Below are 57671 nucleotides of genomic sequence, written 5' to 3'. Positions count from 1 at the left end.
CTGCCGGTCCTGCCGCTCATCGTCGGCGTCATCCTCGGCCCGCGCGCCGAGCTCCAAGGCCGCCGCTCCCTGCAACTGTCCGGCGGAGACCTGTCGGGCCTGCTCGGCGGGCCCGTCTCCTACGTCATCTACGCCGTCGTCCTCATCCTGCTGACCTGGCCATTGATCAAGCTTCTCGTCCGGAGGCAATCCCCGTAGCGGGGGGTGGAGGGCCCCGACGACTGATCGCCTGTACGGTCGTGACGACGTCCCGCAGAAAGGCCGCACCATGACCATCATCACCGCAGACCTGTACGACGAGCGGGGCGACCAGCTCGACTCCTGCGACCTCCAGCTCTCCCAGTACGGCGGCCGCCGAGCCTTCGCCGGCACCGTCGTCACCGTCCGCTGCCATGAGGACAACGTGCTGCTCAAGTCCGTCCTGGGCGAGCCCGGCGAGGGACGCGTCCTGGTGGTGGACGGTGGCGGGTCACTGCGCACCGCCCTCATGGGCGACCTCATCGCCGGCCTGGCCGTCGCCGGCGGCTGGGCAGGCGTGGTCATCAACGGCGCCGTACGCGACGTCGCCGCCCTGCGCCGGCTGGACCTGGGCATCAAAGCCCTGGGCTCCAACCCCCGCAAGAGCGGCAAGGCGGGCACCGGCGAACGTGACGTCCCGGTCGCCTTCGGCGGTGTCACCTTCCACCCTGGAGCCGAGCTGTTCAGCGACGACGACGGCATCCTCGTGAGCCGCACCTGAGGCTTGCCAACCGAACCACTGGCCACCTCGCCGGGCCGGCCGACGCCCTCTTCTTGAGGTGCCACTGGGCGGGGGCTGGAGGGTGAACCCCTGGAACGTCACCGGCGTTGTGGCGACATGAGCGGGCGAACCGGTCACGGCGAGAAACGCTGAGCGCGGCGGCGCCGGCCGTGGCCGCGGCGGTCTGCGCCAAGGCCGGCCGGTCGCTGACGGCCCAGGAGTGGGCCGGCTTCGTTGCCGCGCTCCCGTATCGGGAGATCTGCCCGTCCGCGACCGCGCGCGTGCCGTGACGCCGTTCACTCGAGACGGCAAGTGGAGGCCTCAGCTTGCCGCTTGCTTCACGAGTGCGCTGATCCTCGCCTCGTCGTCGGCGGTCAACTCCGTCAGCGCGAAGGCGGTCGGCCACATGGTGCCGTCGTCGAGGTTCGCCGGGTCGTTGAAGCCGAGGGTCGCGTACCTCGCCTTGAACTTCAGCGCGGGCTGGAAGAAGCAGACGATCTTGCCGTCCTTGGCGTAGGCGGGCATCCCGTACCAGAGTTTCGGCGACAGGGCCGGCGCGCTGGCCTTGATGACGGCATGGATCCGCTCGGCGAGGACCCGGTCCGCTTCCGCCATCTCGGCGATCTTCGTGAGCACGTCGCGCTCCCCGTCGGCCTTGGCCGCAGCCGAGCCGCGGCGCGCGGCCGTCTTCAGCTCCTGGGCGTGCTCCTTCATCGCGGCTCGTTCTTCGTCGGTGAACCCGTCGAACTTCTTGTCGGCTGCGGTCGTGCTCTGCGTTCTGTTCATGGTGGAATTCTCCTTGTTTGCGAACCTTGGTTGGGACAACCGTCTTGCAAAAGGCGCCGGTACGCCTTACCCCCATGCGCCGGCGATCTGCCGGGTGGTGGCGTTGAGCCGGTTGAACATGTTGGTGACGCCGATCATCAGGACGATCGCGGCCAGCTGCTTCTCGTCGAAGTAGGTGGCGGCGGTGTCCCAGACCTCGTCGTTGACCGCGTCGGCGCGGTCGGCCAGCCGGGTGGCGGCCTCGGCCAGCGCGAGCGCCGCCCGCTCCTCATCGGTGAAGTACGGGGTCTCCCGCCAGGCGGCGACCGTGGCCAGCTTCTCCTCGCTCACTCCGGCCTTGCGCGCCGTCTTGACGCCGCCGTCCACGCAGGCGCTGCAGCCGTTGATCTGGCTGACCCGCAGGTGCACCAGCTCCAGCGTCTGCCCCTCCACCCCACCGGAGTGCACGGCCTTGAAGATCTCCTGGATGGGCTGCATCGCGCCGGACAGGATGACGGCGGGGTTCTGCATACGAGACTGCATGGGGTTTCTCCTCTTCAGGTCAGCGCCCCGTTCCCTCGGGGGCGTGACTCCATAACAGCCGGAGAGAGCTACGATGACGACGGCGATGGGACACCCTGGGACAGCTGAAACGGCCCTGACCAGCGGCGACTGCCCCCGGGAAGTTTCCGCCGGTGTGGGACAAGGAGACAGGGGAACGGTGGTTGTGCAACAGCGGGCGGCAAAGGCCGACCCGAAGGACGAGCTGGCCGCCCGCTTGCGCCTGCTCCAGGAGCTGTCGGAGCGCGGAGTGCGGGCCCTGGCCCGGGACGTGGGCCTCAGCTCGTCATCGCTGTCGCGCTACCTCAGCGGCCAGACGGTGCCGCCCTGGCCGGCGGTGGTCGCGCTCTGCCGCCTGCTCAAGCGCGACCCGCGCCCGCTGCGCCCCCTGTGGGAACGGGCCTCCAACCCCCTGCCGGCGCCCCCGAAGACCAGCCGTCAGGTCCAGCCCCCGTCGCCACCCGCAGGGGCTCCGCGCCCGCCCCGCAACGATCTGCCGCGCGACGTGCCCGACTTCACCGGACGCGAAGCCCAGCTCGCCGCCGTGCTCGCCGCGGCGGACAGCAGCCGGGTGGTCGCCATCGACGGCATGGCGGGCGTCGGCAAGACCTGCCTGGCGGTGCACGCCGCGCACCGGCTCACCGCCGACTACCCCGACGCCCAGCTCTATCTGGACCTGCACGGGTTCACCGCCGGGCGGGAACCGCTCGATCCCGACCCCGCGCTGCGGGCCTTGCTCGCCGCGCTCGACGTCCCGTCAGAAAAGATTCCGCAGGAGGGTGGCATCGAGCCGCTGGCCGCCTGCTGGCGGTCCGAACTCGCCCACCGGCGGGCCGTCGTGGTCCTCGACAACGCCGTCGACGCCGACCAGGTCCGCCCGCTGCTGCCCGGCGCCGGCCCCTCCGTGGCCCTGATCACCAGCCGCAACCGGCTGCTGGGCCTGGACGAGGTGCCCCCGGTGTCGCTGGACGTGCTGACCCCGCAGGAGAGCGCCGAGCTGCTGGCCCGTGCCAGCGGCGACCCCAGCGGCCCCGACAGCCGGCTGGCCCGAGACCCGGAGTCCGCGGCCGAGGTGCTGCGGCTGTGCGGCCATCTGCCGCTGGCCCTGCGGCTGGCCGCGGCCCGGCTGCGGCACCGGCCGGGCTGGACCGTGGGCATCCTCGTCGAGCGGATGGCGGAGGGCGCCACCGAGTTCGACACGGCGTTCGCCATGTCCGTACGGCAACTGGACCGGGCCCAGCGCCGCTTCTTCCGGTTGCTGGGCCTGCTGCCCGGCTCGACCTTCGACGAGTACGTGGCGGCGGCGCTGGCGGACATACCGCTGCGCAGCGCCCGGGCGATGCTGGAGGACCTGCTCGACGCGCACCTCGTCCAGCAGCCGGCGGCGGGCCGCTACCGGCTGCACGACCTGGTGCACCAGCACGCGCGCCGGGCCGCCACCGAGCAGGACTCACCGGCGGAGCTTGAGCAGGCGCTGGGCCGGGTGCTCGACTACTACGTGCACGCGGCGGCCGCCGCCGACGCCGCGATGTCGTACCTGTCACCCGGCCGGGCGGTCTCCGCGGGCCGGCCTCCGGGTGAGCTGCCGCAGTTCACCCACAAGCACGCGGCCCTCTACTGGTTCGTCACCGAGTACACCAATCTGATGGCCGTCTTCGAGGCGGCGGTCGCGGCCGGAGCCGACGTGCACGTGTGCGAGCTGCCCCGCTTCATGCGGGCGTTCTTCGCGCGGCGCTGCGGCACGACGCACCTCAACGTCCTGTTCGAGCGGTCGCTGGTCGCCGCGCAGCGCCTGGGCGATCCGCTGCAGCTGGCCGAGGCGCACAGCGACCTGGGCTTCGCCCGGTACAACGCGGGCCGGATGGCGGAGGCCGGCGCCGCCTACGAGGCGGCGGCACCGCTGGTGTCCCAGACAGGGGACGCCTGGTCGGAGGCCGAACTGACCATGCGCCGCGCCTACCTGAGGTGGGACGAGGGCTATGTCGAGGAGCCGCTCGAACTCTTCCGGCAGGCGGGGAAACTGTACGCGGACGCCGACCACCCGATGGGCACGGCTCATGCGACCGCGTGCGAGGCCTGGGGGATGCTGCAGCTGGGACACCGCGAGGAGGCGACCCGGCTGGCCCTCGAGGCGCTGGAAATCCCGCACACCGACCCCGCATGGCCGCCCAGGCTGACGGCCCGGATCACCCTCGGCGTGGCCATCGCCCACGAGAAACCCGACGAGGCCGCCGAGCACCTGCATCAGGCGCTGGCGCTGGCCCGCGAGGACGGACACAAGCACAACGAGGCGTGGTGCCTCAACTGCCTGGGCGTCGCGCTGCGGCAGATGGGCCGGTACGAGGAGGCGCTCGCCAGCCATCGGCAGGCGTTCGCGCTGCTGGACGAGCTGTTCGAGGAACACTGGAAGATCCATTTCCTCAACGGCTACGCCGAGACCTGCCGGCTGGCGGGCCTGCCCGAGGAGGCCCTGCGGCTGCACCGGCAAGCGCTGGAGCTGGCCCCGAAACTGGGATACCGGTACGCGGAGGCGCTGGCCCACGAGGGGATCGCCGCCGTCCTCGACGAGACGGACCCGCCCGCGGCCGCCGAACACCGCGCGGCGGGGCAGGCCATCCTGGAGGAGCTCAGACCAGGGGCCTGACGTGATCGGCCGACAAATCCTGGTTTCCATGCCTTTGATCTTCAAAATAGGGACGCTAGGGTCTCCTTGACAAGAGCCAGGGTCGAAGGGGCGGTAGGTGCGCGATGGCCGAGACGAGAGGAGTGCTGCTGCCCGCCTATGTGGCGGCGGACGAGTCGGCGTCGATGGGCCCGTACTACCAGGATCTGTCTGGGGGGCTGGCGGCGCTGTGCAACGGGTTACGTGCGGAACCGATGATCGCTGCGAAGGTGCGGCTCGCGATCCTCGGGTTCTCCGACGACGTGCAGCAGCGGCAGGGGCTGAGCGACATGCGGATGGTCGAGAGGCTGCCGCAGCTCGCGGTCCGCGGGGCGACGAACTACGGCGCGGCCTTCGCCGACCTGCTGCAGCGCATCCCCTATGACGTGCAGATGCTCAAGAACGACGGCTACAAGGTGCACCGCCCGGTGGTGTTCTTCCTGAGCGACGGCCAGCCCACGGATGGCCGGCACTGGCACGGCCCGCACCGGACGCTCGTCGACCGGAACGCGTCGCCGTTCGCGCCCAACATCATCGCCTGCGGGATCGGCTCGGCGCGGGCCGACACGATGCTGCAGGTGGCGACCCGCCAGGAGTTCGCCTTCGTCGCGCTGCCCAGCGCCGACATCGGCAGGGCGATCGCGGAGTTCTTCCACGCGCTGACGGCGAGCCTGGTCGCGTCCGGCCGGGCCATGGCCGACGGCAACCCGCAGCTCGTCGTCAACCGGCCGGACCAGTTCCGGCTGGCGATCGACGAGGTCTGACGCCGGCGCGAGCTCAGGAGGTCGTATAGGTGCAGCACGTACGGCGGCAGGCCGATCGGACCCAGGCGTGGCAACGTGTCGTCATCGACATTCCCGGCCTGGAGTTCGAGCCGACACCCCCGCGCCTGGTGGGAGGCACGTGTCCCGACTTCGAATGTGACGGGTGGTCCACCGCGGAGGTGACGCTCCGATCGGCTTCCCTGCGGGGAGAACGGCACCGTTACTACCGCCAGCCCCGGCAGGACGCCACCTGTGCTGTGGTCCACGAGGGGACGGGCACCGTGGTGTTCGCCGTGGCCGACGGGCTGTCCAGTGCCACCGCCTCGGCGGTCGGAGCGCCCGAGGCCTGCTGGGCAGCGGTCTGGGCCATCCACGCGCAGCTCGACGAGGGCCGTCCAGGCCACGACTTCCCCGCGGTCGTCCGGTACGCGGTCGAAACGCTGCACCGGCAGGCGGCGGCGATGTTGCAGCAGGAGCCGGACCTGGCCCAGGTGGAGGAGCTTGTCGCCACCACTCTCGTGGCGGGTACGGCTCGCCCCCGCGCGGAAGGCATCGAGATCTCTCTGTTCCGGGTCGGTGACTCAGGCGCCTGGGTGCTCGACCTGACCCGGCCCCGCTTCCATCCCCTGTTCGGCGCGAAGATCGAGGGGGACGTGGTCGCCACCTCGGTCACGGCCCTCCCCAGGGTGCCGCGGAAGCTGGAGCAGTGGTTCGGGAAGCTGGTGCCCGGACAGGTCCTGCTGGTGGGGACCGACGGTTTCGGCGATCCGCTCGGCGACGGCGACGGCCAGGTCGGCGCGCTGTTCGCCGAGCACCTGGCCGCGCCGCCGTCGCCTCTGTGGCTGGCCCACCTGCTCGACTTCTCCCGGGAGACGTTCGACGACGACAGGACCTTGCTGGCCCTCTGGCCGCGGAGCGAGACCCGATGAGCCGGACGGACCGCGCCACTCTCACTCTCGGACGGCGCCTCGGCCAAGGTGGCCAGGGGACGGTCCATGAGGTACTCGACCGCAAGATCAACGGCCAGTGGGACGTCGCCTACAAGGAGTACGATCCCGACGTCCTGCGCAACCTCGACGTCGCCGCCCTCACCGCGATGACGGACTTGATCGGCCGGCTCCCGGGGTGGGACGCGGCGTGGTTGTGCGACAGGACGGCCTGGCCCGCCGGGCTCGTGGAGGCGGGTGGTGCCGTCACCGGCTTCCTGATGCGGTCTGTGCCCCACAGGTTCTCCTTCGACCTGCGGACCCTGTCGGGCACCACACGGAAACTGACGACGCTGGAGTTCCTGCTCAACGACGACGCGTACGTCGGCCAGATCGGCCTGCGGGTCAGCGAACGCGACCGCCTGCTGCTGCTGGCCGATCTCGCCGACACGCTCGCCCGCCTGCACTCGATGGACATCGTCGTGGGCGACCTGTCGCCCAAGAACCTGCTGTTCGCCACGGAGGCGTCTCCGGAGTGCTTCCTCATCGACTGCGACGCGATGCGGCTGGCCGGAGTGGAGGCCCTGCCTCAGGTGGAGACGCCCGACTGGCAGATCCCCGCCGACGAGCAGAAGGGCACGCCGCAGAGCGACGCCTACAAGTTCGCGCTGCTTGCCATCCGCCTCTTCGCCCGCGACCAGGCCTCCACCGACCCCGGCCGGCTGGCCGCCGTCAGCCCCGCACTGGCCGACCTCGCGGCGGCAGGGCTCCACCAGCCCCCGCCCAACCGGCCCGTTCCCGCGCAGTGGGCCGCGGAGCTGAGGCGGGCCGCACCGTCGGCCTCCACCACGCCCACCGTCGTACCGCCCCCTCCTCCCGGCCCTCCGCCTTCCCCCGCCCCCTCATTACCACCACAAACCGGCCCCAACCCCGCGCGGTCGGCGAAGGTGGGCCTCGGTGTCGCCGCGGGTGTGATCGGTCTGGTGTTCGCCGCGGTGGCCGTGAACGCCGCGGCCCAGGGCTCGAACGAGGAAAGCTCGAACGTGGCCTCCTCCAGCACTCCGTCGTACTCCCTTGCTCAGCCCTCCTACACCTACTCCCCTGACCCGTCGCCCTCGGAGGAGCCGACTTCGGAAGAGCCGACCGAGGAGCCGTTCAGCCCCGCCGACCTCGACGACAAGGACACCGACACGACCCCGTTCACAGTGGGGGCGCTACTCCCGGACTCCTTCACGACCGCCAAGGGTGTGCGCTACAACCTCAAGGCGAGTGGGGTGGACAAGTGCCCGGACACGTACCACGGCGGCAATATCCGCACGGCCCTCCGTAAAGCAAGCTGCACCAAGATGATCACGGGTGCCTATGTCAACCCGAACGCGTCGGCGGGCAGGCGGATCATGGTGTCCGTGTGGGTCGTTCCGCTGAAGAATTCGGACAGGGCCGACACCGCGTACTCAAGGCTCGACGACGCCTATGCGGATGCCTGGGGCATCGTGTGTCCCAGAAAGGGCCCAGGAGCCGGCCTCTGTGACTCGGGCAGCTGGAACAACGCACAGACGTACGGGTGGAGTGGATACACCCACCGCTATCTGATCCATACCATGGCCATCTACACGAATCGCGCCACTGCCACCAGTGCGAGACCGTGGCTCAAAGATGCCTCCAAGGCGGCGTTCAACGCGGTCGGGCCCATGGTCTATCACGACGGAGACTGACATCTGTCACGCGGCTCCGCGTGTTCCGCGGCCCGGCGACGCCTCCCAGTCCGCCGAGGACGGGCTGCCCTTCGACCACGGCCGCGATCGTCAGCCACGGGGTTTCGAAGGGCACCCGCGGCGGCGAATCCCATGAGGTAGACGCCGTCAGGGGCCATCCGCGCACTCGCGTCCTGACCGCCCACGGCCAACGCGCTGCCGACAGGATCCGAACGTCCAGAACCCACGACCAAGGATCGTTACCCGTACGATTTGGCGACTCCGTCGAGCAGGTGCTCAAGAGTGTCATAGGAAGGGGTCTCGACCACATCGATGAGATCCGTCGCGACGTGCACGTCGTGATCTGCGGCGACCTTGGCGAACTGGGCGGCATCACCGGAGCGGAACCCGTGCTCGGCAGCGAGCCTCTGCAACTCCGGGTCGGTGCTCAGCAGGCGTCCGACGCGGTCACCGGACGCGTTGAGCGGCACCAGTGTGTGTTCGGACAGCACGGTCGGTGACGGGTACATCAGTACCATCCCCGGCTTGATCTGCCCTTGCGTGGCGGCGTCCACGAACTGCGCCTCGTAGATCCAGACCATCGGTGTCGGGCCCATGCCCACCGTGAGGTATTCCTTGAACGGGCCCTCGGAGGTGTTGTCGGTGTAGCCCTGGCCGGTGAAAAGCTGGGACACCAGGGGCAGCACATTCTTTTCGGCGGCGGCGCCGTGCACGATCGTGCCGCCATTCGCGACATAGCCGGCGATGGCCAGGTACATGGCCGCGGAATTCGAGGTGCGCGGGTCCGTCGTGGAGACCAGGATGTTCTTGCGCACCGGATAGACGGTGTTGCCCGTGAGCTGGTCCCACTGTACGTCCGTGGTGGCCAGCTCGAGGTAGCGGTCGACGTTGAAGGTCAGGACGGGGCCCTTTTTCACGACGCCCGCCTTGCTCAGCAGGTCCGCGATCGGCTGGAACGTCGCGATGGCCATCGGCGAGGAGAACGGCGTGTATTTCGCACTGACGTGACGCTGGCGCTGGATCCGGTCGCCCGCCGGTGCGCTGGACGGGAACGCGAAGTCGTACCGGCTGAGGTCGATCGAGGTGGCGATCTGGCGTGAACCCGCCGGATCGACTTCGACCTTCACCCCCTTGTCCGCCAGGGCCTTCTGCACGCGTGGATCCTCGAAGAACGCCTTCTTCTCGGAGCCGATCACACCGCGCACGGTCGTGAGCGGGGGCGGGGGCGGGATCTCCTCTTGCCCGGTGTTCACGACCACCACGGCGGCGACCACGGCAACCGCGACCACGCCCAGCGCGAGAAATCCCTTACCGCGGACTCGCGGCAGCTGAATTCGCGCCGGCCGGGCGGCTTCCGGAGAGTGACTTCCACCTGTGTCAGGGAGGTCGCCGATGTCATCCGATGGCGTTTTCACCGCCGTCGCCGGAAGGGTGTCCGCCGTGACCTCCGGGCGAAGGTCCGCGGCAGCTTCCGGACTCGCCTCCGCCAGTTCCCGGCGGACCATGCGTTCGACCAGGATGGGGACGAAGTCCCTGACGGGATGGCCGTCGAAGCGGCGATGGATCGTCTCCACCGTGCCCTCGACATGTTCGGCGGAGTGAGTGCCGGAAAAGACCTGGACCAGGTGATCAGTCGCTCGACGTAGCGCCTGTTCCTCGCGGAGGGTGTCGACACTCACCAGCATCTCCTCGGCTTCTCATTTGTCAGGTAGCGCGGCACACCGCCGTGCCGGAACGCGCCGCGCCAACCTTATAGGGGTTTTCGGCCGAGTCGATAATCGAGTCAATGACTTATTTAAAATCGCAGGCGACGCCAATGCGACCGGGCGCCTCAATAACTTGTCGTTCACCTTGCGGTGGATTTCGTTGACGAAATTAATCGTGATCGTCAGGGCTCGTTCATGAAGATGACCAGCGAACATGATTCGCATCTCGAGCAGGTGCGGGCCGCTCCTGCATGCATCAGTCAGGTGGCCCCGTGTGGTCTTCGTCGAAGATGTCGGAGGCCGATCGGACGATGAGCGGATCGGGGGTGCCGACCACCTCGTGGTCCTTGTTGTCGTAGTCGAACAGGCTCAGCACATAGCGCATCGCCTCGAGCCGGCCACGTTTCTTGTCGTTGCTCTTGATGACTGTCCAGGGCGCCTCGACGATGTCGGTGTTGAGGAACATGTCCTCCTTGGCGGCGGTGTACTCGTCCCATTTGCTGAGCGAGGCCAGGTCCATCGGGGACAACTTCCACTGCCGGACGGGGTCGACCTGGCGGATGATGAAGCGGGTGCGCTGTTCGGAGCGCGTCACCGAGAACCAGAGCTTGACGAGGTGGATGCCGTCGCGTACCAGGGCGCGTTCGAACTGCGGCGCCTGCAGCATGAACTCGCGGCATTCGACCTCCGTGCAGAAGCCCATCACGCGCTCGACCCCGGCCCGGTTGTACCAGGAGCGGTCGAACAGGACGATCTCTCCGGCGGCGGGCAGGTGGGCGATGTAGCGCTGCAGGTACCACTGGGTGCGCTCGCGTTCTGAGGGCTTCTCGAGCGCGACCACGGTGGCACCGCGGGGGTTGAGGTGCTCCATGAAACGCTTGATCGTGCCGCCCTTGCCCGCCGCGTCGCGGCCCTCGAACAGGATGACCAGCCGCTCGCCGTTCTCCTTCACCCAGTACTGCAGCTTGAGCAGCTCGATCTGGAGCAGCCGCTTGAAGTAGTCGTATTCCTGGCGGCTCAGGCGTTCGGGGTAGGGGTAGTGCTCGCGCCAGGTGTCGACCCGGGTCCCGTCAGGGCGCAGCAGTACGGGATCGTCGTCGTCGCTGTCGTCCACCAGCAGGCCCGGGGTCGCGTCCAGAAGGGAGACCTGCTCCACGTCAACCGCCTCGCCTCTCTCTTGTTGCCTCGCCACCCCGTACCCGCCAGGCGGTCAGTGGAACTGCGGGACGATCAGGTAAATGCCGTACAGGACCACCGCCGCGCAGGCGGTGAAGCACAGGACGGCCGCGGCCAGCCCGCCGGCGCCGCTGCCGGTCCCCTGTTCCTGGGCGGACTGCCGGGCGGCGACAGCCAGCGCGCCGAGCGAGAAGACCAGGACGACCACCACGCTGACGGCCAGGCTGACGACGAAGACCTGGCCCAGGGCGGCCCATTTGATGTCCATCGGCGTTCCTCTCAGACGGTGGCGGGGACTTCGTTGACATTGCCCGCGTGGACGGGTTGGCGGCGGCTGGCCGCGTAAAGTCCCGCGGCGGCGGCGATCGCCACCAGTGCGGCGATGGCGAGGCCCATGGTGCTGGTGGTGGCCACGACCGCGACGACCGCGCCCACCGCCGCGGCGGCGGGCAGGGTGAACAGCCAGGCCAGCGCCATCCGGCCGGCCACACTCCAGCGCACCTTGGCCAGCCGGCGGCCCAGCCCGGTGCCCAGGATCGCGCCAGAGACCACCTGCGTGGTCGACAACGCGAACCCCAGATGCGAGGAGGCCAGGATGACCGTGGTCGCACTCGCCTCGGCGGCGAAACCCTGCGGCGACTCGATCTCGGTGATGCCCTTGCCCATGGTGCGGATGATCCGCCATCCGCCCAGATACGTCCCCGCCCCGATCGCCAGCCCCGCGGCGGCGATCACCCACAACGGCGGGCTGGCGCCCGAGGCCAGCGCGCCGGACGCGATCAGCGTGAGCGTGATGACGCCCATGGTCTTCTGCGCGTCGTTGGTGCCGTGCGCCAGCGACACCAGTGACGCGGAGACGATCTGCCCGAACCGGAACGTGCTCGTCACCGACGTGTGCCGGGCCCTGGCGGTGATCGTGTACGCCAGGTACGTGGCGGTCATCGCGACGAACCCGGCGATCAGCGGCGAGGCGACCGCCGGGATGAGCACCTTCTGCAGCACCGTGTCAAAGTGCACGCCCTGGATGCCCGCGCCCACCCATACGGCGCCGATCAGTCCCCCGAACAGGGCGTGCGAGGAGCTGGACGGCAGCCCCAGCAGCCAGGTGAGCAGGTTCCACAAGATCGCGCCGATCAGGCCGGCGAACACCATCGGCGGCGTCACCAGATGATCGTCCACGATGCCGCCCGAGATCGTCTTGGCGACCTCCACCGACAGGAACGCGCCCACGACGTTCAGCACGCCCGAGATCGCCACGGCCACCTTGGGCCGCAGCGCACCGGTTGCGATCGAGGTGGCCATCGCGTTGGCCGTGTCGTGGAAGCCGTTGGTAAAGTCGAAGGCCAGCGCCGTGATGATCACAACGACGACCACGAACGTCACATGCTCCATAGGGATGGCCCCATCGTCTCGACGTCACCTGGAGGCTAGGCGCGGGCCGTGAACCCCCAGCAAACATCGGATAACAAGACGCCCATGTAGGGGTATATCCCTCATGGGGCACCATGCGAATAAATCACGGGCCCCAGTAGCGGAAGATGACGTCCCCCTGAGGCGGCCTCCAGCCGAAGCCGGCCGCCAGTGCTGAGCCGGTGCCTGGGACGGCGACGAGGTCCGACCATTGGAATCCGGTCGTCGTCGGAGTGATGGGCCGGCGGGTCAGGACGCCGTCGGTGTAACGCAGCGCATCGATGGACAGGGTGGTGTAGCCGTAGGGGTCCTGCCCGTCAGGTGTCGCGGTGATCGTCTGCCGGGAAGTGGCCGCGTGGATGCCGCCCGAGCCGTCATCGGACAGGGTCGTGACGACGTCGCCGGGCAACCGGATCTGTTCCCACGTTCCGCCGTGCCGGCGCAGCAGCACGGTCCCCGGCTGCGACCAGTCGCCCTGCTGGAATCCGGCCGCGACCCAGACGTCTCCGTTCGCGGCGGCGAGGACCGCGTCGAACCTGACCCTCACCGGTCCGTACGCGGGCTCGGGCGCGGCGGGCGCCGCGATCGCGGGCAGCGACACGGTATGCCAGGCCTTGCCGTCCCAGCGCATGACGGCGGCAGGTCCCCAGCCCCAGATGTCGCCGGACGAGCGTACGCTGATCTCCCGCAGGGACACCGGAGCGGGCAGACTCGTCCAGCGGCCGTCGCGGAAGCGTTTGAAGAACGCTCCCCCCGTACGGTCGTCGCGGCCCACGATCCAGGCGGAGCCGCCGTCCCGGACGTCCAGATCGGTGATCGTGGTACGTCCAGAGCCCATGAGCCGCCAGCGTTCGCCGTCCCAGCGTGACAGCACGGATCGAGTGGCGGCATCGCCCGATCCCGCGACCACGGCCGTGCCCGCGGTCCACACGTTGGCCGGGGAGGAGGCGTCGATCAGGGAGACCTGGCGCAAGAGCGATCCCCTGGGCCCGGCGGGGTTCGGGAACGGCGTCCATGCCCTGCCGTTCCAGTGCCTGATCAAGGGGGCCGTGACGTACGAGCCGTCGCTCGGATCGACCTCCTTGGTCCTGCGCCGGCCCGCGGACCAGGCGTCCGCCGGTCCGGTGGCGGCGAGATCGTTGATGAACGACTCGGCCCCGCCACGGAAACTGAGCTGCCAGCCGGGTGCGGCCGCGGCGTCGCCCGGAGCGACCGGGGTGAGGGCGATGCCCGCCGCGAGCACGATGGCAACCGGAACGCGGAATCCGTGCACATACGCATCATGGCCCTCGCCCGTGGCTCCGCCGCTTTCCTAAGCTGAACGGTTGGCGAACTCCCAGCGCGACCGGGATCACCGCGGCAGCACGCCGTGCCCCGCGAGATGCCACGTACCCGTCCAGACGTTGCGGGCCGCAGGACGTGTCCCGCGCGTGGTCATCGCCGGACGCCGGTCGAAGAGGATTATGGACTGGTTCATGCTGAATTAGCGCGTTAGGAGGCCCGCACGGCAATCATCCCGGTGTGCGCATCGTTCGGTTAGCGAACTTCGTCACTCCCACGTCGGGCGGGTTGCGTACCGCCCTGTACGAGCTCGGCGCCGGATACGCGGCGGCGGGACACGAGCCCATCCTGATCATCCCCGGCCCGGCGGCCCGCGACGAGGAAACCCCGGCCGGACGGGTGATCACCGTGCCCGGCCCCACGGTTCCGGGGCTCGGCGGCTACCGGGTCATCGCCGGCCGGCGTCGCCTGAAACGACTTCTTGAAGAGCTGGCGCCCGACCGGCTCGAGGTGTCGGACCGCACCACCCTGCGCTGGACCGGCGCCTGGGCACGAGCCAGGAACATCCGCTCGATCATGGTCTCACACGAGAGCCTGTCCGCGTTGCTGCGCCTGTACGGCCCGCTCGGCCGGCTCGCCGGCCCGCTCAACCGCGCCACCGCCGCCCGGTTCGACACCGTCGTGTGCACCACCGCCTGGGCCGCGGCCGAGTTCGCCAGGCTCGGCGTGCCGAACCTGGTCCGGGCGCCGCTCGGGGTGGATCTCACGTCGTTCGGTCCCGAACGTTTCGACTCCGGGCTGCGCTCCCGTCTGGCCCCCCAAGGACAGGCGCTGCTGGTGCACTGCGGTCGTCTCTCCCCCGAAAAGCACCCCGACCGCTCCATCCAGGCCCTCGCGGAGCTGCGCCGCAGAGACGTACCCGCCGTACTCGTGGTGGCCGGCGACGGGCCGCTGCGGCCCAAACTCGCGCGCCTGGCCGGGAACCTGCCGGTCCGCTTCCTCGGCCACGTCGCCGACCGCGACGCCCTGGCCAAGCTGCTCGCGACCGCGGACCTGGCCATCGCCCCCGGCCCCGTGGAGACCTTCGGCCTGGCCTCGCTGGAGGCGCTCGCCAGCGGAACTCCGGTCGTCGCCTCCCTCCACAGCGCCCTGCCCGAAGTCATCGGGCCGGCAGGGGCCGCCGTGGACGACGACCCGGCGGCCTACGCCGATGCGATCGAGGCGCTCCTGTCCAAGCCGGGGCGCCGCGCGGTGGCGCGGGCCCAAGCCGAACGGTACGACTGGCCCGCAGCGGTCCGGGCATTCCTGCACGCGCACGACCTGACCGACACGCCGGCGAGGCCGTCATGACCAGGATCGTCTCCCTGGGCGACTCGGTCACCGTGGGACTCGGCGACTCGACCCCCGGGCGGGGCTGGGCCGGACTGCTGGCCGAGGCGCTGGCGCCCGCGGAATTGAGCAACCTCGCCGTCTCGGGCGCCCGCGTCTCCGATGTGGCACGCGACCAGCTCCCACGAGCCCTGGAACTGCGCCCGGCCATCGCCACCCTGCTCGTCGGCGTGAACGACACCCTACGCGCGGACTTCGACGCCCAGCAGATCACCACCGACCTGCGACACCTGATGGCGGAGTTGCACGCGGCCCAGGTCACCATGCTCACGGCCACACTGCCCGACCCCGGCCTGCTGCTGCGCCTCCCGGCGCTGCTGCGCCGCCCGCTCGCCCGCCGCATCCACGTCGTCAACACGGCCGTGACCGACCTCGCCCGCCGCTACGACACCGTCCACCTCGGCCTCGCCCGGCACCCCCTCCTGTACGAGCCGCGCATGTGGAGCGTCGACCGCCTGCACCCCAGCGAGCGAGGCCACCGCTCGCTCGCCCGGCTCTTCGCCGCCGGGCTGCGCGAACGCGGCATCCCCGCACGGCTGCCCGATCCCGAGCCCACCGGCGCCGAGCCGACCGTCTGGGCGAGCGCGCTCTGGCTGGCCACCTCCGGCACCGCCTGGCTGGCCCGGCGGTCCCGGGACTTCCTGCCCGCCTTCACGGCGCTCGTCGCCCAAGAGATCTGGAACGAGAAATTCGCCGTATGGCGACTGCCAGTGAACTGGACGTCGATCCCGAAAGGGATGAAACATCACATGAGGGTCGCCATCGTGGCCGAGTCGTTCCTGCCCCAAGTGAACGGGGTCACCAACTCGGTCTGCCGCATCCTTGACCACCTGGCCGCCACCGGGCACGACGCCCTGGTCATCGCCCCTGCGCCCGCTCCCCCGGCGTACGCGGGCTTCCCCGTCCACCCCGTCCGCAGCCTCACCCTGCCGTTCTACCGCTCCGTCACGATCGGCCTGCCCAGCAGGCAGATCACACGTGCGCTGGCCGACTTCAAACCCGACATCGTCCACCTCGCCTCGCCCGCCGTCCTGGGCGCGACCGGGATGGCCGCCGCGCGCCGGCTCGGCCTTCCTGCGATCGCCGTGTTCCAGACCGATCTGGCCGGCTTCGCCCGCCAGTACGGCATCCGCGGCGCCGACCCGATCATCTGGTCCTGGCTCCGCCGCATCCACCGCCACGCCACCACCACCCTCGCCCCCTCCACCCCCACCCTGCGCGAACTGGCCGACCGGGGCATCCCGCGCCTCGCGCGGTGGGGACGCGGTGTCGACCTCGACCTCTTCCACCCCCGCCACCGCTGCGAGCGGCTACGCCACCGGCTCGCCCCGGACGGCGAGACCATCGTCGGCTACGCCGGCCGCCTGGCCGCCGAGAAACAACCCCACCTGCTCGCCGCGCTCGCCGACCTCCCCGGGGTACGGCTGGCCGTCGTGGGGACGGGCCCCATGGAGGAACGGCTACGCCGGCTGCTGCCGCAAGCGCGGTTCTTCGGCCTGCGCACCGGTCCCGACCTCGCCCGCATCCTCGCCTCCCTCGACGTCTTCCTCCACACCGGCAGCAACGAGACCTTCTGCCAGGCCGTCCAGGAGGCGCTCGCCTCCGGCGTCCCGGCCGTCGCCCCCGCCGCGGGCGGCCCACTCGACCTCATCCAGCCGGGTGTCAACGGCCTGCTCTACCCCAGCGGCGACCCCTCGGCCATGCGCGCGGCCGTCGCCGCCCTCGCCGCGGACCCAGACCTACGCGCCCGCATGGCTCAGCAGGCCAGGCACTCCGTCCGTGACCGCGACTGGCGGAGCGTTTGCGAGGAGCTCCTCCGCCACTATGGCGACGTTCCGGCGGACGAGCCGGCGGCTCTTCGAGCGGGTTCGCCGACCGCTCAGACATGACGCCCCCTCGCCGGCGCTCGTCCGCCGGTCGCACGCGCGCCCGTACTTCAGGCTGCCGGCGGGAGGGGCTTGTCGTACAGCCAGGCGGACAGCAGCGGGCCCACCGGCCGCGCCGTGTGCCGCTGGACGTGCGCGGCCAAGTCCTGGGTGGTGACGTTCCCGTGCCGGTGCGCGCTCGTCCAGGCGCGCAGGGCGGGGAAGAAGTCCGCGTCGCCCAACGCCCGGCGCAGCGCGTGCACGGTCAGCGCGCCCCGCTTGTACACGCGGTCGTCGAACAGCGTGCCCACCCCGGGGTCGGCCAGCACGAAGTCCTGCGGCAGCCCGGCGAGCCGCTGGTGCCAGCGGCGGGCGTGGTCGGCGGCGGGCGGGCCGCCGGACGCCTCGGACCAGAGCCACTCGGCGTAGGTGGCGAAGCCCTCCTGCAGCCAGATGTCGCTCCAGCAGGACACCGTGAGGCTGTTGCCGAACCACTGGTGCGCCAGCTCGTGCGCGACCAGCCGCTCGAACCCGCGCCGGCCGTCCACGTGATTCCGGCCGAAGATCGACATGCCCTGCGCCTCGACCGGGATGTCCAGGTCGTCGTCGGCCACGACGGCGACGTAGCCGGTGAACGGGTAGGGGCCGAACCGCTCCGTGAACACCGCCATCATCTCGCCCTGCCGGCCGAAGTCGTGCCGGACGCGGGCGCCCAGGCGGGCCGGGTGGGCCAGCCGGGTGCCCGCTACCTCGGCGAGCTGGTAGCGCCCGATCTGCACGCTGGCCAGGTAGGCGGCCATGGGCTCCGGCTGGTCGTAGATCCACGTCGTGGTCCCGGCCCCGCGGCGCCGGGCGACGAGCACGCCGTTCGCGATGACCCGGTACGGTGACCCGGTCGTCACGGCGATCCGGTACGACGCCTTGTCATCGGGCCGGTCGTTGCACGGGAACCAGGAGGGCGCGCCGATCGGCTGGCTGGCCACCAGCGCGCCGTCGGTGAGCTCCTCCCATCCCAGGCCGCCCCAAGGGCTTCGCACCGGCACGGGGCTGCCCGAGTAGCGGACCTCGACGACGGCACCGGCTCCAGCGGACAGCCACCCGGGCAGGGTCACCCGCAGCTTGCTCTGTCCGTACACGTGGCGGGCCGGGGCCCCGTCCACGGTGACGCCCGAGACCCGGAACCGCCCGAAGTCCAGGTCGAGGACGCTGAGGGGTTCGGCGGCCGACACGGTCAGCCGGGCCGTGCCGTCGAGCCGGTTGCCTGACACCCCGTACTTCAGCGTCAGGTCGTAGTGCGACACCCGGTACCGGTGGTCGCCGTGCGAGGGAAAGTACGACGTCATCGCCACGCCGAGATGGGATTGCCGAACCACCGCGTACGAGCGGGCACCGCCTCCCCACGCATGACCAGCGAGGCGGGCCCGATCGTGGTGTCGGCGCGGACCCGCGCGGCGGGCAGGACCACGCCGTGCGGACCCAGGGTCGCGCCCGCCTCCAGCGTCACCGTGTCCATGCTCATGACCCGGTCGTGGAACAGATGGGTCTGCAGGACGCAGCCCCGGTTGACGCAGGCGCCGTCCCCCAGCGTCACCAGATCCGCCTCTGGCAGCCAGTACGTGTCACATGAGACCCCATGCCCGATGCGCGCCCCGAGCGAACGTAGCCACACGTTCAACGGCGCGGTCCCCAGCCACGGCTGCGCGAACCAGGGCGCCGCCAGCACCTCCACGAAGTTGTCCGCGAGCTCGTTGCGCCACACGAAGGAGCTCCACAGCGGCCGGCTGCCCGCTCTGATCCGGCCGACGAGCGCCCATTTCGCGGCGGTCGCGACCGTCGCGGCGAGCACGCCCGCGGCCGACAGCACCACCCCGCCCAGCGCGAGCGCCACGGCGAAGCCGTAGCCGGCCGCGAGCCACTCGAAGGCGGCGGCGACCAGGACGGCGAGCGCGACCGCGCACATCGCGGGCACCACGCGGAACGCCTCGACCAGCGCCCTGGCCACCTTGTACCGGGCGGGCGGGTGATAGGTGCGGCTCCGATCGGCCTCCTCGGCGGTACGGCGCAGCTCCATGGGCGGCATGCCCACGTACGACGAGCCGGACCTGGCCTTCTTCGGCGTCGCCGACAGCACCCCGACCAGGCCGTCCTTGGGCACCTTGCGTCCGGGCGCGGTCATCCCCGAGTTGCCGAGGAAGGCGCGCTTGCCGATCCGCGCCGAGGCGATGCGCATCCAGCCGCCGTCCAACTCGTACGGGGCGACCATCGTGTCGTCGGCCAGGAAGGCGCCGTCTCCGACGGACGTCATCGTGGGCAGCGCGAGAACCGTGGAGAGCTCGACGCCTCGGCCCACCTTCATGCCGAGCGCTCGCAGCCACGCGGGCGTCAGGACGCTGGCGTACAGCGGGAACAGCCAGACACGCGCCGACGCCATCAGCCGCCCCGTCGCCCACGCCTGCCAGGCCTGGCGGCTGTGGACCGGATGGCGGCCCGCGTGCAGGCCCACACCCAGCAGTCGCACGCTGACCAGCGTGACCAGCGCGAAGGCCGTCATGCCGGCGATCGTCGCCAGCGGCACACCCGGCAGAGCGGCGGCCAGGGCCTGGCCGAGCGTACGCTCGTCGCCGGCGAAGACGGCCAGGACCGCGAGCCCGGCTCCGGCCGCGACCGCCGGGAGCAGGCTGAGCACGACGGCGGTCAGCCCGTACAGCGCGGACCAGAAGCGGGAGCGGGCAGGCCGCTCCGCGGGCCGTGACCTGCGTGACTTGCCCTGTCTGAACGCCGGGGCGCCGGCCCAGAACTGGCCCGCCGGCACGCTGCCGGCGACCGCCGATCCAGGGGCGATCTGGGCGTTCTTCCCGATTCTCGTGCCAGGCAGCAGCGTCGATCGGGAACCGACCCTCGCGCCGGCTCCGATCCTGATCTCGCCGATGTGCAGCCGGTCGCCGTCGTACCAGTGGCCGCGGAGATCGACCTCCTGCTCGACCGACGCGCCCCTGCCCAGCTTGAGCAGACCCGTCACGGGCGGCGGCGAGTGCAGGTCGGCGTCGCCGCCCACCTGGGCGCCCAGCAGGCGGGCGTACCACGCCAGGTAGGGCGCGCCGGCCAGGTCGGGAACGCCGAGCCGCTCGGCGAACCGCTCGGCGAACCACAACCTCAGATGGACGCCGCCGCCGCGCGGATGACTGCCCGGCCGCACACCGCGCAGCAGGAGCCGGGCCACTGCCGCGGACAGGCCCATCCGCCCAGGAGGGGTGATGAACAGCAGAGCGCCCAGCGTCACCCACCACCACGACAGGGCCGGGGCCCACGCGGGCGCCAGGAGGTTGCCGAGCGCGGCGAGCAGCACGATCCAGCGCATCGCGCCCGAGCTCAGCAGCACGATCATGAGCGCCGACTGCGCCAGCGCGGCTCGCCTGGGCATCGGGGTCACGGGCTGCCGTCCCGGCTCCGCCTCGCCCCGGCCGTCCAGCAGCCGCGCCAGCCCGCCCAGCGTCGGCTGCGCGTACACGTCACCCACGGCCACGTCGGGATGGTCGGCGCGCAGCACCGACACCAGCCGGGCCGCCGCCAGGCTCGTGCCGCCGTCGGCGAAGAAGTCCGCGTCCCGCCCTCGCGGCGCCACGCCGAGGATGGCGGTCCACCGCTCGGCCAGCGCCGCCTCGGCCGGGCTCAGCTCGCCCTCCGGCGTGGCGGACGGCGTGGCCAGCGGCCAGGGCAGCGCGTCACGATCGATCTTCCCCGAGGTCCTGACCGGGAGCGCGTCGATCGGTGCCAGACGCGGCACCAGGGCCGCGGGCAGCGAATCGGCGAGCAGCTCACGCGCGCGCCCGAGGTCGAAGCCGGGCTCGGTGACGATGTAGCCGACGAGTACCTGGTGGCCGCCGCCCGCGGTGCGGACGGCCGCGGCCGCGCCCGTGATCCCGGGCAGCGCCCGCAACGCGGCCTCCACCTCGCCCAGCTCGATCCTGCGCCCGCCCAGCTTCACCTGGTCGTCGGCGCGGCCGACGAAGACGAGGCCCTGGGGGTCGGCCCGTACCAGGTCACCGCTGCGGTAGGCGCGCTCCCAGCCCAGCGACGGCAGCGGCGCGTACTTCTCGGCGTCCTTGACCGGGTCGAGGTAGCGGGCCAGGCCCACGCCGCCTATCACCAGCTCGCCGGTCTCCCCCATCGCCACCGGCTCGCCCTCGCCGTCGACCACGACCAGGTCCCACCCGTCGAGGGGCAGGCCGATGCGTACGGGCCCGTCGCCCGTGAGCCGCGCCGCCGAGGCCACCACCGTGGCCTCGGTGGGCCCGTAGGTGTTCCACACCTCGCGCTCCGGCACGGCGAGCCGCTCGGCCAGCTCGGGCGGGCAGGCCTCCCCGCCGAAGATGAGCAACCGGATCCGGTCGAGGTGCTCGGCGGGCCACAGCGCGGCCAGCGTCGGCACGGTCGAGACGACGGTGATCCGCTGCTCCGCCAGCCACGGTCCCAGGTCCATCCCGGTGCGTACGAGGGCTCTGGGCGCGGGCACCAGGCATGCGCCGTGCCGCCACGCCAGCCACATCTCCTCGCAGGAGGCGTCGAAGGCCACCGACAATCCGGCCAGCACCCGGTCACCGGGGCCCAGCGGCCGTTCCCGCAGGAAGAGTCCCGCTTCGGCGTCCACGAACGCGGCCGCCGACCGGTGCGTCACCGCGACCCCCTTCGGGCGGCCGGTCGAGCCGGAGGTGAAGATGATCCACGCGTCGTCGTCGAGGGCGGGCGGCGACGGGGTGTTCGCGGCGCTGCCGCTCACCGTCAGCTCACCCGAGATGACCGCCTCGACCTCGGCCTCGGCGAACACCAGCGCGGCCCGTTCCGCCGGGTCATCGGCGTCGACGGGCACGTACGCGGCGCCGGCGGCGAGCACGGCGAGGATGGACAGGTACAGCTCGGCGGTTCCCGACGCGACGCGCACGCCGACCCGGTCGCCGTGGCCGACCCCGGCAGCGGCGAGCTCGGCGACGAGACGGTCCACCTCGGCGCGCAGCGAGCGGTAGTCGAGGCGTACGGTGCCGTCGTCGATCGCGAGCGCGTGCGGGTGCAGGCGAGTGGTCTCGTCGAGGACGTCGATGAGGGTACGTGGCGGCGTCGCCAGCATGCCTGCGGGGTAGATCGCGGTCGCGGTTCTGTGCCGTAAATCGGCCTGGTTGCTAGGCAAGCAGTGCTCCCTGGATCGGCGACGGCTGACACTGTAGGGTACGCGCCGTTCCTCCTTGATCGGCGCATACCCCCAGGGCCTTCCAGCCGAGCACGACGGCCCGACCAGCCCCGCATGTCCAGGACTCCAGCGGGATCCGGCTGCCAGGCCGCGGGAGCCGATGCGGCGAGTGGGACCCGTGCCGCGGGGCCGTCAGACTCGAGGAGCGATCGTCAGGGCGGCACGGACGCGGTGCCGTGCCGCCCCTCGATCTCGGGCGGCCGGCTCAGCTGCAGCGGGCGACGCGGGTCACGGAATACGGCTTGTAGACGGCGGCGTAGAACTTCTTCTTGCCCTTGGTGTTGGCGTTGACCGTCATGCAGCGGTACTTGGAAGCCTTGTCGCCGACCGAGCCCTTCCTCACGAACGTGATCTTGACACTGACCTTGTGGCTGCAGTGGTTGTTGAAGTAGATGGTCACGCTCGTGTTGCCCTCGCCCCACGAGTAGTTGGCCCTCTTGCCCTTGGGCTTGGAGCAGCTGACGCTGTCACGCTCGACCGCTGCTCGGGCCGACGATGCGGTGGCCGCGCTCGTCGTTTGTGCGGAGGCGGCCGTTGACGGGGTCAGCAGCATGGCCGTGGCGGCGGAGCCGAGCAGAATGGATGCGAGCTTCTTGCGGTTCATGAATCAACCTCATGAGGGTAAACAGATCTTGACCCGAAAGACCATATCGGTCATCCGAATCCTGGGTAAAGCCGGGTCCAATCCATCTGTCAAGACACAGGTCAACCATCATGTGAGGGGCCTGTTCTGCTTCGTCTTTGCGGGGGGCGGCGCGGCCGAGGCGCCCACGATCACCACTTGCCGGGGCGCGGGGTCATTCCTCGACGGTGATGGCCAGTGCCGGGCAGATCGTGGCGGCCTGCCGCACGTCCGCCAGCCGCTCAGCCGACGGGTTGTCGTTCAGCAGCACCACGATCCCGTCCTCGTCCCGCTGGTCGAACACGTCGTCGGCGGCGAGCACGCACTGCCCGGAAGCGACGCACTTGTCCTGTTCGATGATGATCTTCACGATGTTCTCCTCGGTGTCACCAGGTGACGGGCAGCTCGTAGGCCCCGTAGACGAACCCGTCGTGCTTGAACGGGATCTGTTCCATCTCGGCGGCGAGCGCCAGGGTGGGGATCCGCCGCAGGAGGGCGGGGTAGGCGACCTGCAGCTCCATCCGCGCCAGCGGCTGTCCCAGGCACTGGTGGATGCCGTACCCGAAGGTCACGTGGAGCCGGGCGTTGCGCTGGAGGTCCAGCCGGTCCGGGTCGGCGAAGACGGAGGGATCGCGATTGGCGGTCTCGTTGACCGCGATGATCCCCTCGCCGGCCTCGATGACCTGGCCGGCGATCTCGATGTCCTCCAGTGCCACCCGCCGCAGCCCGCCGTGGGTGATCGTCAGGTAGCGCAGCAGCTCCTCTACCGCCGCGGCGATCAGCTTCGGGTCGTCGCTCCCACGGATGAGGGCCAGTTGCTCGGGGTGCCGCAGCAGGGCCAGCGTGCCCAGAGTGATCATGTTCGCGGTGGTCTCGTGCCCGGCGAACAACATCAGCACGCCCATCTGGGCGGCCTCCGGCCGGGACAGTTCTCCGGCCTTGATCCGCTCGACCAGCCCGGACAGCAGGTCGTCGCCGGGCTTGGCGAGCTTCTCGCCGATCAGCCCGTCCAGGTACTCGGCCAGCCGCCGCTGGGCTTGTCCCCGTTCCTCCGGGGTCGAGTTGCGGTTGATGATGATCCTGCTGTTGGCCTGGAAGAAGTCGTGGTCGTCGTACGGCACACCGAGCAGGTTGGAGATCACCAGCGAGGGCAGCGGCAGCGCGAACGCCTCGACGAGGTCGGCGGGCTTCGCGCCGGCGAGCATGGTGTCGATCAGCTCGTCCGCGACCTGCTGGGTGGCCGGCCGCATCGCCTCCACCCGCTTGATGGTGAACGCGGAGGTGACCATGCGGCGCAGCCGGGCATGCTCGGGGTCGTCCATCATGATGAAGCCGATGCCGCCCGAGCCCTCCTTCGCCATGCTCTCCATCGACGCGGCCTCCGCCGGGGAGAGCCGCGGGATGCCCCGCGCGGGTTCGACGCTGACCCTCGGGTCGCCCAGCAGCGCGCGGTGCTCGGCGTGGCCGGTCACCAGCCACGCGGTGCTGCCGTCCCACAGCCGGACCCGGGCCAGCGGGCCCTCCTCCTGCCGCGCCCGCATGGCCGGTGCCGGGTCGAGCGGGCACCCCGCCGACCTGGCGATGTCGTACTCCGGAATTTCCGCAGAAGTTCCACTTGTCGGCACTGCTTCCTCCTGGACTCTGTTGTCGGGGCAGGGGCCGGTCGACGGCGCGTTCATCGGCGCGCGTCCGGCCGTCTCCCCCGGTCGACGCTTGCTGGTGATGGCGTCCGGGAACGCCGGTGTGGTCATGCGGCCGGTACGCGCAGGAAGCGGAGAACGTGGCGCAGGCGAGCCGACCGGCACGCGAGGAGCAACCTCTGGATTTAAATCAACGGGTTGATTTAAACTGGCACGCGGGATGGACACATGTCAAGCCGGGACAGCCGGCCAAGAGGAACGTCGGGTGCGCCTCGCGCCTGCGACCAGGCCCCGGCCTACGCAGGCACTACGGGCGTGCGGCTTGCGTAGGCTTTCCTTCCGTCACACCTCGCCCGCACCGGCCGGGGAACTGCGACGGTCTGCGGGACGGGCCGTCGCAGTGCTGCGCGAAGTCCCGGTGCGATGGAGATCATGACCGCCAGGATGACCCGAGAAGAACAAGTCAGCGCGACGCGGGAGGCGCTCCTGGCCGCGGCCGAGCGGCTGTTCGCCGAACGCGGGGTGCACGCGGTGGCCAACCGCCAGATCAGCGAGGCCGCCGGGCACGGCAACAACGCCGCGGTCAGCTACCACTTCGGCACCAAGACCGATCTGATCCGCGCGATCGCCCACAAACACACCGAGCAGATCCAGCGCATCCGCGAACGCATGGTGGCCGGCATCGGCGACTCCACCGACCTGCGGGACTGGGTCGCCTGCCTCGTCCGCCCACTCACCGAACACCTGGAATCCCTGGGCAGCCCCACCTGGTACGCCCGGTTCACCGCTCAGATCATGGCCGACCCCTCGCTCAACGAGGTCATGATCGAGGAGGCCCTCACCATCGCGCCGACGCTGCGGGAGTTCCAGGAAGGCATGAACCGGTGTGTGCCCGACCTGCCCTCCGAGGTCCGCCTCGAACGCGACGCCATGGCACGTCACCTGATCGTGCAGATCTCCGTCGAGCGGGAACGGGCCCTCGCCGAACACCGCCCCACGTTCCGGCCCACCTGGCACGACACCGCCAACGGCCTCATCGATGCGATCATCGCGCTGTGGCAGGCACCCGTCACGAAGGACGCGTGACCCCGAGCCGGTCCTGCGGCCCCGCAGGACCGGCGACGAACAGCCGTCCGCGAGGGCGCGGCGACCACGAAGACGGAGGTCGCGAGCACACAGCGGACTTCGAAGGAGACGATCGGCGCGGGTCAGGGGCGGCTGGCGATGGTCAGGAGGGTCGCGGCGGGGCCTGCCAGGGGGCGGCCTCGGCGCCAGACCGCGCGCAGGTTCCTGACCAGGTTGAGGCCCGCCAGGGGCACCTCGACGAGGCGGCCGGTGGCCAGTTCGGCTTCCACCGCGTACCCGCTGAGGACCGCCGGGGCCGCGCCCGCCTGTGCGGCGCCCTTGACGGCCGAGTTCGACCCGAGCTCGAGGCGTGGGCTGGCCCGGTGGTGCCCGGCGAAGGCGACGTCCAGGGTCTCGCGGGTGCCCGAGCCGCGCTCGCGTACGACCAGCGGCGTGGCGGCCAGCTCCGCGCCCCGGAGCACCGTGCGGCGGCGTGTCCACGGGTGTCCCGGCGCCACCACGACGACCAGCCTGTCGGTGCCCACCACCCGGCTGGCCAGCCCGTCCGGCACGTAGGGCCCCTCCACGAACCCCAGCTCCACGGCCCCGGTGCCGGCCAGCACCAGCGCCGCGACATCGGCGGAGTTCAGCACGTCCAGGCCGACCTGGACCCCGGGCTCGCGGCTCTGGAACTCCCCGAGCCAGCGCGGCACCAGGTATTCGGCCACCGTCATGCTGGAGGCCACCCGCAGGTGCGCCGCCTCGCTGTGCCGGACGGCTTCGGCGGCCCGCATGAGCTGCTGCGCGGCCGCGAGCACCTGCGCGGCCCAGCCCGCGACCATCTTGCCCTCGGCGGTGAGCGTGGAGCCGCGCGGCGTCCGCTCCAGCAGCGGCAGGCCGAGACGCCGTTCCAGCTGGGCGATGCGCTTGCTCGCGGACGGCTGCGCGATGCCCGCCAGCTTGGCCGCCTGGCCGAGGCTGCCCAGCTCGCCCACGTCCACCAGGAGCTTGAGCGAGTCGAGATCGGGCAACGGAGTCATAGCCGTAGGCTATGACCTCCCAGGCAACGCGTGGCTACCGGCCCTCTCGAAGGCCCCGAAGACTGGGATCATGGTTCTCGCCCCCTCCAAGACATCCCGTCTGCCGGGCATCGCGGCGTGCGCGCTGGCGGTGGCGGTCTCTCTGGCGGTCAACCGGTTCGTGCCGGGGCTCAGCCCCGCCACTGCGGCGGTGGCCCTGGGGTCGGCGCTGGCCAGCGCCGGGGCGATCCACGCACCACTGCGTCCCGGGCTCCTGTTCGTCTCCAGGCGGGTGCTGCGCGCGGCGATCGTCCTGCTCGGGCTGCAGATCGCGATGCCGCAGATCCTCGCGCTCGGATGGCAGTCGCTCGCTGTCTCCGCCGCCGCCACGGGGCTCACGTTCGTCCTCACCCCGCTGGCCGGCCGCCGCCTCGGCCTTACGTCCGGGACGTCGCTGCTGGTCGCCACGGGCGTGTCGATCTGCGGGGCGTCGGCGATCGCGGCCATGCACGACAGCGCCGACAGCTCGGACGACGACGCAGCGGGCGCGCTCGCCGTGGTGGTTCTCTACGGCAGCGCGGCCATCGTGGCGATGCCGCTGCTGGCGTCCTGGCTGGGCCTGTCGCACGACCAGCTCGGGGTGTGGGCGGGAGCGGCCGTGCACGAGGTCGCCCAGGTGGCGGCGATCGGGGCCGCCTCGGGCGTCCTCGGGACGGCGGTGACGGTGAAACTCGGCCGGGTCGTGCTGCTCGCCCCCATCGTCGCCGTCACCACGTCCCTGCGCCGCCGCGCATCACCCCCTGCCGGCGCGCCGGCCACCAGGACGAGGCCTCCGATCGTGCCGTTGTTCGTGACCGGGTTCCTGGCGATGGTGGTGGTACGGAGCACGGGGCTGCTCCCGCCGGTCGTGACCGAGAACGTGCCGGCGGTCACGAACGTACTGATGGCCGCCGCCCTGTTCGCTCTCGGCACCGGGATCGACCTGCGCAAGCTGCTCAAGGGCGGGCGGGTCATGCTGCTCGGGGGCATCGCCACCGGCCTCATCGGAGTGATCTCGCTGGCGGGGGTGTCACTGCTCAGATGACGTCGAATCCCCCGTGAAAGCCTGAGGCTAGAGGTTCGCGATCGCGGGGACCACCTCGCTGCCGATGATCTCCAGCGGTGTGATCCCGGAGACCCCGGCGACCCGCCCGTGCGCGACGCTGAAGCCCTGCTCGGCCAGGGATCCCAGGGAGTCGATGATCTGCGGGACGTTCTCGCCCTTCTCTCCGACGTCGAAGTTGAACAGCACGGTCTTCTCGATCGCGTCATAGTCGGTGCCCTCGCGCTCGCAGTGCCCGCGCAACACCTCGAGCTTGCGGGACAGATCAGGGCCTGGGAACAGGTTGCACGCCTGGGCGTACTTCGCCACCAGGCGCAGCGTCTTCTTCTCACCGGACCCGCCGATGAGGATCGGCGGATGCGGGCGGGAGATCGGCTGCGGCGAGTTGAGCGTGCGCCCGAGGTGGTAATGCTCTCCGTTGTACGGCTGCTCGGTCTCGGCCCACATCTGCAGGCAGATCTGCAGCGTCTCCTCCAGCCGCTCGAACCGCTCGGCCAGGGGTGGGAAGAAGAGCCCCAGCCCGCGGGCCTCTTCCTCGTTCCAGGCCGCCCCGATGCCGAGCATGGCCCGGCCGCCGGACAGCACGTCGAGCGTGGTCACCATCTTGGCCAGCAGCCCGGGATCGCGATAGACGACGCCGGTGACGAGGGTCAGCAGCTTGGCCCTGCGAGTGTGCGCGGCCAGGAAGCCGAGCGTGGTGTAGGCCTCCAGCATCTCGTGCTCGGCCGGACCGACCACACCGATCTGCCAGACGTGGTCCATGACACTGATCCGGTCGAAGCCCACCTCATCGGCGTTCCTGGCCACGTCGGCCAGGTTGGGCCCGAGCCTGCCGGCCCCGTCCGGCCAGGTGAAATCGGGAATGTGCAGACCGAGTTTCATATCGACTCCTGAACGTCGGCATCCGCAAGCCAGCCTACATAGCTCCACCTGCCTCTGAGATCAGGGAGAGCCCAGCGATCAGCCCGTACTCGACAGCAGATCAGGCTTCGCGCCGCGCGCTCACAGTGATCGCGCCGGCCGCGTGCAGGCTGGTCAGCAAGGTCCAGTCGTCGGCCGGGTCGAGCCAGACCTGTAGCCGCGCGGGCCCCGACGGCCTCGGCAGCGCACCGGCGGGCTCGTAGAAGGTCGAGACCAGGACCAGGGGAACCGGCGCCTCCCATCGAGACGGGGCCGGCGGCTCGTGCCGCCCGCCGAGGATCACGGCGCGCTCCGCCTCGCCGCACGCGTCGAGTTGTCCGGCGGCGAGCTCAGCTTGCAGCCTGACCTGCACGTCCATGGCGAAGCGGACACGCGCCGTCGCCCGCTCGTCGTCGGTGGCGAGCCGGACGTAGCCGGGGACGAGCATCCCGACCAGCTCGGCGGGATCGTCGGCGTAGCCACGGTAGGTTCCGCCCGCATGGATCATCTCGTAGCGGTACGGGCGGCCGTCGCCTTTGACGGGTGGGGCCGGGGGTGGTTCCGTCGCTGAGGTGTTGCGGATGATCATGGGCGCCCGCCAGTCGTTCTGCGCTGTCATTCCGGGCGCACCCAGCGGGTGGCGGCGTACAGGGCGGTGAGCTGCTCCTTGTCGGCGGCCCGCCAGAACAGCTCGTCCATCAGAGATCGGAAGGACAGGCTTCCCCACTCGGTGAGGTCCGGCCCGGGATACCGATCGAGGAGTTCGGCGTGGGCGCCCAGCGGGTCACGCCGGCCCCGGTTGGGAGCATCGCCCAGCGTCGCGTTGCGAAAGGCCGCCTCGACCAGCGCGAGCGAAACCTTCGCCTGCGCCTGGATCACGGCGGGGTCGAGCGAGCCGTCCCACAGCCGGAACTCGATGTGGTCCTTCGAGGACCCCTTCATGCCCTGCATGTTCACCGCGAAGTTGTGGCTGCTGTTGAGGCGCCGCACCGGAGCCACCGACTCGTACCCGGCGGCGGGTAGCGGGTTGGGGTGGCAATGCTTGAGGCCGCGGTGGCTCTCCCGCTCTGGATTGTGCCCGAGTCTGAACAACGTGTCGGTGTGATGGCCCGCGTAATTGAGCACGCTGGTGTAGTTCTCCACGATGTGGTCGTAGTCGTGCGTGCTCACGTGGACGTGCCCGCCCGTCGAGGAGCTGGCCGTACCGCCGTGCGATCGGATGATCTCGCAGGCGATGCGGAGGTTCTCCCACGTCGCCGGCTCGTCGTACAGGATGGGCGATACGAGTTCGCCCGCGACCGTGCCGTCCAGTTCCAGCTTCCACAGACCGCGCCCGCCGTTCTTGCCTGAATGGTAGCTCTGGCCCTGAGCGGTGTGGTAGCCGTGCACCCGGGCGTCGCCGGTCAGACCTGCCTTGTGCAGGGCGCGGGCGATGGCCTCCCGGGCTTGGCGGGCGATGTGCTGGGGCAGGTCGAACTCGAGCTCCAGCCCGAACCCGCGCCCGCCGTCACGGGCCGCCAGGGATGCGGTGGCGTTCTCGAGCATGTAGGGAATCACCGCCTCTCCCCTGGCGGCGCGTTCCACCGCCTGATCGTAAGCGCTCCGGAACGCCGCGAAATCCCTGGTGAAAGACGCCTCGGGACGATCCGGCCAGCGCTGCCACGCCTTGGCTCGGGCTTCCAGCGAGGCGACTCGTTCCTGCTCCGCCACGACCAGGGGGTCGGAGCCGGCCAACCGTGACAGGGCGCGGCTCAGGCCAGGGTGGGCTCGGCGATAGGCCTGCAGCGCCTTCGCGTGTTCGTGGATCGCGGCCTGCCGGGCGTCTCGGACGGTCGAGGCGGAGAGATCGTGCAGCCCCGGCGGGACGTTCTGCGGGTCCGGCAGCCGGCCGGCGTGTGGGGTCAGGGCGTCGAGCACCTGGCGCCGATCGACCGGTCCGAAGAGGTCGAAGCCGTTGCGCTGGGCCTCGACCGCGCTCCGCGCCAATCGTTCGACGGAATGGTCGAGACCCGCCTCCCCCGCCAGCCGGCGCAGCGGGTCGAACACCCACAGCCGGGATGACGGCTCGGAGCCGGTGATCTCAGCGAGGCGGGAAAGCGCTCGCGCCTCCTCCTGGCTCGGATGCGCGATGCCGTTCTCGGCCGCGATCCGCAGTCCGCCCCAAAGGTACGGGTCTCGCGCCCGGTAGGCGGTGATGCGGCCGGTGAGGTCCTGATGGTCGGCCGCCCGCGCCAGGTCGGCACCGTGCGCCTGCGCGTCCTCGGCCAGGCGCACAAGGTGCTCGATGGAGCGTCCTTGCCCGACATCGTGGGCCAGGCGCTCCAGCGGATGGACGGTATCAATGCCAGAAATCGTGACGATCTCCTCCAGGCGTGCGGTCAAACGTGCCGTCGGGTCACGGAGCTCGGGCAAGGAATGCCTTTCGGCCAGCACCACGCCGTTCCACAGGTACGGGTCTTCCTGCCAGAACCGGTCCATGCCCGCGAGGAATCCCGTGTCTCCGATCGTCCCGGCCGGGAAGTAGCCGTTGTTGTGGGCCGCCCGGACGACCGGGAGTAATTGCCGGACGTCGGGAACGCCGTACCGGTCGAGCGCGGGTCTGATGAAGTTCCGGACTCTGCCTTGAGTGACGGGGTCGCCCATCATCGCGATCATGAGCCCGATCGTCCGTGCCTGCGTGGCGGTCGCGTCACGGAGGGAGAACCGGGATTGGTGCCGGTACCCCGTCCAGCGGTAAGGGTCCGCCGCCATGCTCCTCCTGAGAATGCCGGTCAGGTCCGTACGGTCGGTCGCGCTGTCCGGGGACATCCCATGCCGCGGGGCGTCGTTGAAGACCTCGACCAAGGCGTCGAGATCAGGGCTCAAGCCGAGTTCGGCCGCCAGTTCGTGGATGGCCCTTCGCGGGTTCGGCCCACCGGCGGATCGGCTCATCGATGCCAGAGCTCTTGCCGTCGTGTCGCTCTCGTCGGTGACGGGCAGCTGTTCTGCCAGACGCCGGCCCTCTGCCAGGAGTTCCTCATCCGGCACGGCCGGGGGAGACTGGTCTGTGCCCTCCGGGGGGCCGCTGAGCAGCCGTTCGATCCGGTTCGGCGTGCCGTCCTGGTGCGGACGGCCGTTGCCCGGCGGCCAGCGGTGGACGATCGCCGCGGCTTCGGCGAAGTTCCGTGGCCGCGGATCCGCTATCGGAGACAATCCGTCGGGAATCGGGGAGCCGGGCACCTGATGGGCTCCGGCTGCCGGGGGCGTCGGGTCAAGGGGTCGCGTTCGGCGGGAACCGGTGCCGGGGTCCGCCAGGATGCGTTCGAGTTCCGCGCGTACGTCGGGCCATGCTCGGGCGAGGTCGGGGTGCAGCTTGAGGCGCGACACCTCCTCCAGCGGCACCCATGCGTTGTCGAGGGACTCACGGGATGCGGGCCACACGTCAGCCAGGTGGGACATCTCACCGATGACGGTGTCGAACGCCCAGCCACCGTGGTCGTCGTGGTGGACTCCCCGCACGTTCACCTCGCGCGGGTCCAGCCTGTTCTCCTCGCCGGCTTCACGGAGGGCGGCATCGATCGGATTCTCGCCAGGGTGGCGGGCGCCACCATGCAGTCCCCACGTCCCTCCGTGATGCGTCTCCATGGAGCGGAGTTGCATGAGGACGCGAACCTCACCGCCAGGACCGCGGTGGAAGGGCAGCAGACCTGCCCCGTCTCCGGTTCCCCAGTGCCTGTGCCCCTGCTCGCACTGGGTCCATCCGTCGCCGGGCTTCGAGACCTGCCAACCGGCTGGAAGGTCGGGATTCGCTTCGGGACCGGTCCCGGCGAGTTGCGGTGGCCGCAGCACGGTGACCTCGCCGGGCGTGGCGAGCAGGACGAACTCGTTGAGGGGTAGCTGACCCATTCCGGTCCACGGGGTGGACAACACCCGGGAGGCGGGGATGACGCCCGCCATGACCGCCCCGTCTCCCAGACCGGTGTACCGCTTGGCGACGCCGGGCATGGCGGTCCAGGACTGCAACGGCAGTGCCGGCGGAGCTTGCACGACATCGCCGTTCGCGGCGTCCGCCAAGCTCGTCACCGGATGCAGCGGGTTGAACGTCATCCCTCGGTAGAGCACCAGCTCTTCGATCCCACGGCGTTCCAGTTCGCGCTGCGTCTCCTCGTACTGCTGCCGGAGGAAGTCACGCAGCATGTCGCCGCTACGGGCATGAACCTTCCTGGCGGTCCTGTTGCGGCTGGCATCACCGTACGTCGCCAGGTCGAGGACCCCGGTCAGCCCGAACTCGTCGAACGCTGCCATGTGCATGGCCAGCCGATCCGGCACCATCTCACTGGCGCCGTATCCCCATGTTCTCAGGAGCTCCTCGACGGCCAGCCGTCTCGCTGTGTGGTGCGCTTCGGGCGAGTCGAACGGTATCTGGCGGATTATCCGGCGTGGCCCGTCCGCGTACGTGCGAGAGCCTTCCACGAAAGACGGGACGGAGCTTCGTTCGACCGCCTGCCAGGTCCTGATGGTCCTTCCCATGACGCGGACCTCGCTCAGGATGAGATCGCTCCCGGCGTCGCCGATCGCCGCCTGCAGGCTTTTCCTGCGCCCCACCCCGAGCATGTCCTTCGTCGAGGAACGCATCGTGTCCATCAGCCTGTCCACCGCCGTGGAATCGGAGGCCTCCCAGGCGGGACCGCTGATCGGGTCGTATTCGCCGTCCCGGCTGAGCAGGTCCGCCACCCGCTTCGTCGCCGGCTCGATCCGGCGAGGGTTCTCCGGCAGTGCACTGGACCGGGCGGAGGGCACGCTCGCCTCGCCCTGGAGGGCCGTACGCGGGACATCGGCCGTGACACCTGATGCGGCCCCCTCCACAGGGCGGTCCCCTTGGCCGGAGGAGTGCGGACGGATGGACGCCGCCGCCTCGGCGACCGGCGAGGGAGCCGCGAGCACCGCCTCGCCGGGCCGGTCCCCGTGACCAGTCACAAGACGAGCCGCGGGCGGGCCCGCCCCGGGGTCCGGGGCGGGTCCCGTCCGGTCGTGGGGCATCTCCGAGAGCGTCGATGTCTGCGGGTCGGTCGCCGGCGGTGTGCCGTGCTCGCGTGGCGGGTGGGAGGCGGGTAGAGCGGAGTCGTCCGCGAGGGGCCGCTCCGGCCCGTCCTGGCCTGTCGATGCCGGTTCGGCGGTTCTGGGAGCTCCGCTCCCCTGACCATGATGGCTGTCCTGTTCGACGCTGCCGGCGCCGTCGGAGGGCGCGCTGATGACCGCCGGGACGGTGGCTGGGAGCAGTGAGGTGCGCGGGAGACTGCCCGGATTCGCGGCCTCGGCCCGCGGAGCGGCGGCGGCTTCGCTGATCGGGGTCCGCTCGGCCGGGAGGTTCTGCGGGGGTCGTGCGGGGGTTCCGCCTTGTTCGGCTCTGTGCCCGGCCGTGCTGTACAGCGGCGTGTCCTGGCGCCGGATGACCTGGCCCACGATCATCCCGCCCGGGTACGGCTGGGGCAGATAGGTACCCGGTTCGGACGGTTGGCCATCGGCCGGGGTGTCGTCGTCGGCGTGGTGTTCGGGTCGAGGGTGGTCCGCCAGGGCAGTTGTGTCGTGCGGGGTGTTGTCGTGCGGTACGGGTCCGAGAGGGGGCGGGGACTGTCCTCCGGGTGGGTTCGGCGGGTCGGTGTCGACGTGCGGGGCGTGGATGGGGGGTGTGTCGCCGAGTTCGGCGACCGCCCGCATCGGGGTGTAGCTCACCCTCGCCGAGGCGGGGACGTCGAGCCCGCCCGCGACGCCGGAGATGAAGGTGTAGGCCAGGTGCGAGGCGTCGAGTTGACCGCTGAGTGCCAGCCCCGGGACGGCGCCGGCGGTGCCCGCCACCCCGCCCAGCAGCGCCTGGCCGTAGATGCTCTGCCCGAGCGCCGCGATCTTGTCGCGTACCGCCAGCTCGGCCTCGGACGCGACGTACACCATCTCCCGGCTCAGCAGACGCGACAGACCCGCGTTCGCACCGGCGAACAGGGCACCGGTCAGCGCTCCGCTGCCGGCCGACATCGCCAGCGACGCGACGTCGAAGTCACCCGCTTCACGATCCCCCCAGATCTGCTGCGCCACCTGCACGCCGAGGTCCAGGCCGCCCATGATGCCGGCGAACTTCAGCATGTTGATGAGGACGAGCCGCTTCACCGTCTGGATGTTGACCTGGGTCAGCAGCGTGTTGTGCTGGATCAGCCCGAGAACGCGCGGGCCGTTGACGTAGATCCACACCAGCAGCTTGACGATCACCGCGCCGAGCAGCGCCAGCGAGGCATAGATCATCCACTCGGTGTGCTGCATCCGCACGCCGTGCTCGCGCAGGGATGCCGCCTCGTTCCGAAGGGCCTGCTCCAGCAGGTCGAGCAGCGCCTCCTCCGAACGGGGGTCATCCGCTTCCGGCTGCCCGCCGAGCGCGGCGAACACCTGCTCGAACGTCTCCTTGGCGGAGCCCTGCCATTCATGGCCACGCAGCATCCGCACCACCGCGTCGGCGTCTTCCGACTTGATCTTCGCCAGGAGGTCGGCCAGGTTCTCCAGCGTCTCCGCTTCGGCGATGATCCCGTCGACGTCGGACTCGGGGAAAGCCCCGCCCGTCAAGGGCAGCGCCAGCGGCTTCACCAGGTCGGGCACCAGGCTGAGATCAAGCCCCATCAGGCGGTGTCATCTCTCTCGATCGAGTGTCGTGATCGGCAGGGGCTGATCACGATGGCGGCCGTGGAGCCCGCGGCTGCTCTGGCGTGCCGGGGCGCGGCAGGAACGACTCGAAGCTCGTTCCCTCGCCGAACAGGTCCTCGAACGGAAGATCCGGTACGCCGAAGGGCTCCATCAGCTCCTTCATGTCACCGGAAACCTGCCGGGTCGCCCGCCCGATCTGATCGACGATCGAGGCGGACAGCTCAGAGGGCGACAGCCTGCGGTAGACCCGGGGGTCCAGCTCGATCGTCCGCACCTCACCGCGGGGGCCGACGGTCACGGTCACCATGCCGTCCTTCGACCTGGCCGTCGCCGACAGCTCCCGTACCTTCTCCTGCATCATCTTGAGCTGCTCGGTCTGCTGGTTGACCTCCTGGACGAGTTGCTCCAGCAGCCGCCACGGCTCGTCCGTCGTCATCACTGTCCCTCACGTCCGACCACACAAGCATCAAAGACCTCAGGAGCATCATTCTTTCCGGTTTTTTGGTGAATATCGACATGAAGCGCACTGATAGCTAGGCTGCCCAGCCGTGGAGTTCAACGGCGCCGCCTACAGCCACAGCCACCTTCACCGGCTGGCGAGCGCGGCGGACGGCATGGCCGGTGACGTGTCAGGCGCTCACACCGAGTTCGAGGCGTCGTCGGGCGCGGCACGCGCCGCCGTGGGCGACGACGACTACGGGCGCACGTACTGGCAGGCACACGGCCAACGGCTGGAGAACATCGGCACCGGGCTCCAACTGCTGGCGACCGCGCTCCAGGAGCAGGAGAAGCGCCTTCAGAGGGTGTCGAAGACGTACAAGGCCGGCGAGGACGCCAGCACCCTGCGCACCTGAGTGAGGCAGGCTCCGGGATTGCCGAACCGGACCACGTGACGGCCGCACCCGTTTCGCGATGATCGCCGGGCTGGGCCACATCCTCCTGACCGTGGGCCTGGTTCTGCTGTTCGTCGCGCTGGGCAAGCGCATCCCCGCCAAATCCGCATCGGCTGGCGACCCGGCGTCGGACCGGACAGCTCGCCGGGGAATCGCCGCTGCCTTGATGCACCGCGAGCACGGGGCAGAGGGCGATCACCCCGGCGATCTGGCCTGAGCAGGTCGTAGTGCCGGCCGGGGCCGTGGATGCCCCGGTGCCGCCGTGGTGGCGGGCACCGAGGCCACGGCTCTAATCCACCTCCACGACGGCCTGGGCGAACTGGGCCGAGTACAGCCGGGCGTAGGCGCCGCCCGCGGCCAGCAGCGACTCGTGCGTGCCCTGCTCGACGATCCGCCCGTCCTCCATGACCAGGATCAGGCTGGCGTCGCGGATCGTGGACAGCCGGTGGGCGATCACGAAGCTGGTGCGTCCCTCCCGCAGCGTGCTCATCGCCCGCTGGATGAGCACCTCGGTCCGGGTGTCGACCGAGCTGGTCGCCTCGTCCAGGATCAGGATCGCCGGCTCGGACAGGAACGCCCGGGCGATCGTGATCAGCTGCTTCTCGCCCGCGCTGACCGTCGCGCCCTCCTCGTCGATCACCGTGTCGTAGCCGTCGGGCAGCGTGTGCGCGATGCGGTCCACGTGGGCGGCCTCCGCGGCGGCCTCGATCCGCTCGCGCGTGGCAGCCTCCGCCCCGTAGCCGATGTTCTCCGCGATCGTGCCGCCGAACAGCCAGGCGTCCTGCAGCACCATGCCGATGTTGGCGCGCAGCTCCTCCCTGGACATCTCGGCGATGTCGACGCCGTCGAGCGTGATGCGGCCGCCGGTCACCTCGTAGAACCGCATGATGAGGTTGACCAGCGTCGTCTTGCCCGCTCCGGTGGGGCCGACGATGGCCACGGTCTGGCCCGGCTCCACGGTCAGCGACAGGTCCTCGATCAGCGGCCTGTCCGGCGCGTAGCGGAAGGACACGTTCTCGAACGCCACGCGCCCCCTGATCTGCGCGGGCCGCGCCGGCTTGCCGGGCTCCTGGGACTGCTCCGGAGCCTCCAGCAGTTCGAAGACCCGCTCGGCCGAGGCGATGCCCGACTGCACCAGGTTCGCCATGCCGGCCACCTGGGTCAGCGGCTGGCTGAACTGCCGCGAGTACTGGATGAAGGCCTGCACGTCGCCCAGCGAGATCGAGCCCGAGGCCACCTTGAGCCCGCCCACGACAGCGACCAGCACGTAGTTGAGGTTGCCGATGAACATCATCGCCGGCTGGATCATCCCGGAGATGAACTGGGCGCGGAAGCTGGAGGCGAACAGGGCCTCGTTGTGCTGGTCGAAGGTCTCGGCCGCCTCCTTCTGTCTGCCGAACACCTTGACCAGCGTGTGCCCGCCGTACATCTCCTCGATGTGGCCGTTGAGCTTGCCCGTCGAGGACCACTGCTTGATGAACTGCGGCTGCGACCGCTTGCCGACGGCCGCGGTGACGTAGATCGACACCGGTACGGTGACCAGCGCGATGAGGGCCAGGATCGGCGAGATCCAGAACATCACCACGAGCACCGCCACGACCGTCAGCACGGACGAGATGAGCTGGCTCATCGTCTGCTGCAGCGTCTGAGCGATGTTGTCGGTGTCGTTGGTGGCGCGGCTGAGGATCTCGCCGCGCGGCTGGCCGTCGAAGTAGCTCAGCGGCAGCCGCGCCAGCTTGGCCTCGATCCGCTCGCGCAGCCGGAACGCCGCCCGCTGCACGACGACCGTGGTCAGCCGGAACTGCAGGATCCCGAGCAGCGCCGCCAGCACGTAGATCGCCAGCACCCAGCCCAGCACCTGGGCCAGCGCGGTGAAGTCGATGCCGTGGCCGGGCACCACGTTGATCGACGACACCAGGTCGGCGAACGTGCCCTGGCCCTTGGCACGCAGCCCGGCCACGGCCTGCTCCTTGGTGATCCCCGCGGGCAGCTGGGCCCCGATGATGCCGGAGAAGATCAGGTCAGTGGCGTGGCCGAGGATCTTGGGACCCGTCACGGTCAGCACGACGCTGGCCGTGCCGAGGGCCAGGACGACGGTCAGCAGCGCCCGCTCAGGGCGCAGCAGCCGCAGCACGCGGCGGAAAGTGCCGCCGAAGTCGAGGGCCTTCTCGGCGGGCCCGCCCATCATCCTGCCCGGGCCGAACCCGGGCTGCGGGCGCCGCGCGGGCGCTTGAGTGGTCACGCTGCAGCCTCCTGTTCGGTGAGCTGGGACAGAACGATCTCCCGGTACGTCGGGCAGGAGGTCATGAGCTCGGCGTGGTCGCCGATGCCGACCACGCGGCCGTCGTCGAGCACGACGATGCGGTCGGCGTCGCGGATCGTGTTCACCCGCTGGGCCACGATGACGATCGTGGCGTCGGTGATCTCCTCGGCCAGCGCGGCGCGCAGCCGGGCGTCGGTGGCGTAGTCGAGGGCGGAGAAGGAGTCGTCGAACAGGTAGATCTCGGGGCGGTGCACCAGTGTCCTGGCGATGGCCAGGCGCTGGCGCTGGCCGCCGGAGACGTTCGTGCCGCCCTGGGAGATCGGCTCGTCCAGGCCGCCGGGCATCGCCTCGACGAACTCGCGGGCCTGGGCCACCTCCAGCGCCCGCCACAGCTCCTCGTCGGTCGCGTCCGGCCTGCCGTACCTCAGGTTGGAGGCCACGGTGCCGGAGAAGAGGTAGGGCGACTGCGGGACCAGGCCGACCGCCCGGGAGAGCACGGCCGGATCGAGCTCGCGTACGTCGACGCCGTCGACCAGCACCTCACCGGCGGTCGCGTCGAACAGGCGGGGGATGAGGTTGAGCAGCGTCGTCTTGCCGCTGCCCGTGCTGCCGATGATCGCGGTGGTACGGCCGGGCCGCGCCGTGAAGCCCACGCCGGACAGCACCGGCTCCTCGGCGCCCGGGTAGCGGAAGTCCACGGAGCGCAGCTCCAGCTCGCCGATGCGTCTTTCCGGGGTGACGGGCTTCGCCGGCGGGTGGACGGTCGGCTCGGTGCCGAGCACCTCCTCGATGCGCTCGGCGCAGACCTCGGCCCGCGGGATCATCATGAACATGAACATCGCCATCATCACCGACATGAGGATCTGCATCAGGTAGGCGATGACCGCGGTCAGCGCGCCCACCTGCATGCTCCCGTCGGCGATGCGGTGGCCGCCGAACCACACCACGGCGACGCTGGACAGGTTCACCACCAGCATGACCGAGGGGAACATCAGCGCCATCAGCCGCCCGACCCGCAGCGACACATCGGTCAGCTGGTCGTTGGAGACGCCGAAGCGCTCGCGCTCGTGCCTGTCGCGGACGAAGGCCCTGATGACCCGGATGCCGGTGATCTGCTCGCGCAGCACCTGGTTGATCCGGTCGATGCGCTCCTGCATCGTGCGGAAGAGCGGGCGCATCCGCACCACGATCAGGCCCACGATGACGATCATCACGGGCAGCACGACGAGCAGCAGCGACGACAGCGCCGCGTCCTGGCGCAGCGCCAGCACGATGCCGCCGACGCACATGATCGGCGCGGCCACCATCATCGTGAAGGTCATCAGCACGAGCAGCTGGATCTGCTGCACGTCGTTGGTGGTCCGGGTGATCAGGGACGGCGAGCCGAACCTGTTGACCTCCTGGGCGGAGAAGTCCTGCACCCGGTGGAAGATCGCGGCCCGCAGGTCCCTGCCCAGGGCCATCGAGGTCCTGGCGCCGTAGTACACGGCCACGATCGAGCAGATGATCTGGATGAGCGTCACACCGAGCATCACCAGCCCGATGCGCATGATGTAACCGGTGTCGCCCTTGACGACGCCGTCATCGATGATGTCGGCGTTGAGTGTGGGGAGATAGAGCGTGGCCAGTGTCTGCACGAACTGGAAGAGGACCACGAGCGTGATCTCTTTCCCGTACGGCCTGAGCTGGACCCGCAGGAGACGGAGCAGCATCAAGAGGCGCTTTCTGTCGAAGGGGTGGTGTGGGGCCGCACGAGCAGCCCGTCGAGCAGGACGGAGACGATCTCCTCGTCGGCCATGTCTCCGAACTCGCCGCCCAGGCCGAAGCCGCGGTGCACGCTCACCGCGACCAGCATGAGGAGCAGGTGCGCCGTGCCCTCGGGAGAGCGACGCAGCCGGTCGCGGTCGGGCTCGACCAGGGCGGCGATGGCCGTCCCGATCCGGCGCCGGCCGTCCATCATCCGCTCGCGGAACTCCGCGTCGTCGGCCAGGAGCTCCCTGGGCGCGGCGATGAGGTTGGCGTTGGTGCTCATCCCCGTCCGCAGCATCGTGACCGCCTCGCGCAGTCGCGCGCGCAGCTCGGTCTGCGTGCCGATGGCCGCCAGCGCGTCCACCGCCGGCTGCGGGTCGAACGCGCTCATGAGCGTCGCCCGCAGCAGCGAGGCCTTGTCGGGGAAGACGCCGAAGATCGTGCCCTCGGCCACGCCCGCGGCCTCGGCGATCTGGCGGGTGCTCACCGCGGCGCCGTACTCGCGCAGCAGGGGAAGCGTGGCGGCGATGAGCGCGGCACGGCGGTCTTCTGGGGCCATGGCCGGCACCCTTCGCCTTCTAGTCATGGGGAGAAGCTTAATGAGCGAGTACTCACTCGTTCAAATGGTTATTTGTCGGCACTGACCGCTACGCTCCCATCCGTGCTCAAACCTTGGTTGCCCGGCTTCCTGCTGCTCGCCGCCATCTGGGGCAACAGCTTCTTCTTCATCAAGGTCGCGGTGGAGGTCCTGCAGCCGCTCCAGGTCTCCTTCGGCAGGATGGCCATCGGGGCGCTGGTGCTGCTGACGGCCGTGCTGTTCGGTGGCAAGCGGCTGCCGCGCGACCCGCGCCTGTGGGGCCACTTCCAGATCGCCTCGATCGTGCTCACCACGCTGCCCTTCACCCTTTTCGCATACGGCGAGCAGTACGTGTCCTCCGTGGTCGCCGCCATCTGGAACGCCACCACTCCGCTCTGCACGCTCGCCTTCACCCTGCTGCTGCGCAGCGAGAAGCCGACCCCCGGCCGGGTGGCGGGCCTCGGCCTCGGCTTCGCGGGCGTCATGGTCGTGCTCGGGGTCTGGCAGCCGCTGGCCGGCGGACAGCTCGGCGGCAGCCTGGCCTGCTTCGGCGCCGCGGCCTGCTACGGGCTCGGCGGGGCCTACATGGGCCGCTTCATCACCGGGCGGCGCCCCGAACCGCCGGTCGTGCTGGCCGCCGGTCAGCTGCTCAGCGGTACGGTCCAGCTGGCCGTGGTCACGCTGCTGGCCGGGGTGCCGCTGGTGGACCTACACGCGCCGGCCTCGGTCTGGTGGAGCCTGGCGGGGCTCGGCGGGCTCGGCACCGGGGTGGCGTACCTGCTGCTCTACTGGGTGCAGGTCCGCGCCGGGGTCACCACGACCTCTACGGTCACCTACCTGCTGCCGGTCTTCGCCGCGATCTCCGGGGTGGCCGTCCTGGGCGAGAGCATCAGCTGGAACCAGCCGGTCGGCGCCCTCGTCATCCTCGTCGCCATCGCCCTCACCCAGCGGACCGCCCGCCGCCCCGTTTCTGCTCTTCCCGAAGAGGCTGTCCAACGCACCTGACCCACCGGCCAGGACCACCTTGCAACGGCCGATATCGCCGAAACGTTTTCCATGCGACCGGTGCTGGAGAAAATAGCAGCGGAATTACAGAAATATAGTCTCTCGACACCGCCTGATGCGCGGCCATGAGGGTGCGTATTACATTATCCACGACGGCGCTACATAATCACCACAGTGGCCCCATACAACTAGGCTCACCTGCACAGACGCAAGATCCTCACACATTGGTCGACAGACGACCGAAAAGCGGATGGAGACCACCCACCCGCTTTCCGGAAATTACCCTTACCACTTGTGTCAGGCGTGGCTTCGTACGCGATTTGAACACCGCCCTAAACATTTGTCCAGGCCCTTGTCGAGGGACTTTAGATCACCTACTGTCCAGGTGATCAAATCACCCCCCGCTTTTAGGAGGCCTGGTTGCGCCGATTAACGTTCACCGTCACTGTCGCGGCGGTGTTACTCCCCCTGCTCTCCCCTGCGGCATCCGCCACCACTGCCAATGCGGCGGACCCGGACGGAGTCCAGCAGGTCGGTCCGGGTCTGTACTTCACCGACACCGACACCTTCCAGATCAACGAGAGCGATGTGCCCACCGGTTCGATCGGTCGTACGCACGGCGTGGCCACCGGGGGCGGTGACCTGGCGCGGCCGCAGTCGGCGCCCGTGTCCCGCCCCGAAATGGCGGTGTTCGGGCCGGGCTGGCAGGCCGAATTCCTCGGCGGCGAGATCGACAGGAAGCTGGAATCCCAGAACGGCGCCATCGTCGTCACCGAACTCGACGAGGGAACCACGACCCGCTATGACCTGAAGAGCAGCGTCTCGTTCCCCGACGGCGGCGGCGTCCAGAAGTATGAGAGCGCCGACGGTTCCAAGATCTCCGAAACGACCCGGTGGGATTCGGCGGCCGGGGCGATGCGCACCTCCATCTCCGAGACGGTCGCGATGGACAAGGGCGCCACGGAGACGGGCGACGACAACTTCTCCCAGAGCAATGCCGAGCTCAGCCTCACCTACGCCTGGAACAAGCTCGACGGGCTGCAGAGCGCCGACAAGTGGAGGGTGACCGCCACCGGCAACACCGCCTACGGCACCTCAACGGTGGCGTACGACTCCCTTGGCCGCGTCAGCACCGTCAAGGAACCGGCCGCGGGCGAGACCCCCGAGGAAACGCTGACGATCATCTACGCCTCGTCGACCACGGCCACCTCCTCGTCGTTCGGCGACTACGCCGGCCGGCTCAAGCAGATCACGCTCACCTCCGGCTCGGAGGCGCCGCTGACCGTGGCCAGCTACGGGTACGACGCCAACGGTCTGCTGCGCACCGCGGCCAATCCCAGCCTGAGCAGCTCTCCCTCCTCGACCTACGCCTACGACCCGATCGGACGCCTGACGTCGATCGACTCGCCCACGGACGGCGGCTGGCAGCTGACCTTCGCGGACGGCACCGCGGCCCCCACCGCGACCGCCACCGACACCTCGCGACAGGCCGCCGGCGGCCCCCTCCAGGGCGCGACGGGAATCAACGACCCCAATGCCACCGCGCCCGACCCGGGCGACTTCCTCCCCGGCGACATCTCCAACCCGCAGGCCTACCCGTCGTACTGCAACGACGCCTGGAAATGGCTGTACTACCAGAGGGCCGGCTGCGCGGCCTGGGTCGCGCATTACGGCTGGCGCAAACCGCTCTGGCGGAAACTGCCCAGCAAGCGCTACGTCATGGGCATCGACTACGACCACTGCACGAACGCGCCCGACCGCCCGCTCGGCTTCGATTTCCGGCCGGCCTGCGACATGCACGACTACGGTTACGGGCTGATCGGCAACACGTACAAGAACTACAGGTACTACCTCGACAGGTACCGCAAGTCCCAGGTGGACGACGTCTTCTATCACACGCTGAAGAACTGGACCTGCAACGCGTACAACATCTTTGTGCGCTCCACCTGCAGGAGATGGGCGTGGGTCTACCGCCAGGGGGTTCGCCTCGGCAATCCCAAGAACGGCGCGAACGCCACGCACTGACGAACCACCGGCCGGATGGCGGGACAGCTCGCCATCCGGCCCTCCTTTCATTCGCGTACCAACACGGCAGGCGGGCATGACCAGGATCGTGACGAGGATTCTCCGGCGCAGGCACGGAAGAAGGGCGGCGCTGGTGGCCGGCTCTTATCTGGCCGTCGTGGTGCTGTCGGCCGGATATGCCGAGTACGTCTCCCTGACCTCCGGCACCCCCATCGGGGCGGGCGTGCTGCTGATGGTCATCACACTGCCGACCTCGCTCATAGTGCTGCTCCCGCTGCAAGCCGGCATCGCGGAAGACGTCCTGGACGGCGACGCCCTCACCCTCGCTCTGGTGGCGTGCGGCGCTTTCCAGGCCTGGCTGCTGTGGCTGCTCCTTCGCGGGCGCCGCGTCCGATGAACGGCTGATTCAGCCGCGACCCGACCTCGGCCGCTTCCACGGCCACGGTCTCTTCCTTCCGGAATGAGGTCCCACGCCACCGCTCACGCGGATCCGGCATTCTTCACGGCGAGAGGAGTGAAATAGCGGGTCAGACCTCGTCTATGCTGATCGCCCCTTCGTTGGGCCGCCGGGACAGATCGATGCCGAGCTCTTCCGCGGCGCGGAAGACGTCCTCGTCGGTGTCGCGCATCTCGATGGACATGCCGTCGCTGGAGAGCACCTCGACATTCAGGCACAGCGACTGCATTTCCTTGATGAGGACCTTGAAGGACTCCGGAATACCAGGCTCGGGGATGTTCTCGCCCTTGACGATGGCCTCGTAGACCTTCACCCGGCCGAGAACGTCGTCGGACTTGATGGTCAGCAGCTCCTGCAGAGCGTAGGCGGCGCCGTACGCCTCGAGCGCCCACACCTCCATCTCACCGAAGCGCTGGCCACCGAACTGGGCCTTACCGCCGAGCGGCTGCTGGGTGATCATGGAGTACGGGCCGGTCGAACGCGCGTGGATCTTGTCGTCGACCAGGTGCAGCAGCTTGAGGATGTAGACGTAGCCGACCGCGATCGGGTACGGGAACGGCTCACCACTGCGACCGTCGAACAGCCGTGCCTTGCCGCTGCCCTGCACCAGCCGATTCCCGTCACGGTTGGGAACGGTGCTGCCGAGCAGCCCGACGATCTCTTCCTCGTGGGCGCCGTCGAAGACCGGCGTGGCCATGTTGGTGCGCGGGGCCACCTTCTCGAGGCCCTTGTCGCGCAGCCGCTCGGCCCAGGCCTCCTGGATCCCGGAGATGTCCCAGCCTCTGGCGGCGATCCACCCCAGGTGCATCTCCAGCACCTGACCGACGTTCATTCGGCCGGGCACACCAAGGGGGTTGAGGATGATGTCGACCGGGGTGCCGTCCTCCAGGAACGGCATGTCCTCGACCGGCAGGATCTTGGAGATGACACCCTTGTTGCCGTGCCGGCCGGCCAGCTTGTCGCCGTCGGTGATCTTACGCTTCTGCGCCACGTAGATGCGGACCAGCTCGTTGACACCCGGCGGCAGCTCGTCGCCCTCCTCACGGGAGAACACCCGGACGCCGATAACCTTGCCCTGCTCGCCGTGCGGCACCTTCAGCGAGGTGTCACGCACCTCGCGGGCCTTCTCACCGAAGATCGCGCGCAGCAGCCGCTCCTCCGGCGTCAGCTCGGTCTCACCCTTCGGGGTGACCTTGCCGACCAGGATGTCACCGGGCACGACCTCGGCACCGATCCGGATGATCCCGCGCTCGTCGAGATCGGCCAGCACCTCCTCGGAGACGTTCGGGATGTCGCGGGTGATCTCCTCGGGGCCCAGCTTGGTGTCGCGGGCGTCGACCTCGTGCTCCTCGATGTGGATCGAGGACAGGACGTCGTCCTGCACCAGCCGTTGCGAGATGATGATCGCGTCTTCGTAGTTGTGGCCCTCCCACGGCATGAACGCCACCAGCAGGTTCTTGCCGAGCGCCATCTCGCCCTTGTCGGTGCACGGGCCGTCGGCGATGACCTGGTTGACCTCGACCCGGTCACCTTCGGCCACGATCGGCTTCTGGTTGAAGCTCGTGCCCTGGTTGGACCGCTTGAACTTGGCCACCCGGTAGGTGGTACGGGTGCCGTCGTCGTTCATGACCGTGATGTAGTCGGCGGAGACCTCCTCGACCACACCGGCCTTCTCCGCGCTGAGGACGTCGCCCGTGTCCGTCGCGGCACGGTATTCCATGCCGGTGCCGACCAGCGGCGCCTCGCTCTTCAGCAGCGGCACCGACTGCCGCTGCATGTTCGCGCCCATCAACGCCCGGTTGGCGTCGTCGTGCTCGAGGAAGGGGATCATCGCGGTGGCGACCGACACCATCTGGCGCGGCGACACGTCGATGTAGTCGACCTCGCCGGAGCGCACGTACTCGGTCTCGCCGCCCTTGGTGCGGACCAGGACACGGGACTCGGCGAACGAACCGTCGGAGTTGAGCACCGTGTTGGCCTGCGCCTTGACGTAGCGGTCTTCCTCGTCGGCCGTCAGGTAGTCGATCTGGCCGGTGACCTTGCCGTCGACGACCTTGCGGTACGGGGTCTCCACGAAGCCGAAGGCGTTGAGGCGGCCGAAGCACGCGAGGTAGCCGATGAGGCCGATGTTCGGGCCTTCAGGGGTCTCGATCGGGCACATCCGGCCGTAGTGGGACGGGTGCACGTCACGCACCTCCATGCCCGCCCGCTCACGGGACAGACCACCGGGGCCCAGCGCGTTCAGACGCCGCTTGTGCGTCAGACCGGCCAGCGGGTTGATCTGGTCCATGAACTGCGACAGCTGCGAGGTGCCGAAGAACTCCTTCATCGACGCCACGACCGGGCGGATGTTGATCAGGGTCTGCGGCGTGATCGCCTCGACGTCCTGCGTCGTCATGCGCTCACGCACGACGCGCTCCATGCGGGCCAGGCCCAGGCGGACCTGGTTCTGGATCAGCTCGCCGACGCTGCGTATGCGGCGGTTGCCGAAGTGGTCGATGTCGTCGACCTCCACGACGACCTCACCCACCGAAGCCTCGCCGGCGTGCAACCGGACCAGGTATTCGATCATCGAGACGATGTCGTCCTCGGTCAGGGTGCCCTGAGAGATCTCCGAGTCGACCCCGAGCTTCTTGTTGATCTTGTAGCGACCCACCTTGGCGAGGTCGTACCGCTTGGGGTTGAAGTAGAGGTTCTCCAGCAGGGTCTGCGCCGACTCCTTGGTCGGCGGCTCACCCGGCCGCAGCTTGCGGTAGATGTCGAGCAGCGCGTCATCCTGGCCGGCCGTGTGGTCCTTCTCCAGGGTGGCCCGCATCGACTCGTACTGGCCGAACCGCTCGAGGATCTGCTCGCTGGTCCATCCCAGTGCCTTGAGAAGCACGGTGACGGCCTGCTTGCGCTTGCGGTCGATGCGCACACCGACGCTGTCGCGCTTGTCGATCTCGAACTCCAGCCAGGCACCCCTGGACGGGATGACCTTGCAGCCGTACAGATCCTTGTCGGACGTCTTGTCGACATTACGTTCGAAGTAGACGCCGGGCGAACGGGTCAGCTGCGAGACCACGACACGCTCGGTGCCGTTGACGATGAACGTGCCCTTCGGCGTCATGAGCGGGAAATCGCCCATGAACACCGTCTGGCTCTTGATCTCACCAGTGGTGTTATTGATGAACTCCGCCGTCACGAACATCGGGGCGGAGAAGGTCATGTCCTTGTCTTTGCACTCATCCACTGAGTACTTCGGCGGCTCGAACCGGTGGTCGCGGAACGACAAGGACATGGTCCCCGAGAAGTCCTCGATCGGACTGATCTCTTCGAAGATCTCTTCGAGGCCCGACTGAGTCGGGACGTCCTTGCGCCCGGCCTGGCGAGCCGCCTCTACCCGGGCCTTCCACTTCTCGTTTCCAAGCAGCCAGTCGAAAGACTCGGTCTGCAGGGCCAGAAGGTCAGGAACTTCGAGGGGCTCCTGGATGCGCGCGAATGACACGCGACGGGGACCAGCGGGTACGGCGGAGGCGTTGCGCGAGGCTGCCAACAGATGTCCTTCCGGAGGGCACGGATGGAATCGGACTGCGCGCACGCCAAACGCCCCGGCGAAATCCGGGGCGCGCGAGGCAGCGCGAGGGAGCAGCATAACGCAAATGGGAAACTAATGTCCACGCTTACTATTAGTGTCAACCTCTGGTGCCACCATCACTATTTCATGCCCTGGGTGGATTCGTCAATCGCGCCGTGACCGAAGCCGACCGGCTACCCGCGTGTGCGCCGGCCGAGCAGGGCCAGCAGGCCGGCCATGACCACCCCGAGCGCCGCCAGGGAAAGACGGTCGGCGAGGGTCTCCCCGTTGGCGATCACCCCGAACGCCGTGTGCGCCACCAGCGCGCCGCTCGCCAGAGCGAGGCTGTGCCGGTCGCTCCACGCGTCCGCCGTCGTCCACCGGCTGAGCAGCCACCCGGCCGCCACCGCGAGGACCGCCGCCGCCACCATCGGCACCGCCACCCAACCGCCCCGCGTGAAGGCCGGGTGCTCGGCACCGCCGAAGGGGAACAGCAGCGCCAGATACCCGAACGCCACCACCGCGCCGAACCCGCCGGCGAACACCGGTGCGGGAGCGGTCACGGGGGACGGCGTGCCGGGACGCCGGGGCGTGAGGCGCAGCGCGACCACGGCGAGCAGCGCGACGGCCACCAGGCAGCCGATCAACACCTCGGGCGGTGCCTGGTAGCCGGGGTCGATGGAGGTCGTCACGGTCAACCGCAGCAGCATGGCGCCGAGTACGAACACCACCCCGGCCACCACCAGGCCCGTCCGCCCCAGGTACGGCTGACGGCGCAGCCCGGGGAAGATCAGGTCCAGCAGCAGGATCGGCAGGGCCACGCTGAAGACCGCGTGGTAGGGGATGTTCAGCTCCGTGTACGCGCTGTTCAGCCCGAGAACCCGGGGCGCCCAGCCGGCCACGCCGTAGATGGTCGGGCTGGTGAGCGCCTGCAGCGCCAGCCCCTCCTCGACGATCCCGTACGCGGCCCCGAGCAGCAGGATCGCGGCCCAGCCCCGCCCCGCACGGCGTACCAGTTCGCGCACCAGCACCGTGCCCGCGCCGTAGATCGGCACCCACAGGAGTATCAGCCACGCCTGGCGGAGCGGTGGGTTGCCCAACGTGAGCTCGGCGACGACCGGGGTGAGCGCGGCCAGCAGAAGTGCGGCCCAGCGGCCGCGTGCCTTGGAAGTGACCATGCCCCCACGCTCCCTGAGGACAGGGGACGGCCGCTGCTGCCGGAAGGCCGGTCTATGGCAACTCCGGTCGTTTGCCGATGGTGACTTTGGTTGCTTACCGGCGGCCGGAGGTGGCGGCTACGATCGGCGGTTGTGTTCGTGGCCGGGGTGGAGGACGTGCGGCCCGGCTGGATGCGGTCGCGGCGCGACTGGGCGGTCGGCGCCGGTGGCTTCGTGCTGGCGCTCGCCGGGGCCGCCGCGGTGGTCTGGGGAGACCTGGCCCCGGGCGTGCCCGGGTGGTATCTGGCGGCCGACCTGGCGGGCGGGATCCTGGCCTGCGCGGGGCTGTGGTTGTGCCGCAGATGGCCGGTGGCGGCGGCGCTGGCCGTCATCGCGCTGTCCGTACCGGCCGCCGCGGCCTCGGTGGCGGCGGGGATCGCCACGCTCATCGCGGCGCTCTACCGGCGCCCGCCCGCCGCCGTCGCGGTAGGGGTGGCGTGGGTGGCCGCGACGTTGATCAGATTCGCGCTGCGGCCTCCCGGCCTGGCGCCGTACATCGTGTGGGCGCTGGTCGGCGTGCTGATCGGCGGGGCGCTCACCGGCTGGGGCATGCTGGCGCGGACGCGGCGCGAGCTGATGCTGTCGCTGGCGGAACGGGCCCACCGCGCCGAGGCCGAGCAGCGGATGCGTGCGGAGGAGGCGCGCCGCGCCGAACGCCTCGGCCTCGCCCGCGAGATGCACGACGTGCTCGCGCACCGGCTCTCGCTGCTGGCGGTGCATGCCGGGGCGCTGGAGTTCAACGCGGAGGCGACGCCGGGCGAGGTCGCCGAGGCGGCCGGGGTCATCCGGTCGAGCGCCCACCAGGCCCTGGAGGAGCTGCGCGCGGTCATCTCCGTGCTGCGCGACGGCTCCTCGTCCGAGCTCGCCGAACCAGGTCAGGAGCTCGCGCCGCTGATCGAGGAGTCGCGGCGGGCGGGGATGCGGGTCGAGCTGCGCGACCATGGCGTACGGCTCACCGGCCTGCCGGAGGCAACGCGGCGTACCGCGTACCGGGTGGTGCAGGAGGGCCTCACCAACGCCCGCAAGCACGCGCCCGGCGAGTCCGTCACGGTGCTCCTCTCGGGCACGGCCGGCGGCGAGCTGACGATCGAGGTACGCAACCCGCTCGGAGCGGCGGGAGGGCTGGGTTCGACCGGGGCCGGAGCGGGGCTGGCCGGGCTGGAGGAACGGGTCTCGCTCGTGGGCGGGCGTCTGGAGCACGGGCGAACAGGCGACGAGGGGCCGCGCGGGCGCGTGAACGGCGGCGGGTTCCGGCTGGTGGCGCGGCTACCATGGCCCAGTGAGTGAGCCCGCCCCCATCCGGGTCCTGATCGTCGACGACGACGCGCTCGTACGTGCCGGACTGACGCTGATGCTCAAGGGCGCGCCGGGCCTGCGGGTGGTGGGCGCCGTGTCAGACGGCGGCGAGGTCCAGGCCGCCGTGGGTGAGCACTCCCCCGACGTCGTGCTGATGGACATACGGATGGCCGGGATCGACGGCATCGACGCCACCAGCCGGCTGCGGAGCCGCCAGGGCGCGCCCGAGGTCATCATCCTGACCACGTTCGACGCCGACGAGCACGTGTTCAGGGCGCTCCGGGCGGGCGCGAGCGGGTTCCTGCTGAAGGACACGCCGCCCGAGGGGATCGTCGAGGCCATCAAGCGGGTCGTGAACGGCGAGCCCATCCTGTCGCCCAGCGTCACCCGGCGGTTGATCGCTCACCTCGTCCCCGAGGAGGAGAGCCGGCGGCAATCCGACGCCCGGCGCCTGCTCGGCACGCTCAGCGAACGCGAGCGCGAGGTCGCGCTCGCCGTCGGCCAGGGCAAGCCGAACGCGGTCATCGCGGACGAGCTGCACATGAGCGTCGGCACGGTGAAGGGCTACATCTCGCGCATCCTCACCAAGGCCGGCCTGGACAACCGCGTGCAGCTGGCCCTCGTCGTCCACGACGCCTCGTAAGGACACTTCCCCGCGCCCGGCGCAGCACCTGCTTTCCCGGCTCTTCACTTGCCCGGCCATCACCGGCTCGCCTGCCGTCACTCGGCGATGATCTAATGCCGCCGATCATTAAAGCGAGAGCAAGTGTAGGTAAAATGAAGCAAAGCAGCTTCCGGCGCTGGGCGACGGTCTCGGCGGCCATGGCGATATCGGCCGTCACGCTCCTGCCGGCCGGCGCCGCCGAAGCCGCGGGGTCTCCCGTGGACGTCCAGCTCCTGTCCCTCACCGACTTCCACGGCTATCTGACGCCGCAGAACGACGCCGCGAACGGCACCGTGAAGGACGCCGAGGGCAAGAGCATCGTGGTGGGGGGCGCCCCGTACATCGCCACGCATCTGAAGAACCTTCGGCAGGGGCACGAGAACTCGATCACCTTCACGACGGGCGACGACTTCAGCGGCTGGCCCACCGAGGTCGCCTACCACCAGGACGAGCCCACCGTCGAGTTCCTCAACGCGATCGGCGTGGAGTTCACCGCGGTGGGCAACCACGAGCTCGACCGGTCGCTGGAGTTCCTGCGCGACCACATGGGCAAGGGCCGCTGCTTCGGCGTGGTCGACGTGGACAGCTGCTTCACCGACTCCACCGGCCGCCGGTTCCCTGGCGCGAGCTACACGATCTCCTCCGCCAACATCACCCGCAAGGGCTCCACCAAGCCGATCTTCGAGCCGTACGTGATCAAGAAGGTGAAGGTCCGCGGCGGCAAGAACGTCCGGATCGGGTTCATCAACCTGACCACCCCGACCACGGTCACCGGTTCGACGTCCTACCAGCCGGCGCTGGACAACCTGCCGCTGGTGGAGACCGCGAACAAGTACGCGGCCGAGCTGAAGCGCCGGGGTGTCGAGGCGATCGTGGCCAACGTGCACGAGGGCGGGACCGCGGGAGACGTCTACGACCGCTGCAACAGCAACCCCTCGGGGCCGGTCATCGACTTCGCCAAGCAGGCCTCACCCGACATCGACGCGATCATCACCGGCCACTGGCACGCGCTGTTCAACAACTGCATGATCCCGGACCCGGCGGGCAACCCCCGGCCGGTGGTGGAGGCGGCCAACCACGGACGCCTGATCAACGAGATGAACCTCAAGATCGACCCGAGCACGGGTGACGTCATCCGCTCCGCCACCACCTCGGTGAACCACCCGGTCACCCGCGACGTCACGCCCGACCCCGCGATGACGCGGCTCGTCGACTACTGGAAGGCCCGGGGCACGCAGACGTACGCTCGCCCGGTCGGCAAGATCAGCGGTGACATCACCCGGACCCGCGCCGCCGACGGCGAGAGCACGCTGGGCAACCTCGTCGCCGATGCCGAGTACGCGGACGCCGTGCAGAACGCCGGCGGACCCGTCGATCTGGCGCTGGTGGCCACGGCGCCGCTGAAGGGCTCCAACAGCCTGCGCGGCGATCTGCGCTTCGCCAAGGGCACCAATCCCGCGGACGCCGACGGGACCGTCCTGTTCGGCGAGGCCTGGGCCACGTATGGCTACGCGAACCCCGTGCTCACCGTCTCCCTCACCGGGCAGCAGCTCGAGCAGGCGCTGGAGCAGCAGTGGCAGACGCAGGCCGACGGCACGGTGCGGTTCAGCCCGCTGGCCGTCTCAGCCAACGTCCGGTACTCCTATGACGCCTCGCGGCCGGTGGGTGACCGGGTCGACCCCTCCAAGGTGCTGATCGCCGGCGCTCCGCTGGACGCCGGGCGGACCTATCGGGTGGCCGCGCTCGCATACACCCTGATCGGCGCGGACGGATTCAGCGCGCTGGGCGGCTTCACCGATCCGGTGCGGGGCTCGCGCGACTACGAGGCCTTCCGCTCCTACTTCCAGGCCAACGAGACGGTCGCTCCTCCCGCGCTCGACCGGGTGACCGCGCTCTGACGTCCTGCCCTCTCGGCTCGCCGGCCCGTGACCGTCGGGCCGAGGGGGACGGTGGGCTCATGCCCGTGCCTGGTTCGCCCGGAGGAAGCCGGAGACGAGCGCGGCGGGTCTCGTCGGGGCGCTCGTAGTGCGGCAGGTGTCCCACGCCGTCGAGCAGCCGGAGGTCGGCGCGCGAGAACACCGCACGCACCAGCTCCTCGGACGGCATCGGGGTGACGGGGTCCTGGCGCCCCCAGATGACCTCGACGGGCACGTCAGCGGCGTCGAGGGACCGGTAGAGGGGCTCGGCTCCGTGAATGGGGACGTTCCGGATCGCGGAGATGAGGCTCCGCTTGAAGCCCTGATATCGCAGTTCCGGCAGGAAGGCCTGTACGCGAGCCACGACGCGCTCGTCGCGTGAGTAGCCGGGAATGCGCGCTTCGAGGGCGCGATCTCCGATGAGACGGAACAACGGCTCCCCGACCACGGGCAGGAGTGCCAGGCGCGCGCCGAGGTTGAGCGGAGTGGCGAAGCCGTCGGGCGAGATCAGGCACAGACGGGAGACCCGCTCGGGGTGGGTCACCGCGTACCGCCCTGCTGGCGGAGGCGATCCGGCGCGGCATGACCGCGGGGGTCCTACGCCCCGCCGACCCCGAGGTCCTCGCGCGCGTCGTCTACCGCGGCACGCACGGCGCACTGCACGAAGCGATCTCCGGCACCGCGCCGTACGGCCGCGACGAGGTGGTCAGGACGGTCCAGGACATCATCGGCCAGGTGCGTGCCGTCTAGTTGGGGTTACCGGCGTGGGTGAGGGTCTCCCAGGCGACGAAGAGGTTGTTGGTGCCCGCCGGGCGCTGCTGCTCGGTGAGGGTCTGCGTGTTGGTCATGGCGATGCCCATCCGGTTGTGCAGGGCGTTGAAGCCGACCTCGGTGACCGGCCCCAGGCCCAGGGTGAGGCTCCCGCCGCACAGCCACGACGGTACGGCCGTCCCGAGCTGGTACTTCGCGTGCAGGCCGAGCGCGTGCCGCAGGCGGTCGGCGATCTCCGGGTAGAGGTCCTGCCCCTGGATCCGGGCGGTCTCGGCGATGTGCGCGATCGCCGCCAGGCCGTACCCGGTGTGGGTGAAGTCGCGGCACGTCTCCTGGGACAGCCCGTCGACGAAGGTGTCCTGTCCCTGCCAGTAGTCGACGACCTCCGCCCGCGTGTCGATGCCGGAGCCGGCCGGCCCCTTGGGGAAGGCGCCGTCGCCGGTGAGGTAGACGTACGCGGGCACGCGAGCCCGGAACGTGCTCACGGCCTTGTCGTAAGCGGTCTTGTCCTCCAGGAACACCGCGATCCCGATCGCCGCGTCCATCATCGACAGCTCCCAGTTGCCGTTCGTGCGGAGGCTGCCGTTGATGACCTCGGGCAGGTAGACGTTCCTGAGCATGGTCGCGAAGCGGTTGACGCCCGCGGAGGACCACCCGGTGTACGTGTAGCGGATGATCTCGGCCGCCCTGGGCCAGGACGACCCAGCCCATCCTGTCTGGAGCGGCGCGTTGCTGTTGGTGTGGTCGGTGATCACGGCGGACCAGGCGTCCATGATCTGGATCGCCTTCTCCGCGTACCGGCTGTCCCGCGTGATGTACCAGGCCAGCGCGTCGGTGTAGGCGGCCAGCGCGTCCTGACGCTCATCCGTGCAGCCGTAGTTGGGGTTCGAGTACGAGCCGCACTCCACGACGGCCCGCGGCTTCGGGGTGCGCGACAACGACGCGAGCGAACTCGCGATCATCTGGTCGTAGGCGCCCTTCCACGGCTGGGCGCCGGCGTTGACCTTGGAGCGGACGAAGTCGAGCTGCCCCCTGCTGACGAGCACGCCGGGATGCGTGAAGGCGGCCGGCGCTCTCCGGGCCGAGGCGGCGGGCGCGGACACCCCGCCGGTGATCAGTGCGATGGCCAGCGCGATTGCGAGTGACAGCAGGCTCCCGCGACGACAGAGACGGACCACGGACTCACTCCTTATTTAGGAAAGTTTCCTAAATTTTGGTGAGATCGTAGCCCTGACATGTGTTCTTTACAAGACCTAATCAACGGGCGACAAGGCGGCGGTCGCCGCTCGCGTGAGCCGTCCGCGAAATATTCACCATCTTTTGACGTCTTTGTCGTTATTCGGGCTGACTTGAGCGGTGATCATGGCTGTGTCCGTCGCACCCCACAAGGAGGCTTCGTGCACACTCCGCAACGCCCCGGATCTTCATGGTCGGTAAGGCTCACCGTCGTCCTCGCCGCCATCATCTCCGTCATCGGCCTGGTCACCATCACCCCGGCCGGCGCCTCGGTCTACAACTCCTGCACCATCTCGCGGTGCGCCGACGCGCGCTCGGCCAGCGGAATCTGGTCGTCCAAGGGCTACCCCACCTCCAGCGGCTGGTACTCCTGGCCGGACGGCAGGTACAACTACACCGGCGGGCGCTTCTACAACCGCGAAGGCCAGCTCCCCAGCGGCGCCACCTACTATGAGTACGACGTGTACTCCCGGGCGCGAGGTGCCGCGCGTGACGCGTACCGGATCGTCGTCAACCGCAGCACCGGCGCGGTGTGGTTCTCGCCCAACCACTACACCGACTTCTACCGGCTCTAGGACTCACATGACCTCCGCCGCACGCCCGCTGCCGTACTGGCTGACGGTGTCCACCGGCCCAGCACCGGCGGTGCTGGACGGGCGGGCTTGCCGGACCCGCGCCGCCTTCTTCGAGGAGGTGGCGCGGGCGCTGCGCCTCCCCGGCTACTTCGGCCGCAACTGGGACGCGCTCACCGACTCCCTGCGCGACGCCGGCGCCGTCGCCCTGGTCGTGGAGCATGCCGAGGAACTGCTCAGCGCCGAACCCCCCGAGCAGTTCGCGACTTTGCTGGACGTGTTCGCCGGCGCCGCCGAGGACGGGCTGACCGTGACCCTGTGCACCGACCACGAGGCTCTGCTCCGGCACCGGGTCGCCGCCGCGCTGACCTGAGTGGCCGGCGCCCGGGAATTAGGCCGTCGGTATACAAATACGGCAGTATCTCCCAGATGAACTTCCGGATCGCCGTCCCCTTGATCACTCTGTTCGCGATCTCGGCCTGTGGTCTGTCCCCGGAGGCCGCACCGCGTACGTCCGCGCCGGCACCCTCCCCGAGTGCGACGAGCAAGCCGAGCGCAACAGATCAGGACACCCGCCCCGCCTTGGCGCAGACGCGCAGCACGATGACGGAGAACCTCAAGGTCGAGGTCGTCGGGCTGAACCGGGTCAGGGGCAAGCACCTGATCGTCCAGCTCAGGTTGACCAATACGGGCAGCGACAAGAAGCTGCCGTGGACCGGCGAGATGGGCGACAACACCCGCCCGCTCGGGCAGATCCGCTGGGCGTCCGGCATCGGGGTGCTGGACGCCCAGGCACATGACTGGATCCTGCCGTACCAGCCTGCCGGCTTCCCGTGCCTGTGCAGCGACCAGGACCGTGACGGGCTCGGCTACTTCATCGACCCCGGCGAGTCGATCAGCCTGTACGCGGTCATGCCCGCCCCCTCGGGCAACCCGTCCTCCACCACGGTCGTCACCCCTGTGGGCCCGCCGATGGCAGACGTCCCGATCAGCGATGACCCGCCGGTCACGCCGCCCGGCATGACGATCCCCGACCCGGACGCCGAGCCCGTCACCACCGTCACCCGCCGCCTCGTGACCCCGTCCGAGTCGCTCGACAAATCGGAGGAAACCGCGGACGACGGCAGGGATCTGCAGGTCAACCTCTCCTCCGACGTGCTGTTCGCGGTCAACAAGGCCACGCTCACGCCCAAGGCGAAAACGATCCTGGCGCGTACCGCGAAGCTCATCGACGGCTCGGCCGGCTCCGCCGTGAAGGTGGAGGGGCACGCGGACTCCTCCGGCACCGACGCCATCAACGACCCCCTGTCCACCCGCCGCGCCCAGGCCGTGCGCCAGGCGCTGTCCGCGCTGGTCACCAGGCAGGGCGTGAGCTTCCAGGCCAAGGGGTACGGCTCGCATCGCCCCCTGTACAGCAACGACACCGACGAGGGCAAGCGGCGCAACCGCCGCGTCACCGTGACCTTCGCCAAGCCCCAGCCGTCGGCGTCCGCCGCGCCGTCCACGACCGTCACTCCCGGCGCGACCGGCCTGACGGGCACCGGCAAGGCGGACGGCCAGCCGATCTCCATGGAGATCACCGGCCTGCGACGACTGCCGGGCGGCCTCGGGCTGCTGACGTACCGGATCGCGAACCAAGGTGAGAACGAAGCCTGGTTCAACGAGCTCCACCTTGCGCGGGACTGGATGTCGTTCAAGTACCAGGCCGCCTTCAACGTCACGCTCACCGACGTGGAGGCCGGCCGCGAATACCTGCCCGCCCGCCTCCAGGTCGCCGACGGCAAGGGCGGCGCCGACTTCTACTGCGCCTGCACCGACGTGTCCGGCGTACGCCTGAGCACCGAGAAGTTCGGCCCCGGTCAGGAGCGCGAATTCTGGAGCCTGTTCGCTCTGCCCGAGGCGGCCACCACATTGAAGGTGAAGATCGGGAACTTCCGCGATCTGCAGGTGCCGATTCGGTAGCGGCGTCACTCGAAAGATGTACGCGATCTCCTCAGTCCGCAGGAAGCCGTACGCCCCCGCCCCTCATTAGGGTTCTCGGAGATTCCACCCCTCGCGATCGAGAGAGTTCCCCATGGCCTCTGCCCGCAAGACGCTGATCACCGGTTCGGCCACCTTCGTGGTGGGGCTGGCGCTGTGGCTCATCTTCACGCCGTCTTTCGCGGCGGCGACGTGACGTAGGGCTAAGACGCCGAAGTCAGCAAAGGGCGCGAATCCGGGCACAGGGCGGCATTTACGGCAGCCTTAGGCGGCTCGATG

General features: G+C 69.9%; 47 protein-coding genes (1 of these 47 only partly in view). 23 read left to right on the top strand and 24 right to left on the bottom strand.

Features of this window, described 5'->3' with window-relative positions:
* Positions 1-198 carry the end of a tripartite tricarboxylate transporter permease gene (locus tag ACQPWU_RS17090; RefSeq protein ID WP_433441103.1) on the top strand. It extends 1290 nt beyond the left edge of the window, so the window shows 198 of its 1488 coding nt (coding positions 1291-1488); its start codon lies off the left edge, out of view; its stop codon occupies positions 196-198.
* A gap of 70 nt (positions 199-268) precedes the next feature.
* Positions 269-739: a ribonuclease E activity regulator RraA gene (gene rraA / locus ACQPWU_RS17085; protein ID WP_433441100.1), complete on the top strand. Its 471-nt coding sequence runs from the start codon at positions 269-271 to the stop codon at positions 737-739.
* Positions 740-1060: 321 nt separating this feature from the next.
* Here rraA and ACQPWU_RS17080 read toward each other — a convergent pair whose 3' ends face one another.
* Positions 1061-1525: an iron chaperone gene (locus ACQPWU_RS17080; RefSeq protein WP_433441098.1), complete on the bottom strand. Its 465-nt coding sequence runs from the start codon at positions 1523-1525 to the stop codon at positions 1061-1063.
* 66 nt (positions 1526-1591) lie between these two features.
* On the bottom strand, positions 1592-2047 hold the full coding sequence (locus tag ACQPWU_RS17075) for a carboxymuconolactone decarboxylase family protein (protein WP_433441095.1): 456 nt from the start codon (positions 2045-2047) through the stop codon (positions 1592-1594).
* A 178-nt stretch (positions 2048-2225) separates the two neighbouring features.
* Here ACQPWU_RS17075 and ACQPWU_RS17070 point away from each other — a divergent pair, with 178 nt between their 5' ends.
* The 4 genes from ACQPWU_RS17070 to ACQPWU_RS17055 all read left to right on the top strand — a co-directional run bounded on the left by ACQPWU_RS17070 (position 2226) and on the right by ACQPWU_RS17055 (position 8132).
* A complete protein-coding gene (locus ACQPWU_RS17070; RefSeq protein ID WP_433441093.1) occupies positions 2226-4709 on the top strand; it encodes a tetratricopeptide repeat protein in 2484 nt (827 codons plus the stop codon).
* A gap of 104 nt (positions 4710-4813) precedes the next feature.
* Positions 4814-5491 (top strand): vWA domain-containing protein, encoded by a 678-nt coding sequence (locus tag ACQPWU_RS17065; protein ID WP_433441091.1) that lies wholly within the window; start codon positions 4814-4816, stop codon positions 5489-5491.
* Between the two features lie 29 nt (positions 5492-5520).
* Complete coding sequence (locus ACQPWU_RS17060; RefSeq protein ID WP_433441089.1) at positions 5521-6420, top strand: protein phosphatase 2C domain-containing protein; 900 nt, start codon at positions 5521-5523, stop codon at positions 6418-6420.
* Entirely contained in the window at positions 6417-8132 is a 1716-nt protein-coding gene (locus ACQPWU_RS17055; RefSeq protein WP_433441087.1) for a hypothetical protein, read from the top strand. Before ACQPWU_RS17060 ends, ACQPWU_RS17055 begins: the two co-directional genes overlap by 4 nt.
* A 239-nt stretch (positions 8133-8371) precedes the next feature.
* Here the strand turns inward: ACQPWU_RS17055 and ACQPWU_RS17050 are convergent, their stop codons facing one another.
* The 5 genes from ACQPWU_RS17050 to ACQPWU_RS17030 form a co-directional block, all read right to left on the bottom strand.
* Positions 8372-9811 carry a three-helix bundle dimerization domain-containing protein gene (locus tag ACQPWU_RS17050; RefSeq protein WP_433441085.1) on the bottom strand — a complete coding sequence of 480 codons (1440 nt, stop codon included), beginning with the start codon at positions 9809-9811 and terminating at the stop codon, positions 8372-8374.
* A 283-nt stretch (positions 9812-10094) separates the two neighbouring features.
* Positions 10095-10994 carry a polyphosphate kinase 2 gene (ppk2, locus tag ACQPWU_RS17045; protein ID WP_433441083.1) on the bottom strand — a complete coding sequence of 300 codons (900 nt, stop codon included), beginning with the start codon at positions 10992-10994 and terminating at the stop codon, positions 10095-10097.
* A 54-nt stretch (positions 10995-11048) separates the two neighbouring features.
* Positions 11049-11282: a hypothetical protein gene (locus tag ACQPWU_RS17040; protein ID WP_360710134.1), complete on the bottom strand. Its 234-nt coding sequence runs from the start codon at positions 11280-11282 to the stop codon at positions 11049-11051.
* Positions 11283-11293: 11 nt separating this feature from the next.
* A complete protein-coding gene (locus ACQPWU_RS17035; protein WP_433441081.1) occupies positions 11294-12406 on the bottom strand; it encodes an anion permease in 1113 nt (370 codons plus the stop codon).
* A gap of 124 nt (positions 12407-12530) precedes the next feature.
* On the bottom strand, positions 12531-13697 hold the full coding sequence (locus ACQPWU_RS17030) for a hypothetical protein (RefSeq protein ID WP_433441079.1): 1167 nt from the start codon (positions 13695-13697) through the stop codon (positions 12531-12533).
* Positions 13698-13945: 248 nt separating this feature from the next.
* Between ACQPWU_RS17030 and ACQPWU_RS17025 the strand changes: the two genes are divergently transcribed.
* Together ACQPWU_RS17025 and ACQPWU_RS17020 are read left to right on the top strand one after the other, a co-directional pair.
* Positions 13946-15055, top strand: a complete 1110-nt coding sequence (locus ACQPWU_RS17025; RefSeq protein WP_433441076.1) for a glycosyltransferase — start codon at positions 13946-13948, stop codon at positions 15053-15055.
* Positions 15052-16983 (top strand): glycosyltransferase, encoded by a 1932-nt coding sequence (locus tag ACQPWU_RS17020; RefSeq protein ID WP_433441074.1) that lies wholly within the window; start codon positions 15052-15054, stop codon positions 16981-16983. Before ACQPWU_RS17025 ends, ACQPWU_RS17020 begins: the two co-directional genes overlap by 4 nt.
* Positions 16984-17030: 47 nt before the next feature.
* On the opposite strand, the gene ACQPWU_RS17015 is transcribed toward ACQPWU_RS17020, so the two are convergent.
* From ACQPWU_RS17015 to ACQPWU_RS16995, 5 genes are all read right to left on the bottom strand, one after another.
* Positions 17031-18302, bottom strand: coding sequence for a M1 family metallopeptidase (locus tag ACQPWU_RS17015; RefSeq protein ID WP_433445223.1), 1272 nt, complete (start codon positions 18300-18302; stop codon positions 17031-17033).
* Positions 18299-22141 carry a Pls/PosA family non-ribosomal peptide synthetase gene (locus tag ACQPWU_RS17010; protein ID WP_433441072.1) on the bottom strand — a complete coding sequence of 1281 codons (3843 nt, stop codon included), beginning with the start codon at positions 22139-22141 and terminating at the stop codon, positions 18299-18301. The genes ACQPWU_RS17015 and ACQPWU_RS17010 overlap by 4 nt, the downstream gene beginning before the upstream one ends.
* A 265-nt stretch (positions 22142-22406) precedes the next feature.
* Complete coding sequence (locus tag ACQPWU_RS17005; protein ID WP_433441070.1) at positions 22407-22805, bottom strand: hypothetical protein; 399 nt, start codon at positions 22803-22805, stop codon at positions 22407-22409.
* 193 nt (positions 22806-22998) lie between these two features.
* On the bottom strand, positions 22999-23193 hold the full coding sequence (locus ACQPWU_RS17000; protein ID WP_433441068.1) for a ferredoxin: 195 nt from the start codon (positions 23191-23193) through the stop codon (positions 22999-23001).
* A gap of 16 nt (positions 23194-23209) precedes the next feature.
* Entirely contained in the window at positions 23210-24448 is a 1239-nt protein-coding gene (locus tag ACQPWU_RS16995) for a cytochrome P450 (RefSeq protein WP_433441066.1), read from the bottom strand.
* A gap of 447 nt (positions 24449-24895) precedes the next feature.
* On the opposite strand from ACQPWU_RS16995, the gene ACQPWU_RS16990 reads away from it, so the two are divergent.
* On the top strand, positions 24896-25549 hold the full coding sequence (locus tag ACQPWU_RS16990) for a TetR/AcrR family transcriptional regulator (RefSeq protein WP_433441064.1): 654 nt from the start codon (positions 24896-24898) through the stop codon (positions 25547-25549).
* 122 nt (positions 25550-25671) lie between these two features.
* On the opposite strand, the gene ACQPWU_RS16985 is transcribed toward ACQPWU_RS16990, so the two are convergent.
* Positions 25672-26568, bottom strand: coding sequence for a LysR family transcriptional regulator (locus ACQPWU_RS16985; protein WP_433441062.1), 897 nt, complete (start codon positions 26566-26568; stop codon positions 25672-25674).
* Positions 26569-26638: 70 nt separating this feature from the next.
* Here ACQPWU_RS16985 and ACQPWU_RS16980 point away from each other — a divergent pair, with 70 nt between their 5' ends.
* Positions 26639-27631, top strand: a complete 993-nt coding sequence (locus ACQPWU_RS16980; RefSeq protein ID WP_433441060.1) for a YeiH family protein — start codon at positions 26639-26641, stop codon at positions 27629-27631.
* 27 nt (positions 27632-27658) lie between these two features.
* Here the strand turns inward: ACQPWU_RS16980 and ACQPWU_RS16975 are convergent, their stop codons facing one another.
* The 4 genes from ACQPWU_RS16975 to ACQPWU_RS16960 all read right to left on the bottom strand — a co-directional run bounded on the left by ACQPWU_RS16975 (position 27659) and on the right by ACQPWU_RS16960 (position 35651).
* Positions 27659-28531: an LLM class F420-dependent oxidoreductase gene (locus ACQPWU_RS16975; RefSeq protein ID WP_433441058.1), complete on the bottom strand. Its 873-nt coding sequence runs from the start codon at positions 28529-28531 to the stop codon at positions 27659-27661.
* 100 nt (positions 28532-28631) lie between these two features.
* Complete coding sequence (locus ACQPWU_RS16970; protein WP_433441056.1) at positions 28632-29168, bottom strand: hypothetical protein; 537 nt, start codon at positions 29166-29168, stop codon at positions 28632-28634.
* The gene (locus ACQPWU_RS16965) at positions 29165-35191 is read right to left on the bottom strand and encodes an NUDIX domain-containing protein (RefSeq protein WP_433441054.1); all 6027 of its coding nucleotides are present in this window, start codon (positions 35189-35191) and stop codon (positions 29165-29167) included. The genes ACQPWU_RS16970 and ACQPWU_RS16965 overlap by 4 nt, the downstream gene beginning before the upstream one ends.
* 49 nt (positions 35192-35240) lie before the next feature.
* On the bottom strand, positions 35241-35651 hold the full coding sequence (locus ACQPWU_RS16960) for a YbaB/EbfC family nucleoid-associated protein (RefSeq protein ID WP_433441052.1): 411 nt from the start codon (positions 35649-35651) through the stop codon (positions 35241-35243).
* Positions 35652-35763: 112 nt separating this feature from the next.
* Between ACQPWU_RS16960 and ACQPWU_RS16955 the strand changes: the two genes are divergently transcribed.
* Positions 35764-36069, top strand: a complete 306-nt coding sequence (locus ACQPWU_RS16955) for a hypothetical protein (RefSeq protein WP_433441050.1) — start codon at positions 35764-35766, stop codon at positions 36067-36069.
* A 58-nt stretch (positions 36070-36127) separates the two neighbouring features.
* Complete coding sequence (locus ACQPWU_RS16950; RefSeq protein ID WP_433441047.1) at positions 36128-36325, top strand: hypothetical protein; 198 nt, start codon at positions 36128-36130, stop codon at positions 36323-36325.
* A gap of 72 nt (positions 36326-36397) precedes the next feature.
* Here the strand turns inward: ACQPWU_RS16950 and ACQPWU_RS16945 are convergent, their stop codons facing one another.
* Genes ACQPWU_RS16945 through ACQPWU_RS16935 form a run of 3 tightly spaced genes read right to left on the bottom strand, consistent with a single transcriptional unit; the run spans position 36398 to position 40679 of the window.
* Positions 36398-38350 carry an ABC transporter ATP-binding protein gene (locus ACQPWU_RS16945; protein ID WP_433441045.1) on the bottom strand — a complete coding sequence of 651 codons (1953 nt, stop codon included), beginning with the start codon at positions 38348-38350 and terminating at the stop codon, positions 36398-36400.
* Complete coding sequence (locus tag ACQPWU_RS16940) at positions 38347-40083, bottom strand: ABC transporter ATP-binding protein (RefSeq protein WP_433441042.1); 1737 nt, start codon at positions 40081-40083, stop codon at positions 38347-38349. Before ACQPWU_RS16940 ends, ACQPWU_RS16945 begins: the two co-directional genes overlap by 4 nt.
* Positions 40083-40679 (bottom strand): TetR/AcrR family transcriptional regulator, encoded by a 597-nt coding sequence (locus ACQPWU_RS16935; protein WP_433441040.1) that lies wholly within the window; start codon positions 40677-40679, stop codon positions 40083-40085. The genes ACQPWU_RS16940 and ACQPWU_RS16935 overlap by 1 nt, the downstream gene beginning before the upstream one ends.
* 102 nt (positions 40680-40781) lie before the next feature.
* On the opposite strand from ACQPWU_RS16935, the gene ACQPWU_RS16930 reads away from it, so the two are divergent.
* The 3 genes from ACQPWU_RS16930 to ACQPWU_RS16920 all read left to right on the top strand — a co-directional run bounded on the left by ACQPWU_RS16930 (position 40782) and on the right by ACQPWU_RS16920 (position 44124).
* Positions 40782-41702 carry a DMT family transporter gene (locus ACQPWU_RS16930; protein WP_433441038.1) on the top strand — a complete coding sequence of 307 codons (921 nt, stop codon included), beginning with the start codon at positions 40782-40784 and terminating at the stop codon, positions 41700-41702.
* Positions 41703-42122: 420 nt separating this feature from the next.
* Complete coding sequence (locus tag ACQPWU_RS16925; protein WP_433441036.1) at positions 42123-43727, top strand: phospholipase A2; 1605 nt, start codon at positions 42123-42125, stop codon at positions 43725-43727.
* Positions 43728-43815: 88 nt separating this feature from the next.
* On the top strand, positions 43816-44124 hold the full coding sequence (locus ACQPWU_RS16920; protein WP_433441034.1) for an SCO4225 family membrane protein: 309 nt from the start codon (positions 43816-43818) through the stop codon (positions 44122-44124).
* A gap of 130 nt (positions 44125-44254) precedes the next feature.
* On the opposite strand, the gene rpoB is transcribed toward ACQPWU_RS16920, so the two are convergent.
* Both rpoB and ACQPWU_RS16910 read right to left on the bottom strand, forming a co-directional pair.
* Positions 44255-47719, bottom strand: coding sequence for a DNA-directed RNA polymerase subunit beta (rpoB, locus tag ACQPWU_RS16915; RefSeq protein ID WP_433441032.1), 3465 nt, complete (start codon positions 47717-47719; stop codon positions 44255-44257).
* Between the two features lie 215 nt (positions 47720-47934).
* Positions 47935-48918, bottom strand: a complete 984-nt coding sequence (locus tag ACQPWU_RS16910) for a hypothetical protein (RefSeq protein ID WP_433441030.1) — start codon at positions 48916-48918, stop codon at positions 47935-47937.
* Between the two features lie 132 nt (positions 48919-49050).
* On the opposite strand from ACQPWU_RS16910, the gene ACQPWU_RS16905 reads away from it, so the two are divergent.
* The 3 genes from ACQPWU_RS16905 to ACQPWU_RS16895 all read left to right on the top strand — a co-directional run bounded on the left by ACQPWU_RS16905 (position 49051) and on the right by ACQPWU_RS16895 (position 52815).
* Positions 49051-50244, top strand: a complete 1194-nt coding sequence (locus ACQPWU_RS16905; protein WP_433441028.1) for a sensor histidine kinase — start codon at positions 49051-49053, stop codon at positions 50242-50244.
* Positions 50237-50896, top strand: coding sequence for a response regulator (locus ACQPWU_RS16900; RefSeq protein ID WP_433441026.1), 660 nt, complete (start codon positions 50237-50239; stop codon positions 50894-50896). Before ACQPWU_RS16905 ends, ACQPWU_RS16900 begins: the two co-directional genes overlap by 8 nt.
* A 134-nt stretch (positions 50897-51030) precedes the next feature.
* Positions 51031-52815, top strand: coding sequence for a bifunctional metallophosphatase/5'-nucleotidase (locus ACQPWU_RS16895; protein WP_433441024.1), 1785 nt, complete (start codon positions 51031-51033; stop codon positions 52813-52815).
* Here the strand turns inward: ACQPWU_RS16895 and ACQPWU_RS16890 are convergent.
* Entirely contained in the window at positions 52709-53377 is a 669-nt protein-coding gene (locus ACQPWU_RS16890; protein ID WP_433441022.1) for an alpha/beta fold hydrolase, read from the bottom strand. The two genes, ACQPWU_RS16895 and ACQPWU_RS16890, sit on opposite strands and share 107 nt — an antisense overlap.
* Positions 53378-53415: 38 nt before the next feature.
* On the opposite strand from ACQPWU_RS16890, the gene ACQPWU_RS16885 reads away from it, so the two are divergent.
* A complete protein-coding gene (locus ACQPWU_RS16885; protein ID WP_433441020.1) occupies positions 53416-53583 on the top strand; it encodes a hypothetical protein in 168 nt (55 codons plus the stop codon).
* On the opposite strand, the gene ACQPWU_RS16880 is transcribed toward ACQPWU_RS16885, so the two are convergent.
* Positions 53580-54782, bottom strand: a complete 1203-nt coding sequence (locus tag ACQPWU_RS16880; protein ID WP_433441018.1) for an alginate lyase family protein — start codon at positions 54780-54782, stop codon at positions 53580-53582. The two genes, ACQPWU_RS16885 and ACQPWU_RS16880, sit on opposite strands and share 4 nt — an antisense overlap.
* A gap of 219 nt (positions 54783-55001) precedes the next feature.
* On the opposite strand from ACQPWU_RS16880, the gene ACQPWU_RS16875 reads away from it, so the two are divergent.
* The 4 genes from ACQPWU_RS16875 to ACQPWU_RS16860 all read left to right on the top strand — a co-directional run bounded on the left by ACQPWU_RS16875 (position 55002) and on the right by ACQPWU_RS16860 (position 57588).
* Positions 55002-55415: a ribonuclease domain-containing protein gene (locus ACQPWU_RS16875; protein ID WP_433441016.1), complete on the top strand. Its 414-nt coding sequence runs from the start codon at positions 55002-55004 to the stop codon at positions 55413-55415.
* A gap of 7 nt (positions 55416-55422) precedes the next feature.
* Entirely contained in the window at positions 55423-55785 is a 363-nt protein-coding gene (locus tag ACQPWU_RS16870; protein WP_433441015.1) for a barstar family protein, read from the top strand.
* Positions 55786-55841: 56 nt separating this feature from the next.
* On the top strand, positions 55842-57374 hold the full coding sequence (locus ACQPWU_RS16865; protein WP_433441013.1) for an OmpA family protein: 1533 nt from the start codon (positions 55842-55844) through the stop codon (positions 57372-57374).
* A 112-nt stretch (positions 57375-57486) separates the two neighbouring features.
* Positions 57487-57588 (top strand): DUF5708 family protein, encoded by a 102-nt coding sequence (locus tag ACQPWU_RS16860; RefSeq protein WP_433441011.1) that lies wholly within the window; start codon positions 57487-57489, stop codon positions 57586-57588.
* Positions 57589-57671 lie beyond the last annotated feature (83 nt).

Source organism: Nonomuraea sp. CA-141351, from assembly GCF_050944675.1.
Taxonomy (GTDB): Bacteria; Actinomycetota; Actinomycetes; order Streptosporangiales; family Streptosporangiaceae; genus Nonomuraea.
The sequence above is the reverse complement of the archived record's forward strand: the minus strand, read 5'-3'. Positions and strand labels throughout refer to the sequence as shown.

What these genes read in the sequence shown, in the direction of transcription:
- ACQPWU_RS16865 (WP_433441013.1), top strand. Translation starts at nt 55,842, where the DNA reads ATGAACTTCCGGATCGCCGTCCCCTTGATCACTCTGTTCGCGATCTCG.
- ACQPWU_RS16960 (WP_433441052.1), bottom strand. Translation starts at nt 35,651, where the DNA reads ATGACGACGGACGAGCCGTGGCGGCTGCTGGAGCAACTCGTCCAGGAG.
- ACQPWU_RS17055 (WP_433441087.1), top strand. Translation starts at nt 6,417, where the DNA reads ATGAGCCGGACGGACCGCGCCACTCTCACTCTCGGACGGCGCCTCGGC.
- ACQPWU_RS17040 (WP_360710134.1), bottom strand. Translation starts at nt 11,282, where the DNA reads ATGGACATCAAATGGGCCGCCCTGGGCCAGGTCTTCGTCGTCAGCCTG.
- ACQPWU_RS16950 (WP_433441047.1), top strand. Translation starts at nt 36,128, where the DNA reads ATGATCGCCGGGCTGGGCCACATCCTCCTGACCGTGGGCCTGGTTCTG.
- ACQPWU_RS17080 (WP_433441098.1), bottom strand. Translation starts at nt 1,525, where the DNA reads ATGAACAGAACGCAGAGCACGACCGCAGCCGACAAGAAGTTCGACGGG.
- ACQPWU_RS16970 (WP_433441056.1), bottom strand. Translation starts at nt 29,168, where the DNA reads ATGACAGCGCAGAACGACTGGCGGGCGCCCATGATCATCCGCAACACC.
- ACQPWU_RS17075 (WP_433441095.1), bottom strand. Translation starts at nt 2,047, where the DNA reads ATGCAGTCTCGTATGCAGAACCCCGCCGTCATCCTGTCCGGCGCGATG.
- ACQPWU_RS16985 (WP_433441062.1), bottom strand. Translation starts at nt 26,568, where the DNA reads ATGACTCCGTTGCCCGATCTCGACTCGCTCAAGCTCCTGGTGGACGTG.
- ACQPWU_RS17020 (WP_433441074.1), top strand. Translation starts at nt 15,052, where the DNA reads ATGACCAGGATCGTCTCCCTGGGCGACTCGGTCACCGTGGGACTCGGC.
- ACQPWU_RS16870 (WP_433441015.1), top strand. Translation starts at nt 55,423, where the DNA reads ATGACCTCCGCCGCACGCCCGCTGCCGTACTGGCTGACGGTGTCCACC.
- ACQPWU_RS17065 (WP_433441091.1), top strand. Translation starts at nt 4,814, where the DNA reads ATGGCCGAGACGAGAGGAGTGCTGCTGCCCGCCTATGTGGCGGCGGAC.
- ACQPWU_RS16990 (WP_433441064.1), top strand. Translation starts at nt 24,896, where the DNA reads ATGACCGCCAGGATGACCCGAGAAGAACAAGTCAGCGCGACGCGGGAG.
- ACQPWU_RS17035 (WP_433441081.1), bottom strand. Translation starts at nt 12,406, where the DNA reads ATGGAGCATGTGACGTTCGTGGTCGTCGTTGTGATCATCACGGCGCTG.
- ACQPWU_RS16965 (WP_433441054.1), bottom strand. Translation starts at nt 35,191, where the DNA reads ATGGGGCTTGATCTCAGCCTGGTGCCCGACCTGGTGAAGCCGCTGGCG.
- ACQPWU_RS17015 (WP_433445223.1), bottom strand. Translation starts at nt 18,302, where the DNA reads ATGACGTCGTACTTTCCCTCGCACGGCGACCACCGGTACCGGGTGTCG.
- ACQPWU_RS16895 (WP_433441024.1), top strand. Translation starts at nt 51,031, where the DNA reads ATGAAGCAAAGCAGCTTCCGGCGCTGGGCGACGGTCTCGGCGGCCATG.
- ACQPWU_RS16980 (WP_433441060.1), top strand. Translation starts at nt 26,639, where the DNA reads ATGGTTCTCGCCCCCTCCAAGACATCCCGTCTGCCGGGCATCGCGGCG.
- ACQPWU_RS16885 (WP_433441020.1), top strand. Translation starts at nt 53,416, where the DNA reads ATGACCGCGGGGGTCCTACGCCCCGCCGACCCCGAGGTCCTCGCGCGC.
- ACQPWU_RS16940 (WP_433441042.1), bottom strand. Translation starts at nt 40,083, where the DNA reads ATGCTGCTCCGTCTCCTGCGGGTCCAGCTCAGGCCGTACGGGAAAGAG.
- ACQPWU_RS17005 (WP_433441070.1), bottom strand. Translation starts at nt 22,805, where the DNA reads ATGAACCGCAAGAAGCTCGCATCCATTCTGCTCGGCTCCGCCGCCACG.
- rraA (WP_433441100.1), top strand. Translation starts at nt 269, where the DNA reads ATGACCATCATCACCGCAGACCTGTACGACGAGCGGGGCGACCAGCTC.
- ACQPWU_RS16860 (WP_433441011.1), top strand. Translation starts at nt 57,487, where the DNA reads ATGGCCTCTGCCCGCAAGACGCTGATCACCGGTTCGGCCACCTTCGTG.
- ACQPWU_RS16910 (WP_433441030.1), bottom strand. Translation starts at nt 48,918, where the DNA reads ATGGTCACTTCCAAGGCACGCGGCCGCTGGGCCGCACTTCTGCTGGCC.
- ACQPWU_RS16975 (WP_433441058.1), bottom strand. Translation starts at nt 28,531, where the DNA reads ATGAAACTCGGTCTGCACATTCCCGATTTCACCTGGCCGGACGGGGCC.
- ACQPWU_RS16935 (WP_433441040.1), bottom strand. Translation starts at nt 40,679, where the DNA reads ATGGCCCCAGAAGACCGCCGTGCCGCGCTCATCGCCGCCACGCTTCCC.